Consider the following 57,671-nt stretch of genomic DNA (forward strand, 5'->3'; position numbering starts at 1 on the left):
TTGATAAAATCCCTTACAAAAAGTGAAATCTGCTTTGAAATTTAAAAGCTAGCTACTATAAATTTAGCAGCTAGCCTAAAATTTACTCTAAATTTAGCTCACTTATCTGCTTTGCAAGCTTCTCTTTGTACTCTTTTAGAGAAGTTTTTATGATGTTTGAAAAGTCATCATTTGTCACCAGAAAATAAAACTCAGAGCGTTTTAGCTCAGTCTTTATCTCTTTGTCTTTGACACTTAAGAGCGTGTCTATATCCATATTTAGCCCAACCTTGCTAAAACCAAGAGCTATATAAGACCAAAATTTATCTATCTTAGCGCTTGCGGTGAGCGTGTTTTCATCGATTAGGCTTTTGTCTTTTACGACTTGATAGCCGTTTTCCTTAAAGGCCTCCTCTATGCGCGACCTTAACACTGAGCTCACGTTTTGGTTGTTTTCTAAAATGACGTTCCACAGCCCTTTACCATAGCCGTTTCTCGTCCTACCGATGTATTTTTGCTTCTCTTTTGCGCTAACTTCATTTACATTGTGCTTGTATAAAGATGGGGTGCTGGCTTGTTTTGGGTCGTTTTCAAAGGTTCTTACATCCTTGACGCTTTCGATGTAAATTTTTGTCTTTTTGCTAACATTTGAAGGCGCTTGCTCGTCAGGTAAGGTGACAAATATCCCCTTTGGAGCGCAGCCACAAAGCATAAAAGCGGCAAATACCACTAGTAATAAATTTTTCATTTTCATCCTTTAAATAAAATTTAAATGTAAATCGTTTTTTTATAAATTTTATTAACTCTTTGTGGTAAATTTTAAATTTATATTTTGATATCCATAATCATAAAACCTTAAATTTAACAACTAAAATTTAAATTTAACTTTTCTTGACTGCTATCAACCAAAATGGCTAGCCACCTAGGATAAAATCCACTTAAATTTTTAAATTTAAAGGAGAGACGATGAAAGATATGAAGATGTTTTGCCATCAGTGCGAGATGAGCGCTGAGGATGGATGCGGTGCAAAGGGTCAGCCTATGGGCACCTGTGGCAAGAGTGACACGCTAGCACTTTTGCAAGATACGATGGTTTTTGGCTTAAAAGGCCTTAGCGCATACCGCCACCACGCACACGAGCTTGGCGCTGATACTAGCAACGTTGATCGCGTTATGGCTGATACGCTTTATTTCACGCTTACAAACTCAAATTTCAACTTCGATGAGCATATTAAACAGCTTCTTGAAGTAGGCGGTGCTGGCGTTGAGGTGATGAACCTGCTAAGCGAGGCTCACACGGCTAAATTTGGCATCCCAACACCAGTTAGAGTGAGCCAAAACAAGGTCGAGGGCAAGGCGATCTTAGTAAGCGGACACAACTTGCACGCTCTAAAAGCGCTACTTGAGGCGACAAAAGATAAAGGCATCAACATCTACACTCACTCAGAGATGCTCCCAGCTCACGGATACCCAGAACTACGCAAGTATAGCCACCTAAAAGGCAACGTCGGCAAGGCGTGGTTTGACCAAACTAAGTTATTTAACGAATTTAAAGGCGCGATTTTGATGACCACAAACTGCATCGTGCCACTACGCTCAAACTGCACATACGCTGATAGGCTATTTGGCTACTCGATCGCAGGTACAAACGGCGTAAAACACATCGAAAACGACGACTTCACTCCACTTATCGAGTGCGCACTAGCCTGTGGCGATGTTAGCGGCTTTGATAGCGACGAGAGCCTAGTAACTGGCGGCCACTACAAGACTATCCTAACTTTAGCCCCACAAATTTTAGATGCGATAAACACTGGCAAGATCCGCAGATTTTTCGTGATCGCTGGCTGTGACGCACCTGGCAAGGGACGTGAGTACTATAGAGAGCTAGCTGCTAGCCTTCCAAAAGACTGCGTGATACTTACTTCAAGCTGCGGTAAATTTAGATTTAACGACATCGACTTTGGCAACGTCCCAGGCACCGAGCTACCACGCTACATCGACCTTGGCCAGTGCAACGACAGCAACGGCGCAGTTAAGATCGCTCTAGCATTAAGCGAGGCAACAGGCATCGCAGTAAATGACCTACCAGTTTCTATCGTGCTAATGTGGATGGAGCAAAAAGCGGTCATCATCTTGCTAGCGCTATTTAGCCTTGGTATCAAAAATATCAACGTAGGACCAAGCTTGCCTAAATTTTTCAATGAAGAGATCATAAATTTCTTAGTGGATAAATTTAACGTTAGACCAATTAGCGGCGACGCTCAAGCTGATCTAAAATACTTCTTAGGTGAGTAAAAAACTGCCAGGGCTTAGGCTCTGGCTCTAAATTTAAAAGAGTCCGCCTTGCTCTTTGCTTTGACTTAAGCTATCAAGCAGATCCTCTTTTTTGCAAAGTACAAGGGCATAGACGAAATTTTGCAGCTCTTTTATCTCGTCTAAATTTTCATAAAAAATGGCGTTTTCAACCTTTAGCGTGCTATCTTTTGGCAGGCAAAATTTAAGCTCGCTTTCGCTGAAATTTCGCCTTAGAAATATGCTTTCAGTTAAAAATAGCTCTTCGTCTTCTTCGGCTATCACAGCTCTAAAACTGTTACCAAAACCAACTGGCTTAAAGTCTTTGTCGATAAAGACTGGGTCAAAGTGCGATAAAATTCTGCTCTCTGTCACTTTAAAGCCGATATTATTTTTCTTAAGATAGCCAAGAAGTCCGCAAAACATCCCAGCAAAAACCCTTGGAATGCTTAAATTTTGATAGTATTTGTCATCGTAAATGAGCGTTGTAAAAAAGATCGAGCTTGGATTTAGCACGCTTATGTTTGTGTCAGTCCATGCTGTCTCGTAAAGCAGCGAGAGCCTTTGAAGTATCCTCGTATCGTCACTAAAAAATGTGTCAAACAAATTTGCATGGAAAATTTTATAAAAAAGCTCGGTTAAATTTTCAGGTATGACGTGGGCGTTTTTTTCAAGGTGTGACTTCTCTAAAAGCGCTTTTATGAAGGGATTGACCGCGCAAAATTTGATATTTTTGTGGATCGCTTCAAAGCGCATGAGCTTGATGATAGCCGTTTGCAAGCTTGCCACCTTGATGAAGGCTATCTCATCGTCGCTTGGCGTGATATCCTCTTCGCTAATGATGGCGTAGGCACCTTGCTTTATCGCAGGTGCGATCTGATCGATTTGCGTGGCGATGAGAGCGTAGCCTCGTTTTATATTTTTAGCCTCAAACGCGAAGCTAGTCACGCTTGAGATGCTTGGGTTGTTTAAAATTTGCCCATTTATTATGTGGGTTAAATTTTCTATCGTCATTTAGCCAACGATCGCGCCGTTTTTGACCTTGCCCTGCGTGCCAAGAAGCGTTAGCGAGCCGTCTGATGCGCTTAGGATCATGCCTTGTGAGACGTATTTTTTCATCATCGTTCGCTCTTTTAAATTTGCTAAAACGCAAACTTGCTTGCCCACAAGCGAGCTAGGCTCGTAGTATTTGGCGATGCCAGATAAAATTTGACGTGGCTGCTCCTCGCCAAGATCTATCTTAAATTTAAGCAGTTTCTCACTGCCCTCAACCCTCTCACACTCGAGCACTTCGCCTACTTTTATCACTATCTTAGCAAAGTCATCAATGCTAATGATATCTTCTTCTTTTTTCTCCTCTTTTGGCTCAGCTTTTGTCTCTACTTTTGGCTCGCTTGCCTCGCCCATTAGCTCTTTTTCTATCCTTGGGAAGAGTGGCTCAGTAGCTTTTGCGGTAAAATTTGAAATTTCATTTTTTAAGACAAGGCTCTCATAAGATGCCGTATCTATGCTAAAGCCAAGCGTGTCAGCTATCTTAGCGCATGTTTTTGGCATAGCTGGGCTAAGCAGTATCGCCACTTTTGCAAGTAAATTTGCACAAAGTGCCACAAGTGCGTTTGCCTCGTCACTTTTGCCAGCTTTTACAAGTGACCATGGCTCATACTTCGCAACGGCTGCGTTTGCCAGCGTTACGACCTTCCAAAGATCCTCTAAGTAGCGGTTCGTCGCTAAATTTTCTAAATTTTTAATAGCCTCATCAAGATAGCCCTTCGCCTCATCAAGCTCGGCTTTGTGAAATTTCATCACGTCTTTTGAGTCGATCTTGTAGTCGCTATACTTTGCGCTCATGCCTACTATGCGGCTTAGCAAGTTGCCAAGTCCGTTACCAAGCTCTGAGTTTATGCGCTCGATCAAGGCCTTTTGGCTGTAGTCGCCATCTTGTCCAAACGGCACCTCTCTAAGCAAAAAGTATCTGAAATTTTCAAGCCCATAAGCGTTTGCGACCTCTCTTGGGTTTATGACGTTGCCTTTGCTTTTGCTCATCTTTTCGCCATCTATCGTCCACCAGCCGTGCGCTGCGACATGTTTTGGCAGTGGCAAGCCAAGGCTCATCAAAAATGCTGGCCAATAAACTGCGTGAAAACGCAAAATGTCCTTGCCAACGATGTGTGTGGTGTGTGGCCAAAAGTCCATTCTAGCGTTATCTCTTGAGTATCCTAGTGTTGTTAGGTAGTTTATGAGCGCGTCAAGCCAAACGTACATAACGTGCTTGTCGTCGTTTGCGCTCTTTGGTAGCTTTATACCCCAGTCAAAGCTCGTTCTTGTCACAGAGAGGTCTTTTAGCCCACCTTTTACAAAGCTTACGACCTCGTTTTTCTTGCCCTTTGGGATGACGCAAAGCTCGTCGTTTTCATACCATTTTAAAAGCGCGTCTTCGTATTTTGAAAGTTTGAAAAAGTAGCTCTCTTCTTTAACCAAAGATGTCATGCGGCCGCAGTCTGGACAGCGGTTGTCCTCAAGTAGGTCTCTTTGGTTAAAAAATGTCTCGCAGCTAACGCAGTAAAAGCCCTCGTACTCGCCCTTGTAGATATCGCCGTTTGTTTGCATCTTTTCAAAGACATTTTGCACGGTTTGCTTATGCTCTTCGTCGGTCGTCCTTATAAAATGGTCGTAGCTTATCTCAAATTCATCCCAAAGCGATCTAAATTTCGCACTGATCTCATCAGCATACTCTTTTGGCGTTTTGCCTCTAGCGCGAGCTGCTTGCTCGATCTTTTGACCATGCTCGTCTGTGCCAGTCATGAAGTAGGTCTCTTTGCCTTGCAAGCGGTTAAATCTAGCAAGTGTGTCAGCGATGATAGTCGTGTAGGCGTGACCGATGTGTGGCACGTCATTTACGTAATAAATCGGAGTAGTTATATAAGCTTTTTCTTTCATATTTTTCCTTTAAATTTAAAAATCAAATCCGCCGTCACTGCCGGTGTTGCCTTTTGACATCGAGTTGTAGCAGCTATTTACATACTCTATCCTCGTCTCGCAGTCAAAAAATGCCTCGCAGTTAAAACAGCTTTTGCGACCTTTTTGCTCTTGGCACTCTTGCATGATCTTTGCCTTTTGTTTTAGGGCTAGCTCAAATGCGTCAAGTGGCTCGTTTGCTTGTGCTTCTTGCATTATTTTTGCTCGTAAAATTTATGCAAAAGAGAAATTTCATCACGTGAGCCAAAGAAGCATGGCGTAGTTTGGTGAATTTTTTCTATTTTTATATCAAAAAGTGTTTGGTTTTTGCCATCTGTCGTTGCGCCCTTTGCGTTTTCATATATAAAGGCAAATGGCAACACCTCAAAGACAACCCTTAGCTTGCCATTTGGGTGATCGCTCGTTGCTGGGTAGCTAAAAAGACCGCCGCCTTTTAGTAAAATTTGATGCAAGTCGCTCACCATCGCACCTGAGTATCTTAGCCTGTAGCCCTCGTTAAATAGCTCGTTTATGAAGTTTCTATGGGTTTGACTCCAGCCTTTTTGCGTAGCTCCCGTGGCGTTTAGCTTGCCTTTTTCTTTTAGCTCAAGCTCTTTTACAAATTTAAACTCGCCATCTTTGCCAAGCCTATAAAATTTAGGTAAAGCGCCATTTTTCTCGGCAATTACTAGCTCAAGTCTTGGACCATAGATGCTGTAAGCTGCGGCTATTAAATTTTCTGGTTTTACCTCGTCTTCGTAGATGCCAAAGATCGAGCCAACGGCGAAATTTACATCAACTAGGCTTGAGCCATCGAGTGGATCGTAAGCGATGATAAATTTAGCGTTTTTATTTATCTCAAACTCGTCCTCTTTCTCTTCGCTAATTAGCGCTTTTACGCATGAAAGCTGCTTAAATTTAGCCGTGATGATCTCGTCGCTTTTGACGTCAAGCTTTAGCTGTGTGTCGCCAGTTGCGTTTTCGTGAGTTGTGTAGCCAAGATCGGCGTATTTTATGACCTCGCTTATCTCTTTTGCGATATCTTTAATGGTGTTAAAAATTTGATTTAGTTCTTGCATTATACAGCCTTTGCATTTTTGATTATCCACGCACAAATGGCGTCTATATCGTCTAAATTTAGATTTGTGATCTCGTAGGGAACTTGCTCTTTATAAGTAGCGATCGCATCTGAAAAGCTAAGATATGCTTCATCGATCTCGCCTCTAAAGACACTTAGTCTTGGCAGTGGTAGCGTCTTTAGCCCCTCGACCAAGAGCATGTCAAACTCGCCGATCATCCTTATGACCTCGCCTATCTCTTGTGAGCTTTGTGAAAAATAAGTCGTTCTAGTTGGACTCATCACGACTACGTCGGCTCCTGCCTGGGAAAATTTAAAGCTATCCTTGCCTTCAACGTCAAATTTGGCCTTGTCGCCTGGGTCGTGCTTGACCACAATGACCTTTAGCCCATCATCTATAAATTTTTTTGCGACTTTTAAGATAAGCGTCGTTTTTCCGCTATTTGAAGGGCCAGAAAAAGCAATGGCAAGTCTTTTCATAAGAGCCTTTTTTGTTAAAATTTCTTGCGATTATAGCTCATATTGGCTTTAAAATTTATGAGTGAAATTTAAAAAATAAAATGCTAAAATGCGAGAAAAATTAATGTTTTAAGAGTTTTTTATGAGAAAATTTACACTATTTTTTATATTTGTTTTGATGATATTTGGTTGTGCCGATCAAAAAGTGATCGTGCATGAGCCACTAAAAAATGAGCTTTTAGCCTACACAAGCAAGAGCGAGATCATCGATGGCACCGATAGAACGCTTATAATCGCAACCTATCTAAATCCTATATATAATTCAAATTTAGACGAGAGCAAAGAGCACTTTTTAGTAGCGATAAACCCAAAAGAGCATGCGCAAAATTTGAGCAATATAAAGGTAAATGGCGACTCAAATGCCACAAATGCAAGGCTGCTTGATGAAAGTGACGAGATGCTTAAATTTGCTGGATTTTCTATGCCTTGGGCGGTCTATTACGAAGTGACCGCACCAAGTAAGCAAAGCGACGATCTCGCGCTTAGTTTCGAAATTTATCAGTCAAAGCCGGTTTTGTTAAATTTTCGAAAAGTTGCGAAATCTTTATACTGGAACCATTAAGCGCCATATAGATCACGTAGTTTGCAAGCACCTTCTTGCCGTAGTTTCTAGTCTCAGCCACTGGGACTAGCTCGATCGATAAAAACGGCTCAAATTTCCCCTCTTTAAACATATCATCTCTTGTGATAATTTTTTTGGTAAAGCCGATACCGCCGTTATACGCGTAGGCCGTAAAGAGTGGATGATAGAGAAATTTATCAAGGTAGTTTAGGTGGTGATTTGCAAATTTAAATGCAACATCAGTTTTAAAAAGATCGTCTTGGTCGAAATTTGGAATTTTTAGCTCTTTTTTGCCGATCGCATTTGCAAGAAATGGCATAAACTGCATCATACCAAGGGCGTAAGAGGTAGAAACGACGCTTGGGATAAAGAGGCTCTCTTGCCTTGCTAGTGCGTAGATCATCGACTTTCGCTCAGTGCTGATGCCCTCAAGCTCTGGTGAGTTTGGCATCAAAAAGTACTGCTTCTCCCAGCCGTGCGCCTTTTGCATGAAGTATGCGTATGCGCCGATGCTCTCGTTTGTGTAAAATTTCATCGCAAATTCGCTTGCTTGCGTGGCGTTCATATCCTTTGCAAGGGACGTGGTTTTGTTCCATAAAAACGGATCGCTCACATCAAAATTTTCGATATTTTGCTTGCTAGGCCTTGGCACGATCACCTCAAGTGGCTCGCCACCGACCAAATCTCTTGCATAAAGTGAGTAGATATTTGCATCTTTGCTAGCACTTAGCTCTTTTAGAAAGTTCTCATCGCCGCTTAGCTCATACTGCCAAAATGTGGCATTGTCCCTTTGCCAAGCCCTATCAAAGGTGTTTTTAGCTCTTGTGAAAAAACTAAATGCAACGTCATTTTGACCAAGTAAGATGGCGTTTAGCCCAAGTGTAAATGCGTCGTTTTTTTCAGTGAGAGCTGGATCTATGTTAAGTAAATTTCTTCTAAAGCTTTCATATTTTTTATTAAACACGACGTCGTTTAATAAATTTGTAAAGCCCTTTTGCATGTAGAGCTTGTTCATAAAATTTGCTTCAAAGCTTGCACTAAAAATGGCATTTTTACTTTGTGGGTTTGAAGCGTTAAAAAGCTCTAAAAAGCTCTTTGTATCGTTTGCATTTGCAAAGCTAAGAGCCGGGTTTGCCTCGTTTAAAGTGCGTAAAATCCTAGCTTTTTCTGGATTTGTGCTTGCAAGATTTGCCGCTAAAATTTCACGAGTTTTGCTATCAAGCTTTAGAGAAAAGCTCATTGTTGTTAGTAAATTTTGGCAAGCCAAGCTGGCACTTGTGATGTTGCTTGCGTTTATGCCAGGACATTTGCTAGGGGCTGCTTTGGGAGGTAAAATTTTATTGATTGATTTTTGAACTAAGCCACTTTTTCTAAAAACGTCGCGTGAAAGCTCAGCTATCTGCTCTTTTGTGTAGCTGCCCTCGTTTATAAGGCGGTTTATGTAGTAGTCTTTTGCAAGGCTTTTTGGCTCTTTTTTTAGCTCCTCGTAGGTGTAAATTTTAGCTAAAAGAGCAACGCAGGCTAAAGAGAGGATACTAAAGTGACGCAGCAAAAACAAATAAAAGCCTTATTAAAAATTGATCTATGAGTTGAAGTGCTAAAAGCACGATGAGTGGAGCAAAGTCGATGCCGTTAAATTCTGTTTTGATGTAGCGTCTAATGAAGCTATAAACAGGATCAGTCAGCCTGTAAAGTAGCTGCACGACTGGCGAGCTAGGATCAGGCTTGACCCAGCTAATAAGAGCCGCTGCGATGATGATCCACGTATAGACCGTGATGATAAGGTGTAAAATGTTTGCGATCGCTGAAAATAGGGTGGAAAGTATCATTTTTGCTCCTAGATTAAAATTTTGCCTAGATCATCTTTGATGAGTGGATAGAGCTCGCTAAGCTCAGGGCCATGAAGGTCGTTTGTAAGCAGCGCACGTAGCGGCATGAAAAAGTTTTTGCCTTTTAAATTTGTAGCGCTCATAAGCTCTTTTTTAAACTCATCAAAGCTCTCGCACGGTTTTAAATTACGAGCTGCTTTTTTGATGATCTCAAATTCGTTTTTGTACTCATCTGGAGCTATTTTCGGTGAGTATATAGCCTCTACTTTTGCCTTTATCTCAGGCACTAGTGAGCTTTCTTGAGTGTAAAATTTAACTAGCTCAACCTTGCTATCATCCACGCCAAATATCTCTTTTATGCGCTCTTTTGAAGCAAGCTTGATGTGCTCTCTATTTATCTGCTCAAGTTTTTTCACGTCAAATCTAGCAGGTGAGCGTGAAATTTTGGTTATATCAAACCACTTTACCGCATCTTCGATGGTAAAAATTTCAGTTGGAGTTTTGTTGCCAAGAAGTATCAGATAGTTTGCGATCGCCTCAGGTAAAAATCCCTGCTCAAAAAGCCATTTTACGCTTGATTCGTTCTCGCGCTTGCTCATTTTTTTGCCCTCTATATTTAAAAGGATAGGCAAATGCGCGTAGTTCATCTTGCCAGTGTAGCCAAGGCCCTCGCGTATGAGGTCTTGCTTTGGTGTATTGCTCACGTGATCCTCGCCACGTATGACAAAGGTCACGCCCTCAAGCATATCATCAACCGCGCAGGCGAAGTTGTAAGTCGGTGTCTTGTCCGCTCTCATGATGACAAAGCTATCAACTGCGTCTGGCTCGAAACTTAGCTCACCTTTGATCGCATCTGTAAAGCTCATCGTACGTGTTGGTTTTTTCATGCGGATGACAAATGGCTTCTCGCAGTTTAAAACTTCAGCGTCGCTTAATCTCTCGCAGGTGCCGTCATATCTATATGCCACGCCTTGCTCTTTTGCTTTTTGCTTTTTTGCTTCGAGCTCTTCTTCGGTGCAAAAGCAGGCAAAGGCCTTTTTGTCGATGAGAAGCTTTGATGCAAGCTGTCTGTGGAATTTTAAATTTTCACTTTGGATGTAAATTTGCTCTGGTTTTATGCCAAATTTGCTTAAAATTTCTAAGATATCTTTCTCTTTTCCCTCGATATTTCGCTCTTTGTCGGTATCTTCTATGCGTAAAATAAAGCCACTTTTATCTTGCAAAGAACAAATATAGTTGAAAATAGCAGCACGTAAATTTCCTATGTGCATATCTCCTGTTGGAGAGGGTGCAAAACGATACATAAGCTCATTCCTTACGTTAAATTTGAAGTTTGGATTATAACACTAGCTTGATAAATTTAAAGTTATGTAATTTTAAATTTTTAGGCTAAGCAAAGCATAGTTTTTATAAAATCCGCACGAAAATTTAACTATTTATAGGAGAAAGCAATGAGTTTTATCAGTGAATTTAAAGAATTTGCGATGCGCGGAAATGTCATAGATATGGCAGTTGGTGTTGTTATCGGTGGAGCATTTGGAAAGATTGTCTCATCACTAGTTGGCGATATTATCATGCCAGTAGTTGGCGCTATAACAGGCGGTGTAAATTTCACTGATCTTAAGCTAACACTAAAAGAAGCAGCAGAAGGTGCGCCAGCTGTTACGATAAACTATGGCTCATTTATACAAACAATGGTTGATTTTTTAATCATTGCATTTTGTATTTTTTGCGTCATCAAAGCTTTAAATACACTTAAAAATAAACTACCAAAAGAAGAAGAGGTAGCTCCTGCAGAGCCTGAAACTCCAGCTGATATAGCACTTCTAACTGAGATCAGAGATCTTCTTAAAAAATAAATTCTTAAATCAAAGGGAGAAAGCTCCCTTTGAAATCCGTTAAATTTTGTCCTATTTTTTATGCTAAAATGCTTTTTCATCTTTAAAAGCGAGTGAAATATGATAGAACAAATCCCATTTTTCCAAGGTCTTAGCGCCGAGGACCTAGCCAAACTTGAAGCAATAAGCGTTGTTAAAAAATACAAAAAAGGCGAGTTTTTATTTATAGAGGGCGAGGAGCCAAAGTGGCTTACATTTTTGATAACTGGTTCGGTTAAACTTTATAAAACTACGGCAAATGGTAAAGAAATTTTTATTCATCAGCTTGCGCCTATGAATTTTGTAGCTGAAGTTGTAAATTTTGAAAATATCCCATATCCTGCAAGCGCCATTTTTACTATCTCTGGTGAAGTTTTAAAGATAAATTATGAAAAATTTGAAGCACAATTTTTAACAAAGCCAGAAATTTGCATGAAATTTCTAAAATCAATGGCTCAAAAGATAAGAATAACTACAAATTTACTCCACCAAGAGCTCATCTTAAGCTCTGAAGAGAAGGTAGCTAGGTTTATTTTAGATCACGAAGATCTATTTAATGAACTAAAGCATACAAAAATTTCATCGATACTCAATATGACTCCGGAAACTTTTTCGAGAATTTTAAATAAATTTAAAACAAATGGTTTGGTCAAACTTGATGAAAAGAACCAAATTCTAGAAAAAAATGTAGGTGGGCTACAAGAAATTTATTCTTATTGAAAGTTAATATCAAATAAATATTTTCATTTACTTAAAGAAAAAATTTATATATTTTTGGATAGTATTCGTCTAAAATTTTCGTAAAAATTTACGATATATTGATAAATTCAGGAGGAAATTTTGGCTGAAGTTAAGAAGAAATTTTTTGTTTGGTCATCTGTGATAATAGGCATCGTAATCGGCTTTATCGCTTCTATGGGTATAGCTGATGTACTTCATGCGACTGGTAGTGGATTTGTCTGTACCATGTGTCACACGATGGATCCTATGATGCTGCAATATCATGAAGATGTACATGGTGGCAATAACAAGCTTGGCATAAAAGCTGAATGTTCAGCCTGTCACCTGGACCACACAAGTGCCTATACCTATGTACTTACAAAACTTAAAGTATCGATAAATGATGGCTATAAGACATTTTTTACAGATACAGACAAGATCGACTGGCATAAAAAACGCGAGCATGCATCTCACTTTGTCTATGATAGTGGTTGTATGACTTGCCACTCAAATTTAAAAAATATTATTCAAGCTGGTAAATCATTCTTGCCACATAGAGATTATTTCGTTCTTGGAAATCCTAATAAGAAATCATGTGTTGACTGCCATGAGCATGTTGGCCACAAGAATTTAGGACTAGAAATGGATAAATTTGAAGCAATTAAAAAACAAGAAAACAATAAAACCAAGTAAGGAGGAGAGATGTTTAAAAAGTCGCTAATGTTATTAGCCTGTCTAATGTCTTTTGGCTTTGCCGCAAACATGGATGCAAATAAATCTGACGCTTTAAACCTTAATGTTGTAAAAAACATTAAAGTTGCTCACAAAATGTCAGACTTATCAAAAAGCTGTGTTGAGTGCCACGCTAAAGAGACACCCGGCATAGTTGCCGATTGGAAAAATAGTCGCCACGCTCACGTTGGCGTAAGTTGTATGGATTGCCACTCTGTAAATGCAGATAATCCTATGGCTTCAGTTAAGGTGCATCCAAAAGATTCTAACAACCACGTTTCAATGCTAGTTAGCCCAAAAACTTGTGCTAAGTGCCACGAGAATGAGGTTGAAGAATCTGTTAAGAGTGGTCACGCAAGAGGTGCTATGCAAATGTATGCTAACCCTGCGATGGTAAAACTAATGTATCACTATGAAGGTATGGATCATCCAGAATACAAAATGGCTCCAGACGCTACTGGTTGTACACAGTGCCACGGAACCGTCATCAAACTAGACGCTGATCACAAACCTACAAAAGAGACTTGGCCAAACTACGGTATAGGTAATGTTTATCCTGATGGTGGCGTAGGTAACTGTAAATCATGTCACAGCGCGCACACATTTAGCGTAGCTGAAGCTAGAAAACCAGCTGCTTGTGCATCTTGCCACCTTGGACCTGATCACCCAGATATTGAGATCTTTAACAACTCAATGCACGGACATATCTATAACAGTGAAGCTCACAAATGGAACTTTGATGCTGCTCCTGATACATGGGATGTACCAGACTTTAGAGCTCCAACTTGTGCAGCTTGCCACATGAGTGGTGTTGGTGAAACAACAACAACTCACAATGTTTCAAGAAGACTAAAATGGAACCTATGGGGCGTCAGCAGTAAGCTAAGAACAGCTGGTGATGAACAAGCTGCTGTTGTTTACGAAAAAACTGGCAAACTAACCATAGGAACGCCTCTAGCAGGTCACCCAAGTGGCGATCCTGAAAAAGCACGTGCTGAGATGAAACTAGTTTGTAAAGCTTGCCACTCTACAACTCACACAGATAACTTCTTCATTATGGGTGATAAACAAGTAGAGCTTTATAACGTTTATAGCGCTGAAGCAACTAAGATGCTTGAAGAGTTGAAAGCTAAAAACCTACTACTAGAAGATGCTTGGTCAGATGAATTCCAAGATGTCTATTATCATATGTGGCACCATGAAGGTCGTCGTATGAGACAAGGTGCTTTAATGGGCGGTCCTGACTATTCACACTGGCATGGTGTATTCGAAGTTAAAAACGATATAAGAAAACTTCGCAAAATCTATAAAGAAAGAATTGAATCTGGCAAAGTCCAGTAATCTTTTTTAAGGTGGGAGTTTTCCCACCTTTTTATTTTTAAATTCCAAATTTTATCTTTTAGTTATTATCCTAAGGCAAATATCTTTTAATAATTATTTTTGTAAATTTAAATTATAAAATCATACGGCTTAGCACTACAAATTGTTCTAAATAATTAATAAAATTTATAATGTAAATTTAAAAATATAAAATATAATCTTTGTTTTCAAGGAGATTTTTTGGGACTTTTTCGGATCATTATCGGGGCATTTATCTTTAGTGTTCTTACAAATTTATACTCATACAAACGTTTTATCAAAAAGGTATCTTTTTTTGCCCCACACCTTAAAAAAATTCGCATATTTTTCTATATTATTAGTGTGTTTGAGTTTGTATTTGTTCTTCAACTAAGATTTTCCTTTTTAAATATAGAGCTCTATCTGATAGCAGGAACGCTCATTGGTTTTTCTCTATTTTTATTTGGCATTAGTTTGTTTTATGATGTTGTTAGATCCATTTGCTCAAAAGCTCATTTTAATCCCACAAGACGAAAATTTATTAAATTTTGCTTTGATGTGACATTTGTTGTTTTTATAGTTGCTTGCTTTTTGAAAGGAATTTTTAATGCACTTACTCCGCCAAAGATCAGACAGGTTAGTATAAAAATAAAAAATTTACAAAGTGATCTAAAAATAGCCATGATAACCGACGTGCATATTGGCGAGTTTTTGCAAAAGGATTTTGTGGCTGAGCTTGTGAAAGAGATAAATTTAGCTAGACCAGACCTGGTGGTGATAGTTGGCGACTTGGTTGATATGAGAGCTGAGCTTATCGGCGATTTTTTAGATCCATTAAAAAACCTTAAAAGTACCTATGGCACCTTTTATGTCCCTGGCAATCACGAATACTACCACGGAGTTGATGGGATACTAGAAAAAATTCGCGCTCTAGGCATTAGGGTGCTTGGCAATAAAAATGAAAAAATAGCTGGCATAAATTTAGCAGGGGTCTATGATCTAGCTGGCATAAGGTTTAAAAATTTAGAGCCAAATTTAGACGAAGCGTTAGCAGGATGTGACCCAGATCTACCGACCATCCTACTCTCTCATCAGCCAAAATTTATAAAAACTATGCAAAAAGATGTCGATCTAGTGCTTTGTGGTCACACGCATGCTGGACAAATTTTCCCTTTTAGCCTCTTGGTTTTACTTGATCAAGGTTTTTTACATGGGCTTTATAAGATTAATGATAAAATGCAAGCTTATGTTAGTAGTGGCGCAGGATTTTGGGGGCCTCCAGTTAGGATCTTTGCGCCAAGCGAGATCGCTATATTAAATTTAAGCAAGGACTAAAATGAACAAGGACAATCTCTTTTCTCAAATTTTTGGCAAGGTTGCTAAATTAAACTTTTTCAAGCCGCTTCAAGAGCTTATCAACTCCTTTTATGTAAAGCTATTTAAGATCGATATGAGCGAGTTTAAGCCAGCAAGTGAGTATAAAAATTTAAACGAACTTTTCACCAGGGAGCTTATAAAGCCAAGAGAATTTGACGCAGCAGATGAGATATTTATAAGTCCTGTTGATGGTACCTGCCTTAGTTTTGGCACCACGAAAGAGCTAGAAGCTTTTAGCATAAAAGGCATGAACTACGGTGTGAAGGAGCTTTTGGGGCAGGGCGAGCTTGATGGCGAGTTTGACTTTGCCAACATATATCTTAGCCCAAAAGACTATCATCACTATCATACACCTTGCGATATTACGATAAAAAAAGCGGTCTATATCCCTGGTAAGCTTTACAGCGTGGCAGTAAAATGGCTTGGCAAGGTCGATAGCCTTTATACCAAAAACGAGCGTGTGGCGCTACTTTGCGAGATGAAAAATGGCAAAAAACTTTGGCTAGTCTTCGTGGGTGCGCTAAACGTTGGTAAGATGAAATTTTGCTTTGATGAGCGTATCCAGACAAATGCGATGGCAAATTTTACGCAAATTTATGAATATGAAAATTTACACATCAAAAAGGGTGAGCGTCTTGGAAATTTCGAGCTTGGCTCAACTATCGTCATACTTAGCGAAAAAGATGCGATCGAGTACAACCTCTTTGAAAACAAAGAGCTAAAATTTGCTGAAGCGATCGGTAGGATCAGAGAAATATAAATTTACAGCCAATTTTTGAGAATTTGGTTTGAACTTATTAAATAAGCAAAAAGTGTTTGGTTTTTTATAAAAACGCATCAATTTCAGAAAAACATTTTTTGATGCTTGCATAATTTTTTAAGCGATATTTATAAGATTATGCAAAATGTTTTTAGCTCATAAATTTTCTATGACCGTCTAGGCATCTGTAAATTTAATATTTTGTCTATATCTAACTGAAACTTTGTTGTGTAACTTTACTCTACATTTTTACTTTAAAATAAAAAAGGTATAAATTCAAGTGCTTATTCTTTGTGTTTAAATAGCTTATTGAAAGCATTTATTTAAAAGAGCTAATTTTATATTTTGATTTTAGGATTAAAGCTGGCGTAATATATCATCTATCGGCCAGCTTTATTTAAGAGGTTCTTACTCCCACTCGATAGTTGCAGGTGGCTTACTTGAGATGTCGTAAACTACGCGGTTTATGCCATTTACCTCGTTTATGATGCGGCGGCTTACGTTTTCAAGCAGATCATAAGGAAGCCTTGAAAAGCTTGCAGTCATGCCGTCGCTCGCATCGACCACGCGCACACAAACAGCGTTTTCGTAGGTACGATTATCGCCCATAACGCCAACAGAATTTACATTTAAAAGTACGCAAAATGCCTGCCAAGTTTTGTTATACCAGCCACTACTTTTTAGCTCATCGCGCAAGATCACATCAGCTTTGCGAAGTAGCTCTAGGCTTGGTTTATTTACCTCACCCATGATGCGGATAGCAAGGCCAGGTCCAGGGAAAGGATGGCGGAAGACTAGCTCGCGGCTTAGTCCAAGTTCAAGTCCTAGCTTTCTAACCTCGTCTTTAAAAATTTCTCTTAAAGGCTCTATCAGCTCAAATGTCATCCAATCAGGCAAACCTCCAACGTTGTGGTGGCTCTTTATCGTCTTGCTTGAGCCAACGACTGAGCTTTCGATGATGTCAGTATAAAGAGTGCCTTGAGCTAGAAATTTCACATCGCCATGCTTCTTAGCCTCTTTTTCAAAAATTTCTATAAATGTCTCACCTATGATCTTGCGTTTTTTCTCAGGATCAACGACGCCGGCCAAGCGACCTAAAAAGATCTCGCTCGCATCTATGCTAACTAGCTCAACGCCAAGCTTGGTCCTAAATGTAGCCTCAACTTGTTCTTTTTCGTTTGTTCTAAGAAGTCCGTTATCAACAAAAACAAGGATCAAATTTTCAGGTACAGCAGCTGCTAAAAGTGCTGCAGTCACAGAGCTATCCACACCGCCACTAACTGCGCAAAGCACCTTGTGAGTACCCACTGTTTTTCTGATCTCTTCTATCTTATTTTTAGCGAAGCTTCCCATGTTCCATGTGCTCTCGCAGCCACAGATATATTTAGCAAAATTCTTTAAAATTTGCGTGCCATACTCGCTATGTTGCACCTCTGCGTGAAACTGGATCGCATAAAATTTACGCTTATCATCACCAAAAGCACAATAAGGCGAATTTTCGCTAATCGCAATCGCCTCAAAGCCCTTTGGCAGGTCTTTTACATAGTCGCTATGGCTCATCCATACGATTTGTTTTGAAGGTGTATCTTTAAAAAGATCGTGCTCTTTTACGACGCTAAGTTCAGCCTTGCCGTACTCTTTGTGATCAGCTGCTAAAACCTCAGCTCCATGCGTGTGAGCAAGTAGCTGCATGCCGTAGCAAACGCCAAGTATAGGGATATTTAGCTCAAAGACGCCATTATCGCAAAAGTAGGCATCTTTGGCATAAACGCTAGCTGGGCCACCACTTAGAATGATACCTTTTGGATCTTTCGCCTTTATATCGCTTAGTTTTGCGTTAAATGGCAAAATTTCAGTATAAACTCCTTCTTCTCTTAGCCTTCTAGCTATTAGCTGAGTATACTGCGAACCAAAGTCCAAAACTATAATCGTATTGTTCATTTATAACCTTTTAAAAGTAGATGTGAAAAATTTCAAACTGCACATACCAAACAATGAGTGATACGATGTATCCTAAAACTACCATCCATGCATATTTCATATGCGCACCAAAGGTATAAATTCCTTTTAATTTACCCATTACTCCAACGCCAGCTGCTGAACCAAAGCTGATCATCGAACCGCCGATACCAGCTGTAAGTGTCACAAGTAGCCACTGACTCATAGCCTCGCCCGCATCAGCTCCCATAGCTGGATTTGCTTTTAGAACAGCTGACATAACAGGGACGTTATCAACGACTGCTGAGAGGAAGCCAACTCCGATATTTACAGGTGTTGAGCCAAATTTATCATAAAGTGACACAGCGTAATTTAAAAATCCAGCAAAGTGAAGAGCGCCAACTGCAGCTAAAATTCCAAAGAAGAAAAATAGTGTGTTGTTCTCGATCTTTGACATATAGTGAAAGACATTCATAGGCTCTTCATCTTTGTGAGCTTTTTTGAAATAATATGTATAAAGGCTAAGCAGTGAGAAGCCAAACATCATGCCCCACATAGCTGGTAAATGAAACAACTGGTGCATCATAACAGCACAAAAGATGGTAAATGCACCTATGAAGATAACCGCTTTACCACCCTTTTTCATAACCACTTTTGGCTCATTTGCGACGTCAAAATGAGGCGCAGTATTTGGCACGATTCGTGAAAGTAAAAACGCTGTCACAAACCAGCCGATAAATGAAGCTGGGAAAAGTGCGAAAAAGTCTAAAAATGGTGACTTGCCAGCTGCCCAAACCATAAGCGTAGTGATGTCGCCAAATGGACTCCACGCTCCGCCTGCGTTTGCTGCTACGACGATGTTTATCGCACCTGCGACTAGGAAATTTGTATTATTTCTATCTATCGTTAAAAGGACTGTTGATAGGATAAGCGCTGTTGTTAGGTTATCAGCCACTGGGCTAATGAAAAATGCCAAAATACCAGTTAGCCAAAATAGCTTTCTGTAAGTGTAGCCTTTTGAAACTAGGTTGTATTTAAGTGCGTTAAATACATCTCTTTCAACAAGTGCTTCGATAAATGTCATCGCTACCATTAAGAAAAAGACGATCTGAGCTATCTCTAAGATCAGGTGATTTACCTCGTGCTCTAGCGAATGCACATCCATGCCGTTTATAAGCATATAAACGCCGATTAGCAAAAACATAAAAGTGCCGATAAAGATGGCAGGTTTTGCCTTGTCGATGTGGAAATTCTCTTCTGCTGCTATGAAAAAGTATCCAACAACAAAAATGATAAGCGATAAAATTCCCGCCCATGTAGTAGTTAAGTCAATAGCCGCAGCTTCTCCGTCAGCACCAAAGGCTATAGCAAAAAACAAGCCTAGAAGTCCAAATAACCTCATATACTCTCCTTGTAAGATAAAAATTTGCGTATTTTACTTAAATGAGCCTAAAATTTAGGTTAGTTAAATTTATTAAGCTTGCATTACATTTTTATCTTACGCGAAATTTAAGATCAAATTTTATTGATCTTATCTGTTTTTTTCTCTTTTACAGGTGCATCGCCATAAAATGGATCGTCCTTGTAGCCGCAACCACTAAGTGCAAAAAGAGCGAAAATTAAAATAAAAGATGATAAGATTGCCTTATGAAAGACGCCAAATTTATGATAGATGCTATCCACGAAAATCCTTTGTATAAAGAAAAATTAAGCATGGCAGACGAGTGCCAAGAGCTTCTTCGCCTCATGGGTAAAGCAAAGCGATTTTACATAGCTTTTTGCTATGTTAGAGAAGGCATTTTAACCTTCGTTCTCACTCATCCCTCAGGGCTTTTGGAGCTTAGACGTGATAGTAGTATAAATGATATAAAAGGGTTATTAAAAACCTTTTGCAAATTTAATAAAAATAGCATTTTTGCAAGCGTCATCGAGCCAAAACCTCTTAGCGAGATCAACTATATAAAAAACAAAAAAGAAGAAAATATAAGATTTATCGTGAGCAAATATCTAAAATTTTTCACGCCACAACCTACGCAAAGGTCAAATTTCGTAATGCCAGCCAGCAAGGGCGAGTTTAAAAATTTAGCCACAAATGAGCAAATTTATAAGAAATTTGAAGAGCTAAGAGAAATTTTGCTAAAGAAAAATGAGCAGGCAAGATGCTAATAGACGAGATAAGAACGCTTCCAAACGAGCCTGGCGTATATCAATATTTTGACGCTCAAAACAGACTTTTATATGTCGGCAAGGCCAAAATTTTAAAAAACAGAGTCAAAAGCTACTTTAAATTTACCCCAAGCCTAGCACCAGCTGAAAAGCTAAGCCCAAGAATTTCAAAGATGATAAGCGAGGCTGTGCATCTTGAATACATCGTTACGCCAAGCGAGGCAGATGCGCTCATACTTGAAAATTCATTTATCAAGCAACTTAAGCCAAAATATAACATCTTGCTTCGTGACGACAAGACCTATCCTTATATCTTTATAAATTTAAACGATGAATTCCCTAGATTTGAGATCACTAGAAAGGTAGTAAAAGGCTCAAATATACGCTACTTTGGGCCATATTTTAGTGGAGCAGGAGAGCTTCTTGAAGCGCTTTATCTAAATTTCAACCTAGTTCAGAAAAAGTCCTGCATCAAAGGCAAAAAAGCCTGCCTTTTTTACCAGCTAAAACGCTGCTATGCCCCGTGCGAGGGCAAAATTTCAAAAGAAGACTACGCCAAAATAGTTGCTGATGCTACAGCCGCTTTGCAAAATCCAAATTTGTTAATCGCTCGCCTTGAAGAGCTCATGCTAAACTACGCCAAAGCCGAAGACTACGAGCAAGCAGCCGCGACTAGAGATAAGATGCAAACGCTTAAAAATATGCAAACAAAGGTTGAAGTTGATCTTGCCAAGCTTGAGGACTTTGAAGCCTACTCAGTCGCTTGCGTGCATGATATGATCTGTGCGGTGAGATTTAGCGTACAAAGTGGCAAGATAACAGGCGTAAAAACCGATATCACGCAGGCTAAAAACGCTCAAAAAGATGAGATAAACGAGGCTTATAAGCAGGCCATTTTAAAAAGCTTTATCGCTGGTCAGCCAATAATCAGCACCAAAATTTACGTCCATGAGGACTTTGAAGATAGCGAGCTGGTGGAGGAAATTTTAAACGAGAGATTTGGGCGTAAATTTAGCATCACTTGCCCAAAAATAGGCGATAAGCGTAAAATTTGCGAGATCGCTACAAAAAACGCTGAAGTTAGCATCGAAAAATACCTAAAAACGCACGATAACGAGCTACTAAACGAGATAAAAGAGTACTTTGGTCTTGCTCACACGCCTTACGTGGTCGAAGCCTACGACAACTCACACCTTTTTGGCGAGGCAAGTGTCGGAGCGATGGTGCGCTATGAGCATGGCGAGTGGGCGAAGCAAAACTACCGCCACATGCATCTAAATTCCAAAAACGACTACGATCAGATGAGAGAGAGCCTCACTGCTAGAGCGCTTAGGTTTGATAAGCTTAGCCCGCCTGATCTTTGGGTTATTGATGGTGGCGAAGTGCTTTTAAATTTAGCCTGCGAGATTTTAGCAAGCAGTGGGGCAAACGTCGATGTGATCGCTATCTCAAAAGAAAAGATCGATGCCAAAGCTCACCGCGCAAAGGGCGAGGCGAAAGATAAAATTTATACAAAAAATGGCAGCTTTAGCCTAAGCACGAGCGATAAAAAGCTGCAGTTTTTTCAAAAAATGCGCGATGAGAGCCATAGATTTGTCATCAGTTTTCACAGAAAAACAAGGCAGAAAAACGATATGCAGAGATCAGTGCTAAGACAAGCTGGCGTATCTGAGGGCAGTATCGCGAAATTAATCAGCTTTTACGGAAGTTTTGATAAAATCAGCGAAGCAAATTTAGACGAAGTGGCAAAAATAACAAACAAAAGCGTAGCAGCAAAGCTTTTAACGCTCAAAGAAGGAAATTTGAAGTGATAATATACGACAAAAGCGGTCAAATTTTAGCGATGGGAGATATCTCTCTTGGTCTGCTTGAATTTAAAGATATACGGGAGTTTTTAAGCGAGCATAAAGACATTGACGAGCTAGTTTTAGACTACAAAGAGTCTGGAGTTTTTATAGATTATCTAGCTAAAAGACCAAATTTAAGAGTAAATTTAAAGACCAAAAACGGCAAAATTTTAAACGCGACGCTTAAATTTTCAAAGATCAGCTCAGTGAAAAACGAAGAGTATTTCGAGCTTTTGATCCTCGATCAAACAGAAATTTACAGCCAAAACCAGCAAGCTGCGATAAAAGCAAAGACAAAGCTTCGCTTGCCAAATTTAAAGGTCGATGAAAAAGAGCTTTTGGATAAAGAAGAAGAGGTCTTAAACGAGAGCTGGTTTAGCGAAACGGCTAGCTTTTTAAATTTAAGCAAAAGCGAGTTTGCGACCTATCTTGGTATATTTTTAAGCAAAGCCAAAGATAAGATGATCTTTATCCAAAGTGCGGTGCAAGCGCGAGATACTAAATTTTTAGAAGAGAGCATAAAGATCTTAAAAGAGCCAGCGCTAAATTTAAAGATCACTCCGCTTGTGGCAAATTTCGATGCGCTACTTACTAGACCAAACAAGATCAAAAAAATCGCTCAGATAAATGAAAGACTAAGCGAAATAAGCACACTTTGCAATAAATTTTCAAAAAGGCTTGGCAATGAGGGTTAGTAAATTTTTGGTTCTTTTGCCAATATTTTTGGCTGCTATCACTTGCTTTTATAATGGCGCACTCTACTTTGATAAATTTAGGATCTCTTATGGCATAAATAGCGAGGTAAAAAGAGAAAGTTTGATAAGAAAAACCTTAGATGCGATCGTTTCAGAAAGAATTGCTTACGAAAGATATGAAAAAACTAGGTCGCCACAAGACGAGACGGCTTTAAGAGAGGCAAATGCTGCTAAGAATTTGTTTGTAAAAAGTTTATCAAATACTCTTTCTAACACACCAGATGATAAAAGGATAAGAGATAGGCTAAATGAAGTTTTAAAAAACGCAAATGCAAGCTGGGAGAGCTCTAATCTCTCGTTTCTTAGCTTTGTTGAGTTAGCAAATTCTGTCGTAGAAAGTGGGCAAATTTTATTTAGAGATGTTGCTTTAGATATTAATATGAAGCGTTATATACTCTCTTTAATCAGAGCCTATGAGCTACTTCAAAACGTAAATACCACAAAAGAGCATATCTTGGCTGTGCTTATGGGTAAAGAAAAAATTACTGAAAGTTCGTTAAAACAATCTCTAGATAGCCTTAAATACAACGATATAAATGCAAATTTACTCCCAAATGGCGATATAAAAGACAACATAATAAGAGATATAGATAGGCTTGAAAATATAGAGGTCTCTCAGGGCTATGACGAGATCCGCTTTAAGCTAAAGCTAAAAAATGAGCTAACACGTGATGAAATTTTGCAGATATATACCTTTGAAAGCAATAGAGCCAAGCTCTTTAGCAAGATAGCAAATGTCTTAAGTGACGAGCTAAAGAGACTAAATGATAACTTTAGAGTAAAGGTGCTTAGTCTAATATTTTTGATGTTTTTTCTATCGCTTTGGCTCTTTTACGCTGGCTATAAAACATACATCTGGCTAAAAGCTCTAGAAAATTTAAACAAAAAAATGAAGCTTGTAAGAGATGAGGTTTTAAAAAGAGGCGATAGAAATCCACAAAATTTAATAGAAAATTTCATCGCGCTATATAAAGAGCTACTTCAAAAGTATGAGCAAGAAAGAAGCTTTACAGCGATAAAAGATAGGCTACTAGTTAGGCTAAATAAGAAATTTTACCTCTCAAAAGAGCAAATTTTAAGCTCGGTCGCTACGCTAAAAAAAGATGAAAATGTGATAAAAAATGAGCTTGTTTTTGAAAATTTAGAAAAAAATAGCCAGATAATCGCGATAAATTATAGCAATATAAAAGGCTTGCTTGATAGCAGAAATGGCGAAGTTGGACTAAATTTAAAGCCATTTAACCCGCAAATTTTGTTTTCAAACATCCTTGAAGCGCAGATACCTTTCACACAAGAGAAAAAGCTAAATTTCTTAACCTATCTTGATGCAAACATCAGCGACGAGCTGGAGGGCGATAGCGAGAAGATAAGCGTCGTCTTTGGCTCTATCATGCAAGCTGTCGTGACAAAATGCGATAAATTTGCCAACTTGATAGTAGAGATAAAAAATGTCAGCGATGCCCTTAGCCAAAGTGGCCTTTTGCTCATCGAAACAAAGATAAGGACAAATCAAATTTTCATAAATGAAGAGCAGATAAAAGCTTTAAACGCAGAAGATGAAAGTGAGATAAATGACGAAGAGAGCGAGTTTTATCTAAGACTTGCTAGCTTTTATCTAAAGCTTTTTAACTCAAGTCTTGATATAAGCACGCTTGGCGGAGCTGGCAATGAGTTTAAATTTATCCTTAGTCTAAAAAAGGTGCAAAAACTGCAAAATTTCAGCCTAAATCACGAGCTAAGGATCGCATATCTGCCTGATATAAATGCAAAATACAATGAATTTTTCGCAGCCACTTTAGAAGATATGGGGCTTAGATTTCAAAATATCATCTCAAACAACCAAGCACTAGCGAAAAACTACGACATCGTCTTTGCAAGGCAGAGTGCTAGTAAAAATATAAATATAAAAAATGCTGTCTTGCTAAAAGACCCACTCACGCCACTTAGCGTTGCGCGGCTTGTCTATATGGAGAAGAACAAGGGCGAGAGCTTGGCTGAAGAGAAAGTGCTCTTTTTGCTATGCGATAAAAACCCACTTAGCCTTGAGATGTTTTCGCGCGCTTTTAGCTTCTTAGACTGCGAAGTCATAGGCGTTAGCAGCCACAAAGAGCTTAAACAAGCACTTCTTTTAAATAGATTTAACGCAGTCTTTATCGATGCTTCATTTTTTGAAAATGGCGTGGCAAATTTCGTAAAAGAGATAAGATCGCTTCAAGAAGAGAAGATAAATTTAGTCGCTGTGGTCTCAAACACCTCAAATATCCCTGAAAGAGAGCTGCTGCCGGCGTTTGATGAGAAGATTAGAAAGCCTTTTAGCAAAGATGAGCTAAATCAAATTTTGCCTAAATTTATAAAAAACTATAAGCCAAGCAAAGAGAATAGATACTTTAGCAAAAATGAAAATATAGTGATTTACAAGAGCACAAAGCTTGAAAATAAGATATTTGCTGGCGCTCTTGGTGAGTTTCAAAACACGCTTGAGGTCGCAAATAGCTTTAGCGAGCTTTTGATAAAGATAAAGACGAAACCTTGCTCGCTAGCGCTTGTGGATGAAGCGGCGGAGGGCTTTGATATAAAAGTGCTTTTAGCTACGATATCTGAGCTTAGAGCTGGGCTAAAGCTGGATGCTAGAGTGCTTCTTTTTAGCAATAACTTAGAGCTTAAAAACCAAAAAGAGTATATAAAAATCCTATCTCCAAGCGTGAGCAAGATAGAGCTTACAAACTTCGTAAAATCAGAGCTTAGCGAGATAAATTCGACCCAAAATGAACTAAAGAACAACTTTAAGTTTATAAAATTTAAGAGTTGAGTTTTTGAAGTAAAATTTCAAAGAATTTAGACTCAAAAAGAGTCTAAATTTTATTTTTAAAATGTGCTTTGTGGATCGGCTACGCCTTCGCTCCAGCCAAGTTTTGCGCCAGCAAGTAGGTGAAAGTGTAGGTGCATAACCTCTTGACCGCCGTTTTCGCCGCAGTTTGTTATGAGTCGGTATCCGCTCTTATCAACGCCCATTAAGTTCGCCACTTCTTGGATAAATTTAGTCATCTCACCCATCAAAACTGGATCCATCTCTTGGAAGTTTTTGTAGTGTTTTTTAGGGATGATGAGGATGTGGATCGGCGCTTTTGGGTTGATGTCGTTAAAAGCTAGAAATTTCTCGCTTTCAAGCACTTTGTTACAAGGAATTTCACCAGCAACGATCTTTTCAAATATGGTCATTTTAGCTCCTTTGAAAGTTTGAGAAATTATATCAAAGTGTGCTTAAATTTCGCGCTTTTTATCTTGATTTTAACTCTTTTTCTATAAAATCGATGCAAAAATTCATAAAGGTAAAAAATTGCAAGATTTCATTAATAAAATCAAAAATGAAATTTCAACTCTTGATGATTTAGAGAAGGTCAGGGTAGAAATTTTTGGCAAAAAAGGCATCTTGGCGCAAGGCTTTGCAAAGCTAAAAGAGCTTGGCGAGGATGAGAAAAAGGAATTTGCAGCAAATTTAAACAAGCAAAGAGATGAGCTTAGCGCGCTTATAGAAGCTAAAAAAGCCGAGCTTAGCGAGCAAGAGATAGATAACAAGATGAAAAAAGAGGCCGCTGATATCACGCTTTTTAACGAGCCTATTGCTAGTGGGGCGCTGCACCCTGTGATGGCCACGATGGATAAGATAATTGAGTATTTTTTAGCTCTAAATTTCTCGCTCGAGACTGGGCCGCTTATAGAAGATGATTTTCACAACTTTGAAGCGCTAAATTTACCAAAATATCACCCAGCAAGGGATATGCAAGATACATTTTACCTAGATGATTTTAGACTTTTAAGGACGCATACGAGCCCAGTTCAGGTCAGAACTATGCTAAATCAAAAGCCACCTATCCGCATGATAGCGCCAGGCACCGTCTTTAGACGCGATATGGACCTAACGCATACACCGATGTTTCATCAAGTCGAGGGCCTTGTGGTGGAGGATGCAGACAAAGTTAGTTTTGCAAATTTAAAATCAATGCTCGAGGGCTTTTTAAAGCACATGTTTGGCGACGTTGAAGTGCGTTTTCGCCCTAGCTTCTTTCCATTTACGGAGCCTAGCGCTGAGGTTGATATTAGTTGTATATTCTGCCACGGCAAGGGCTGCAGGGTGTGCAAGCAGACTACTTGGCTTGAGGTGCTTGGATGCGGCGTCGTCGATCCAAATGTATTTAAGGCGGTTGGCTATAAAAATGTAAGTGGATATGCCTTTGGCCTTGGGGTTGAGAGATTTGCGATGTTGCTTCATAGAGTGCCTGATCTAAGGTCACTTTTTGAGGGAGATTTAAGATTGTTGGAGCAGTTTAAATGATAATTTCAAAGCATTGGTTAAACGAGTGGATCGACCTTAGCGAGGTTAGCGGCGAGACACTTTCAAAGACATTAAACTCTATCGGCTTAGAAGTTGATAGCTATAAAGAGATAAATTTACCAAAAAGCGTCGTTGTTGGCTACGTAAAAAGTAGAGAAAAGCACCCAGACGCCGATAAACTAAGCGTTTGTCAGGTTGATGTTGGTAGCGAAACGCTTCAGATCGTTTGTGGTGCCAAAAACGTCGAGGCTGGTCAGTTTGTGCCAGTAGCGCTCATTGGCACGACGATGCCAAATGGTCTTGAGATCAAAAAGGCAAAGCTAAGAGGCATCGAGTCATGTGGTATGATCTGCTCTTCAGCTGAGCTAGGACTGCCTAAGACAAATGACGGTATCTTGCCACTTGATGAGAGTATCGGCAAGCTAAAACTTGGCACAAGTCTTGGTGAATTTGAAGCGTTTAAAGATGTGGTCATCGAGGTCGATGTCACAGCAAACAGGGGTGACTGCCAAAATTTACACGGCATCGCAAGAGAAATTTGCACTGCGCTTGATCTAAATATGAAAGATAGCCACGAAAATGAAGATAGTGAAAATTTACTAGGCATCGGCAGGATCGCATCTGTGCGAACTGAAGATAAGGTAAATGGCTCATTTTTGTATAAAGCATTTGAGCTAAAAAATGCATTAAGTGAAAATTTATTAACTCGCTTGAGGCTAGCTCTAATTGAGTGCCAAAAGACAAATTTAGTAGAAAGACTGCTTGAATACGCGACATTTTGCACGGGCGTTTTATTTAGAGCTTATGATCACACTAAGCTTGTAGGCGAGGGCGAAAAAGCTGTTTTTGACATCAAAAATGGCGAAAATGGCGAGTGCGTGGTTTTTTGTGAGGATAAAAATTTAGGCGTTGCTGGAATTTACCAAAGCGATGAGGCTAGGGTCGATGAGGGCTCAAAGGTGATCTTGGTAGAGGCTAGCTACGTAAAACCAGATGTTGTCTCAAAAGCCATTTTTGAAAATAAAAATTTACCAAAAGGCGATCAGGTTTATCGCTCAAGCCGTGGTAGCGAGCCAAATTTAGCTTACGGGGCGGACTATCTTTTTAAAAGGCTGGCAGGCTTTAAAGATAGCTTAAGTCTTTTTGCAGGCTCGCAGCAGTCGCTACTTGGCACCGAGCCTATCACGCTTAGCATCTCGCTTGGCGAGCTTAAAAATATGATCGGCCAAGAGGTTGCTAGAAATGATGTTGTTAAAATTTTAAAGAAACTTGGCTTTGAGATCAGCGTAAATGTCGAGCAAGAGAGCTTTAATGTAAAAGTGCCGTTATTTCGCCACGATATCGTTAATTCGCATGATATTTGTGAGGAGATCGTAAGGATAATAGGCATCGACAATATCGCCTCAACGCCGTTAAATTTCTCTGAGAAAAATAGGCTAAATAAGACATATTTTGACTATAAAAATGCTTTAAATTTAAGGCGCCGTGCAGCCGATAATGGCTTTTTTGAAAGCGTGCACTACGTATTTGACAGCCTTGATGAGCTAAGTGAGCTAAATTTCAAACCTTGCAAGATCAAGATATTAAATCCTATAAACAACGAACTAAACACGCTTAGGCCAGCACTTGTTAATCACCTTCTAAGCTCAAGCGAGAAAAACATCAAAAACTCAAAGCGCTCAGTTAGACTTTTTGAGCTTGGCGAAATCTTTGACGAAAATGCAAATCAAGGTATAAATTTAGGCTTTGTCGTATCAGGCCTTTTAAAAGAGCCAACATTGATAAACGGCGCAAAAGGCGAGGAGGCAAATTTCTACGCATTTGCAGCGATGGTGCAAAATGTCATAGGCAAATTTGAGCTAAAACCTTGCCAAGAGATCACATATCTTAGCCCATACGAGCAGGCACACATCTATCAAAATAGCGAAAAGATCGGCTATATCGGCAGAGTTGATGCGAGGGTAGAGGCAAAAAGAGATCTGCCAAAAACTTATGTCTGCGAGATTGATTTTGCAAGGCTTAAATTTGAGCCGATCTTAGCAGTGCCATACTCAAAATTCCAAAGCACTACAAGAGATCTTAGCCTCATCGTGCCTGAAAATTTCGAGGCTGGACGAATTTATGAGTGCATAAGAGGGCTAAATTTAAAAGAGCTAAAAGAGTTCTTGCCGGTTGATATCTATAAAGATGCAAAACTAAACGGTGCGATTAGCCTTAGCCTTAAATTTACATTTCAAGATATGGAAAAAACGCTTGAAGATGACGATATAAACGCGCTTATGGATAAAATTTTAAGCGAGCTAAAAGAGAAACTAAATATCGGAATAAGATGAGAATTTATCCATTAGAAAAAAGTCTAAATTTAACTATTGATGACATCGCGGCCGACAAGTCTATCTCGCATAGATGCGCGATGTTTTCACTTTTAAGCGACAAGCCATCTCGCGTTAGAAACTACCTAAGAGCAGGCGATACGCTAAATACCTTAAAAATAGTCGAGCTCCTTGGCGCAAAGATCGAAGATAACGGCGCTGAGATAATAATCACTCCGCCACAAAAGATAAAAGAGCCAAATGAAATTTTGGAGTGTGGCAACTCAGGCACGGCGATGAGGCTTTTTATGGGACTGCTTGCCGCACAAGACGGCTTTTTCGTGCTAAGTGGTGATAAATACTTAAATTCTCGCCCGATGGCAAGGATAGCAAAGCCTCTAAATGAGATGGGTGCAAAGATAGATGGCGCAAACAACGCAAACAACGCTCCTCTTTGTATAAGAGGGACTAAATTTGAAAGGTTTAGTTTTGAGAGCAAGATCGCTTCAGCTCAGGTAAAAAGCGCACTTTTGCTAGCAGCTCTTTACTCAAATGGCTGCAAATTTAGCGAGCCAGAGCTAAGCAGAGACCACACTGAGCGCATGCTTGCAGGCATGGGAGCTGATATAAAGCGTGACGGCCTAGAGATCACGCTAGAGCCGATGAAAGGCCCACTTGCGCCACTTGACATAGATGTGCCAAATGACCCAAGCTCGGCATTTTTCTTTGCGGTCGCGGCTCTAATCATCCCAAATTCGCATATCATCTTAAAAAATATCTTGCTAAATAAAACTCGCATCGAAGCTTACAGAGTTTTAGAAAAAATGGGCGCTGAGATAAAATTTCACAAAACCTCAAGCAAATACGAAGATATAGGCGATATTGAGGTTAGATACTCGCCAAATTTAAAAGGTGTAGAGGTTAGCGAAAATATCTCGTGGCTTATAGACGAAGCCCCAGCTTTAGCCATCGCATTTGCCTGCGCTAAGGGTCAAAGTAAGCTAACAAACGCAAAAGAGCTTCGCGTAAAAGAGAGCGACAGGATAGCTGTCACGATAAATGCGCTAAAGCGGTGCGGTGTCGATGCTAGCGAGCTTGAAGATGGTTTTATCATAAATGGCTCTGAGGCTAAATTTGCCACGATAGATAGCCACGGAGATCACAGGATCGCTATGAGCTTTGCCATACTTGGACTAAAATGTGGCATGCAGATAGAAAAGAGCGAATTTATCGCTACTTCGTTTCCAAATTTTGCTGAAATTTTAAAGAAAATGGGAGCTAGAGTTGAAGATTGAACTTGCTAGTAGTTATGGATTTTGCTTCGGCGTAAAAAGAGCGATAAAGATAGCTGAAAACGCTGGAGATGCCGCAACTATCGGCCCGCTCATCCATAATAACGAAGAGATAAACAGGCTTGAGAAAAACTACAATGTAAAGACACTTGAGGGCATAGATGAGCTAAAAGATGAGAAAAAGGCGATCATCCGCACTCATGGCATCACTAAAAACGACCTTGCAGAGCTAAAAAAGACCGATATAAAAGTGATCGATGCAACTTGTCCGTTTGTGACAAAGCCACAACAAATTTGTGAAAAAATGAGCGAAGAGGGCTATGATGTGGTGATCTTTGGCGATATGCATCACCCAGAGGTAAAAGGCGTGAAGTCGTATGCCAAGGGCAATGTCTATGTCGTGCTTGAAGAGAGCGAGCTAGAGGGCATTAAATTTAAGCAAAAGGTCGCGCTCGTTAGCCAAACTACTAGAAAAGTTGAGAAATTTATGCAGATCGCAAACTATCTCATGCTTCATGTAAAAGAGCTGCGCGTTTTTAACACGATCTGCAATGCGACATTTGAAAACCAAGAGGCTGCTAAAAATTTAGCAAAAAGGGCTGACGTGATGATAATCATCGGCGGAAAAAACAGCTCAAACACAAAACAACTCTACCTAATATCTAAAAATTTCTGCGAAGATAGCTATCTTATTGAAAGCGAAGAAGAGCTTGAAAGATCATGGTTTGACGGCAAAAATTTGTGCGGCATAAGTGCGGGCGCTAGCACACCTGACTGGATCATACAAAAAGTCGTTGACAGAATCAAAAAAGTATAAAATTTATCCTAGCTAAAGCCACAATTAACTATAATAAGCCAATTTGCCTCTACTGGCATAATAAAATTTAAAGGATCAAGATGGCTGTGAACAAAAGTGTTCAATTAGGAAAAGCAAAAGACGAAGATATCGAAGATATCGATTTTGCTGCGATGTTAGAGGAGTCTTTTAAAAAGACTGAAGAAGATAGTGACGCAAAGATCGTCAGTATCAATGGCGATGAGGTTTTAATCGACGTTGGCAAGAAGTCAGAAGGCATTTTAAATGTTTCTGAGATCACTGACGCAAACGGCAACCTGACGCATAAAGTTGGCGATACGATCAAAGTTGTAATAACTGGATCAAGAAATGGAAGACCTATAGTGTCGCACAAAAAAGCACTTAGAAAAGAGAAAGTTAAAGCTTTCATCGAAGCTTACGATCCTGAAAATTCTGGCGAAATCGACGTAAAAGTAGTTGGAAAAAATAAAGGTGGTTTTATCACTCAAGACGCAAATGGCGTAGAATTTTTCTTACCAAGAACGCACAGTGGATTTAAAAACGCTGAGGGCGTAGTTGGAAAATCATACAAAGTAAGAGTTATAAAAGTTGATAAAGAAGAGAACAGCATCGTTGTCTCAAGAAAGAAAATTTTAGATGACGACCGCAAAAAGCGCAAAGAAGCTCTATCAAACATAGTAGAAAACGATAGCGTTATAGAGGGCACAGTTAAGAAGATCACAACTTATGGTATGTTTGTTGATGTGGGCGGTGTAGACGGACTTGTGCATTACAGCGAGATAAGCTACAAAGGCCCAGTAAATCCTAGCTCTTTATACAAAGAAGGCGATAAAGTTTTAGTTAAAGTTATCAGCTATGACAACGAAAAACGCCACCTATCTCTATCTATCAAGGCTGCTACTCCAGATCCTTGGGAAGAGATCATAAATGATGGTCTAGAAGTTGGCGATACTATCAAAGTAACAGTTAGCAATATCGAGCCTTATGGCGCATTTGTTGATCTTGGAAATGATATTGAAGGATTTTTACATATATCTGAAATTTCATGGGATAAAAATATCAAAAATCCAAAAGATCACATCAGCGAAGGTCAAGAGATCGATGTTGAGGTTATTGAAATAGACGCAAAAGGACACCGCTTAAGAGTGAGCCTTAAAAATTTACTTCCAAAGCCATTTGACGAATTTAAAGCTAAATTCAAAGAGGGCGACGTAGTAAAAGGCGTTGTGACAACTATCACAAATTTTGGTGCATTTGTTAGAGTAGGTTGCGTTGAGGGCTTACTACACAACGAAGATGCATCTTGGGATAGAAATGACAAGTGCAAAGATATGTTTAAGGCTGGCGATGAGCTAGAAGTAAAGATCATCAAAATCGACAGCGCTGAGCAAAAAATTTCTCTAAGCCTAAAAGATCTAAAACAAAGCCCAGTTCAAGCATTTGCTAATAAATTTAGTGTAGGCGACATTGTAAAAGGAACGATCCGTGACATTAAAGACTTTGGCGTATTTGTTGAGCTTGGTGATAATGTAGACGCGCTAATCCGCAAAGAAGATCTAGGTAGCGTAGATGCTAGCACGTTAAAGATCGGCGATGAGATCGAAGCTGCTATTGCATTTATCGATGAGAAGAAAAATAGAATTCGCCTAAGCATACGCCGTTTAGCAAAACAAAAAGAGCGTGAAGTGTTAAATGAGATCAACGATAACGACGACAAAGTAACACTTGGCGACATTATAAAAGAACAATTACGCTAGTATAAATGGGCAGACGCACACTTTTATTAGTAGTTGTTCTGCTCTTTGTGATATTAGGTTTGGTTGGAATTTATCTTGTTAAATTTGCAAGTGTAAATTTCAGCCAGATCCCAGAAAACAATATAACAAACGAGCAAAATATAACCAAAAGCACAGCCGGCAGTGAAAACTGGATCAACGAGCTGGCAACTATTAAGAAAAAAGATTACGTATTGCCCGTAAATGAAATTTTTATAGAATACAACCGACCTAAGATAGAAAAGCCAAAGATCACAGCATACGAACTTTTGATAGATAAAAACGACATCTACTCTATGTTTTGCTTGATGCAGACTTTGCGAAGTAGCGAGGTTGATTTCACTGTTGTAAAGGACGGCGCCAAAAGCCAGATCTTTTTAAATACTCAAGACTCAAGGCTTTTGCAAAATATCATTTTGCAGCTAAGAGTTTACGATATCCACTCAAGTGTGAGAGAGGTAAAATTATGAAAACTATCATTGTTTGCGATGCGATACACCCAGTAGGTTTTGAACTTTTAAAAAAAGAACAAGATATAAATGTAATAGACGCAGTTAATACCCCAAAAGGCGAGCTTTTAAAAATTTTAGGCGAGGCTGATGTAGCGATCACTAGAAGCTCGACTGAGGTAAATGAGGCGTTTTTAGAAGCTGGTAAGAAGCTAAAAGCTATCGTTAGAGCCGGTGTTGGCGTGGATAACGTTGATATAGATGGCTGTTCAAGAAGAGGCATCATCGCCATGAACGTCCCGACTGCAAATACTATCGCAGCAGTTGAGCTAACTATGGCGCACATGCTAGCGGCTGCAAGATCACTTGAATACGCTCACAACGATCTAAAACTAGATAGAATTTGGAAACGCGAGAAGTGGTATGGAGTTGAGCTTTTTAAGAAAAAGCTAGGTGTGATCGGTTTTGGTAACATCGGCTCAAGAGTAGCAGCTCGCGCAAAAGCTTTTGGCATGGACATCATCGCATACGATCCATATATCGATCCATCTAAAGTTATCGATATGGGCGGCACATATACTAAAAATTTTGATGACATCTTGGCATGCGACTTCATCACGATCCACACTCCAAAGACCAAAGAGACAACCGATATGATCGGCACTAAAGAGATAGCAAAGATGAAAGATGGCGTAAGGCTTATAAACTGCGCTAGAGGCGGTCTTTATAACGAAGAGGCACTTTATGAAGGGCTAAAAAGCGGCAAGATAGCATTTGCTGGTATCGACGTTTTTACAAAAGAGCCAGCGACAAGCCATCCGCTTCTTGATCTAAATAATGTAAGCGTCACACCGCATCTTGGAGCAAACACTCTTGAGTCGCAGCGAAATATCGCAGTAGAGGCAGTCGAGCAGGCTATCTTGGCAGCACGCGGCATAAGCTATCCAAACGCTTTAAATTTACCTATAAAAACAGAAGATCTACCGCCGTTTGTTGAGCCTTATATCGATCTTACAAGCAAGATGGCATTTCTTGCAGCTCAGATAAACAAAAGCGCGATCAAAGCTATTCGCATAGAGACTCACGGGCAAATTGGCGAATATGCAAATTCAATGCTAACTTTTGCGATCGTAGGCGCTTTAAAAGAGAGTCTTGGCGATGCGATAAACTACGTAAATGCTAAATTTTTATGCGACGAAAAAGGCATAACTACCGAAACTAGCACAGGTGGAGATAGCATCTTTAAAAACAAGATCACAGTTCGTCTTACGACTGAAAATGGCATCGTAAGCGTTGGCGGCACGGTCTTTGGTGAAAATCAACAACGCATCGTAACCGTCAATGGCTTTAAGACTGACTTCAAGCCAAAAGGCAAGATGATCATCTTCAAAAACCACGACGTACCGGGCGTTATCGCTCAGATCAGTAAAATTTTGGCTGATGAGAAGATAAACATAGCAGACTTCCGACTTGGCAGAGATGAGCACGGCATGGCGCTTGCGGTCATCTTGGTCGATGAACATATAAAAACAGAAACGCTAGAGAGATTAAACGCACTTGAAGCTTGTGTTTGGGCTCAATACGCAGTTATATAAACAAATTTGAAAGGATAAAAAATGGCTTCATATTCAATGGGCGATCTAAAAAAGGGACTAAAGATCGAGATCGATGGCGTTCCTTATAAAATCGTAGAATATCAACACGTTAAACCGGGCAAGGGTGCAGCTTTTGTTCGTGCAAAGATCAAATCTTTTGTCGATGGAAAGGTTCTTGAAAAGACTTTTCACGCAGGTGATAAGTGCGAGCAGCCGCATCTTGAAGAGAAAGAGATGCAGTATCTCTATGACGACGGCGAGTTTTGCCAGTTTATGGACACGACTACTTACGAGCAAGTCGCGATCAGCGATGAGGACGTGGGCGATGTTAAAAAGTGGATGATCGATGGCATGATGGTTGAAATTTTATTTCACAACGGCAATGCGATCGGCGTTGAAGTGCCACAAGTAGTCGAGCTAAAGATAGTTGAAACTCCACCAAATTTTAAGGGCGACACACAAGGCGGCAAAAAGCCAGCTACTCTTGAGAGTGGCGCGGTAGTTCAGATACCATTTCACGTACTAGAAGGCGAGGTCATCCGCGTTGATACAGTTCGTGGCGAGTATATCGAGCGCGCAAATAAATAATCATACATCTGGCACGTTAAATTTATGAAAGAGAAATTTGACGAGCTCATTGCTCTGCTAAAGCCGCTATTTAAGGATAATGGCTTTAGTAAGAGCGCTTTAAATTTCTACAAAAATACTCCAAATTTTATCTGCGTTGTAAATTTTCAAAAAAGTAGTGGCAATAGCTCAGAGCGCACGAGATTTTATATAAATTGCGGCATTTACGCCCCTTTTATAGAGGCTACTCTTGGCAAAGAAGCACTTAACAAGCCAAAAGAGTATGAGTGTCATTTTAGAGCCAGAGTACATGAAATTTCCAGCACTGCTTCTGCGCACTACGAGCTAGAGCCAGATAGTGACGTGGCTAAAATTTATGAAAATGTAGCAAACGACCTTGGTTTTGTTTTTGAATTTTTTGAGCAAAATAGCTCGGAGGAAAATTTAATAGAGCTAATGCTCGAACAAAACGGCCTTGCAGCGATAAATCAACTCTACGAATATCTTTTGATAAAAGATAAAAGTGAAATTTTGATCTCTCATGCCAAAAAGCTTTACGCAAAGCACGGCAGCGAAGCAAGATGGGGTAAATTTCAAAACCAGATAAATGAGCTGCTTAGAAAATATAAAAAAGATGAGATAAAATTTAAATGATAAATCGCATTTGGTTGTAAAAACAGCAAACACGATCAGATAAATATGTAAACTTTAGGTCTATTTTAAATTTTTATTTAAACTACTTACTAAAATTTAGGACTTATAAATTTAAAGCTATATTTTAAAATAGAAATTTGTTGTGGTTTGCGATGCGCCAGCATTAAAGCATGCACTTCTAACGCGCGCAGGTTTTTACTAAGGCTTCGTTTCGTAACTGCAAGCAGACGTGAGGTCTAAAGAGGGATAAAGGGACGGAGTTTCGTGTCTATCCTAGTTGCGAGCCTGAGAAGCAAAATTTAAGCCCCCTTGTCTCCTTCTTGGATAAATCAAATTTAATCAAGCTATTTTTACAAATTTTAAAATTCCATTCACCCACAAGGATTGACTACTAAAATTTGGCTTCGCTTAGCGCTTAGCTCAAATTTTAGAGCCGAAAATACTCGTTTAAAATTTACTTGACGCTTATCTGATGATAAACCGCATGCAGTGCGCTAGCACCATTGCATGCACCTTGAACGTGCGAGAGGTTTTTACTCGGGCTTTGCCTCGTAACTGCAAGCAGAGGAGGGTTTTAAAGGGGGGATAAGGGGACGGCTTCGTAATTCAAGTCCCCTTGTCTCCCTTTTGAATAAAAGAGTTTTCAAATTTAAAGTCTGTATTTTTAAAATAGAAATTTGTTTTTTGCAAATTTTAAAATCTTACTCAGTCGCCTTAGTAGACTACTAAATTTAGGCTGCACTTCGTTTAGCATTAAATTTAGAGCCGTGATATGCCAGCTCTAATTTTAAATTTGCTTGAACATTTTTGTAAAAATTAAATATTTTTTAGTTCGTAGTTATAAATTTTAAACTTTCACTCACTCGCAAGAGTTGATTACTAAAATTGCTCGTTCATGAAATTTTAGAATTTGCTTATCTTGGATTGTTAAATTAGTCTCTTGTAGAGCTGGCTGTTCAATTTATCCAAAAATGTCAGCCCTAATTTGAAATTTTACTCGGAGTGTAAATTTGGGCTTACTGCCCAACTATCTTTTTAACAGCTAGTGAGGCTAAATTTAGCCCAAAGCAGGCAGTCACGCCCATGAAGCTTCCAAGTGGCTTGCAAAGTGGTTCTTCTGTTGAAAAGACTACGTCAAATTTACCGCTAAAGCCTGATTTTTTGAGCTCATATCTATATTTTCTAGCTAGCGGATCGACCGAGGTTTTCCAAACGGATGCCACCTTTATTTTTGTAGGATCAACCCTTTTTGCCCCACCCATCGAAGCTATAAATTTGCTAGGATCTACCGCATTTGCAAGGGCGATCTTGGCAGCTATATCATCGATCGCATCGATCACCACGTCAAATTTACTAAAGTCAAATCCAGCGACAAACTCAGGCGTGATCAGCGTCTGCATAGGCGTGATGCAAGGATAAATTTTGGCAAACTCCTCCACCTTTACGCCGCCTACGTTTTCGCTGTAAATTTGGCGGTTTTGATTTGTCACGTCAAAGATGTCTTTATCGATCAGCGTGATACTTCCGACCCCGCTTCTAGCAAGCGCATCCACGCACATCCCTCCAACGCCTCCAGCTCCGCAAACTAGCACTTTTGCGCTTTGAAGCTTGCTAAAACCATCCTCGCCAAAGAGCCATCTTATCCTTGTAAATCTATCATTTTGCATCAAATTTCCCTTTTAAGCCCTCCAAGCTCTCGTATGAAGTCATATTTAGTTTTATGGGCGTTATCGTGGCAAAGCCCTCATTTACCTTGCTGATATCGCTTGGCTCGCCTTTTTCGTATTCAAGTGCGGCGTTTCCAAGCCAGTAGTACTCGATGCCTCTTGGGTTGCGATTAAGCGTGGCATGCGTGGCGTAGGTGCGTCTGCCAGCTGGCACGACGGCATAACCTTTGAAATTTTTGCTTGTTACGGCTGGGATATTTACATTTAGAAATTCTCTTTGATTTAGCGAAATTTCATCATTTAGCACCTTTGGTACGATAAATTTAACGATCTCTTTTGCTAGTTCAAAGCCAAGTTCATTTAGTGAGTTGTTTTCATAAAACTGCGAAAAAGCGATGCTTCTAATGCCCTGTAAAACGCCCTCCATCGCTGCTCCACACGTGCCAGAGTAGGTGATGTCCTCGCCTAAATTTGCCCCGTGATTTATGCCGCTTATCACTAGATCTGGCTTTTTATTATAAAGTGCGTGAAGCGCGAGATAGACGCAGTCGCTAGGCGTTGCGTCGTCAAGTTTAAAAAAGTTATCATCGAGTTTTATAAATCTAAGAGGCCTTGTGAGTGTCAAAGAGTGAGCGCAGGCTGATTTTTCAGAGCTTGGAGCCACGATCGTGACATTTATGCCATCTAGCTCGTTTAAAGCTTCTTTTAAGGCAAGCAGGCCAGTCGCCTCAAATCCATCGTCATTTGTTATCAAAATTTCTTTCAAATTTTATCCTTTAAAGGCTTGGATTTTATCACAGCTTTCTTAAAATTTTAAAGAATTTTTGCGTATAATGCCCCCAAAAAAAGACCTGATGAAAGTGTGTAAATGAAAATTTTAGTCTCCGCTCTTGAGCCATCGGCAAATTTGCATTTAAAAGAAATTTTGAAAAATTTTGAGGGCGAATTTGAGCTAATGGGAATTTTTAGCGAAGAGCTTGGCATGCCATATATGAAAAGCAGCGAGTTTTCAGCGATGGGCTTTGTCGAGGTTTTGCCACTTATTTTTAAGGCAAAAAAGGCGATGAAAGTGATGAGCCAGATGGCAAAAGAGGCTGATGCAGTGCTGCTAATAGACAGTCCAGCCTTTAACCTACCGCTTGCAAAGGCGATAAAAGAGGCCGGCGCAAAAGCAGCCGTGACATACTATATCTTGCCGCAAGTTTGGGCGTGGAAGCCAAAAAGAGTGAGCGTTGTGGAGAGATACTGTGACAACCTTGCTTCGATCCTGCCATTTGATGCGAAATTTTATAGTCGCTCGACCTACGTGGGCCATCCTTTGATGGATGAGATAAAGCTTAAAAAAACTAGCCTAAGTAGCAGTGGTAAAGTGGCGTTTTTACCGGGATCAAGAAGGTCAGAGATTTCAAGGCTGATGCCAGTTTATAGAGAGCTTGCTAAAAAGATAGAGGCTAAAAGGCTGCTTGTCGTGCCGCCATTTTTGCTTGATAAAGTGGGCGAAATTTATGGCGATGTGAGCGATTTTGAGGTCGTTTCAAACACGCCTGAAGCCTTGTATGAGAGTGACTTTGCCTTTGTTTGCTCTGGCACTGCTACGCTTGAGGCAGCGCTCATTGGCACGCCATTTGTGCTAGCATACAAGGCAAAAGCGATAGATGTTTTCATCGCTAGAAAATTTGTAAAGATCGAGCACGCAGGACTTGCAAATATAATGTTTGACTTCATGGGCAAAGAGCCGCTTCATGAGGAGTTTATCCAAGAATTTGCAACGGCTGAAAATTTGTTTAGAGCTTATGAGAGCTGTGATAGGCAAAAATTCTTAAAAGGCTGCGATGAGCTAAGGGCTTACTTAGGACATGGCAGCAGTAAAAATGTAGTAAAAATTTTAAAAAATATGGAGTAAAAAATGAGTGAACCAATGACAATATACGGATATGAAAAAATAGAAGCTGAGCTAAAGGATCTAAGGCTAGTGCAGCGCCCACAAATCGTAACAGAGATCGACATCGCAAGAAGCCATGGCGATCTAAAAGAAAACGCTGAGTATCACGCTGCAAAAGAGAAGCAAGCCTTTATAGACGCTAGGATCGCTGAGCTTAGCGCACTTTTGGCAAACGCAGAGGTGATCGATCCAAGTAGCTACGAGCATGACAGAGTGAGGTTTGGCTCTAGTGTGACGATAATGGATGAAGAGACCGAGGTAGAGCATACTTACACGATAGTTGGTGTGAGCGAAAGTGACCTAGACAAGGGCTATATCTCGATAAACTCGCCTCTTGCAAAGCAGCTTTTAGGCAAGGCTGAGGGCGATGAGGTCGCGCTAAATTTACCAAAGGGCAGAAGCGACGTTGAGATCGTGAAAATTTGCTATAAGCCTATAAAATTTGACTAAAAAGATGAGGCGAAGAGCTAAAAGCTGCTTTTTGGCTCTGCTAATTTTTAATTAAGGCAAAATTTGAGCGAATACCTATATGCCCCCGTTATAAAAAAAGGCGCAATCTTTTTGGCTGATGCGCATGAAAACACAAACCGCGATGGCTTTTTGAGATTTTTGCGCGCCGTTGATAGCGGAGAGATCAAAGAGCCGCCACAGATTTTCTTGCTTGGCGATATATTTGATTTTTTAACGGGCGAGGGCGAATATACGCAAAAATTTTACGCTGAGCACTTAAGGCTTATAAATAAAATTTCACAAAAGGTGGAAATTTTTTACTTCGAGGGTAACCACGATTTTAGGCTTTCAAATTTATTTGATAAAACTAGAGATTTTTGGGACAAAGGTGAGAGGCTAAGCTTCGAGGGAGTAAAAGTTTATGACATTTGCGCTCAGCCAGTGAAATTTAGAACTATAAGTGGCGAGCACGTCCAGATCGCGCACGGCGATATATTTTTACCTTTTATAGATAAGTATGCACTTAGGTTTTTAAGGCTTAGATGGTTTTTGAAATTTATGAACGCGCTTGATAAAATTTCGGATTTTAAAATTTCAAAAGCGATACTAGCCAAACTTACTAAGAAAAATCTGCACTATAAAATTTCAAACTTCAAGGAGCTAATGAGCAAGCATTTGCAGGGCTTTGACGCAAGTATAGTGATAGAGGGACACTATCATCAAGGTGAGCTATTTGATATTTACGATAGATTTTATATAAATTTACCTTGTTTTGCATGCGAGCAAAGTTATTTTGTTGTAGAATACGCCCAGCAAAAGTTGAATTTGCTCAAAATGAGTTTGAAAGGACATTGATGTTTGGAGACAACGTACTAAAAACGGGCTCAAACGAGATGGAACTTGTTGATTTTCGTATCTTTAAAAAGGCCGAAAACAAAGTATATGAAGGAATATACGGAGTCAATGTCGCAAAGGTGCGGGAGATCATTAAGATGCCAAATCTTACCGAGCTTCCTGGCGTTCCTGAGTATATCGAGGGAATTTTTGATTTAAGAGGTGTGGTTATCCCTGTTATAAATTTGGCAAGATGGATGAATATCGTCGAGCCAACTGAGGGTGTAGTTATAAAGCCACGTGTTATTATCGCTGAATTTAGCGGTATATTGATCGGTTTTATCGTCCATGAGGCCAAGAGGATCAGACGTATAAACTGGAAAGACATAGAGCCTGCAAATTTTGCTGCTGGAGCTGGCACTCTGGATAAAGGCAAGATCACAGGCGTAACAAGAATAGAAAATGACGAAGTGCTTCTCATTCTTGATCTTGAAAGCATCGTTGAAGAGCTAGGAATTTACTCACCAAAGATCGAATTTGACGTAACAGACGATCAAAAGATCAAAGGCGCTGCTTTAGTTCTAGATGATAGCTCAACTGCTAGAAAGCTAGTAAAAGACGCACTTGAGAAGATGGGCCTTAGCGTAGTTGAAGCTAAAAACGGCGTTGAGGGATTAGAGAGAATGGAAGAGCTTTATCAAAGATATGGAGATAACTTAACAAAAGAGCTTAGAGTTATCTTAAGCGATATTGAAATGCCACAAATGGATGGATACCGCTTTGCTTCAACTATTAAAAATGATGATAGATTTAAAGATGTTCCGATTGTGTTTAACTCTTCATTAAGCAACGAATTTAGTGAGGTTAAGAGTAAAGAAGCCGGTGGTGCTGCGTATCTTACAAAATTTGATGCTGGTGTATTTTATCAAGAGGTGCTAAAAGTGATTGAAGCACATTCTAAATCTGCGAAGTGAGGTGAAGTATGGATGATATGAAAGAAATAATGGAAGACTTTTTAATAGAGGCTTTCGAACTTATTGAGCAGATAGATCATGACCTTGTTGAACTAGAGGCAAACCCTGAAGATTTGGAGCTTTTAAATAGAATTTTCCGTGTTGCTCACACAGTAAAAGGTAGCTCAAGCTTTTTAAATTTTGACGTTTTAACAGAGCTTACTCACCACATGGAGGATGTTTTAAACAAAGCTAGAAAAGGCGAGCTAAAGATCACTCCAGATATCATGGACGTTGTTCTTGAGTCAGTTGATATGATGAAGGGACTACTTGAGAGCATTAGAGATAACGGTAGTGACGTAGCCGCTGGCATTGATATCAAAAATATTTGTGTAAGACTTACTCAAATTTCTGAAGGTGAAGCACCAAGTGCAGCCGCAGAAGCTCCAGCCGCACCAGCACCTGAGCCAGTAAAAGAGCCAGAACCTGTCGCACCAGCCGAAGAAGCAGCTCCTGAAGTAAGCGATGCCGAGCTTTCAAAATTAAGCGACTCTGAGGTTGAGGCTGAGATAGAGAGACTTTTAAAAGTTAGAAAAGCAGAAGATCAAGCAAGACGTGCTTCAAAAGGCATAGCTCCAAAATCTCCTGAAGAGATAGCTCCAGCCACAAGCGCTGCGCCAGCACCTAAGCCAGCTCCTAGTAGAGAAAGAGATGCGGATAAAAAAGTGCCAGCAGCTAGTAGTAACAGTGCGGTAGCACAAGAGCAAACGATACGTGTTGAAGTAAAAAGACTTGATCACTTGATGAATTTAATCGGTGAGCTTGTTCTTGGTAAAAACCGCCTACTAAAAATTTATGATGACGTAGAAGAGAGATATGAGGGCGAGAAATTCCTAGAAGAGCTAAATCAAGTAGTATCAAGCCTAAGTTTAGTTACGACTGATATCCAGCTAGCTGTTATGAAGACAAGGATGCTTCCAATAGCAAAAGTCTTTAATAAATTCCCACGTATGATACGTGATCTTAGCCGTGACCTTGGTAAGCAGATCGACCTTGAAATTTCAGGTGAAGAGACAGAGCTTGATAAATCAATCGTTGAAGAGATCGGCGATCCGCTAGTTCATATCATCAGAAACTCATGCGATCATGGCATCGAAGATCCTGAGACAAGAAAGGCAATGGGAAAACCTGAAAAAGGCCTTGTTCAGCTAAAAGCTTACAATGAGGGCAACCATATCGTTGTTGAGATAGTTGATGATGGTAAGGGCTTAGATGCTGATATGCTTAAAGCCAAGTCTATAGAAAAAGGCATCATCACTGAGCGAGAAGCTGATGCGATGAGCGAAAAAGAGGCTTTTGGTCTTATATTTAAGCCAGGATTTTCAACTGCAGCCAAGGTTACAAACGTATCTGGTCGTGGCGTTGGTATGGACGTTGTTAAGACAAATATTGAAAAACTAAATGGTATCATTGATATTGAGAGTGAAGTTGGAAAAGGCACAGTTATGAAGCTTAAAATTCCACTTACACTTGCGATCATTCAATCACTTCTTGTCGGAACACAAGAGGAATTTTATGCGATACCACTTGCGAGCGTTCTTGAGACTGTTCGCGTGCCTATCGATGATATCTATACGATCGATGGCAAAAACGTTCTAAGACTAAGAGATGAGGTCTTATCTCTTGTTAGACTTTCAGATGTATTTGGTGTCAATAAAGTCTTTGATGGCGGAGATCAAACTTATGTCGTAATTATTGGCGTTGCCGAGGCAAAACTGGGCATCATCGTTGATACTTTGGTCGGTCAAGAAGAGATCGTTATTAAGTCAATGGGTGATTATTTACAAAATATCCCAGGCATCGCTGGAGCTACTATAAGAGGCGATGGCCGCGTAACTCTTATCATAGACGTTGGTGCTATGATGGAGATGGCAAAGGATATTAAGGTAAATATTAGAGCCGAAATGGAAGATAGTGCTAAAGCAAAAGAGAAACCAAGCGATTATAAGGTCCTAATCGTTGATGACTCTAAGATGGATAGAACTATCATGCAAAAATCGCTTGAGCCAATCGGCGTCACAATAATAGAAGCAACTAATGGAGTAGAAGCACTCAATATAATTAAATCAGGCGAGCATGCCTTTGATGCGGTGCTCATTGATATTGAGATGCCAAGGATGGACGGATATACTCTAGCTGGTGAAATTCGCAAATACTCTAAGTATCGCACTTTACCGCTAATAGCAGTAACATCAAGAACGTCTAAAACTGATAGATTGCGCGGAGTAGAGGTTGGTATGACTGAATATATCACAAAACCATATTCGTCAGAATACCTTGAAAACGTTGTTAGAAAAAATATTAAATTAGGTTAGGGGTTAGGCGATGAATGATAAACTAAACCAAGTTTTAAGCAAACAAAAACAGCAAATTGACGAGCCTGAGATAAAAAACAACGAAGATATAGTCCAATTAGTAGGCTTCGTTGTTGGCGAAGAAGAGTATGCGATACCTATTTTAAATATCCAAGAGATAATCAAACCTATCGAATACACCCGTGTTCCTAGTGTGCCTGACTATGTCCTTGGTGTATTTAACTTACGTGGAAACGTTATTCCTCTTATTGATTTGCGAAAACGTTTTTCATTAAATGTTACAAAGCAAAGCTCAAATACAAGATATATCGTCATGAAAGATGAGGATAACATCGCAGGCTTCGTGATAGACCGCTTGACGGAGGCTATCAGAATAGACCGTAACAGGATTGATCCGCCGCCAGAGACTTTGGTAAAAGACAAAGGCATGATCTATGGTATCGGCAAACGCGATCAAAATATCCTTACGATTTTAAAGGTTGAGAGCCTTTTAAAGCGTGATTTTTAGGGCATAGCTTGATAAAACTTTGCGTTTTTGACTTTGACTCTACGATAATGGACGGCGAGACGATTGATATCCTCGCCGCTGCCAATAACGCCAGCAATGAGGTGGCTAGCATAACGAAGCGTTCTATGAACGGCGAACTTGATTTTTTTGAAAGTCTTACAGCAAGAGTAAAATTTTTAAAAGGAATGCCACTTTCAAAGGCAGATGAAATTTGTAAAAATTTACCTATCATGCCAGGAGCTAGCGAGCTTATAGCGGCTCTAAAGCAAAAAGGTATAAAGGTCGTGGTTTTTAGTGGTGGTTTTCACATCGCAACTGATAAGATGCAAGAAAAACTTAAATTTGATGCAAATTTTGCAAATATTTTGCACCATAAAGATGGAATTTTAACAGGTGAAGTTGGCGGAGAGATGATGTTTGGTAGCTCAAAAGGTGAGATAATAGATCGCTTAAAGGGGCTATTAAATTTAGATAAAAGTGAGATCATGTGCGTTGGCGACGGAGCCAATGACGTGTCAATGTTTAGAAAATGTGATCTAAAAATTGCCTTTTGTGCGAAAGAAATTTTAAAAAAAGAGGCGACGCATTGCGTGGATGTCAAGGATCTGCGTGAAATTTTAAAATATATAAGGTGAAAAAATGTATGACAATGAAGCTAAATTTTCTCTTTGGTGTGACTTTATAGAGAGAGATTTTTTACAAAACGAATTCAACTCTTTACTAGAAAAAGGCGTTATAAACGGAGCTACAAGCAATCCAGCTATTTTTAAAACAGCTTTTGCATCACCTGCTTACAAACAGATCATACAAAATAGCAACAAGCGTCATCCAAAAGATCTTTATGAAATTTTAGCAACCCAAGATATCAAAATCGCCGCATGTAAAATGCTAAAAAACTACGCAAATGGCGATGATGGCTTTGTTAGCATCGAGGTTGATCCAAATTTAAGTGGCGAAACAGCTGCGACGATAGAAGAGGGCATCAGGCTTCACAACCTTATCTCAATGCCAAATGTCATGATAAAAATCCCAGCCACAAAAGAGGGCTATGAGGCGATGAGTGCGCTTATGGCAAGAGGTATCAGCGTAAATGCGACGCTCATTTTCTCGCCAGATCAGGCTAAAAACTGCCTAGAGGCTTTTAAAGAGGGCAGCAAGGCTTATGCAAGTCGCTTTGTGGATACGATGATGCCAAAGGGTGTGATCAGTGTTTTTGTTAGTAGATTTGATAGAAAGCTTGATGAGACAATGGCTGCAAAGAGCTTGCCAACTGGGCAGATCGGCATAATGAACGCTGCAAATATCTATCATATCATTGAGGATTTTGGCTTAGAAAACGTAAGGACACTTTTTGCAAGCACTGGCGTAAAAGGTGGTGGCTTAAGAGGGGATTATTACGTTAGAGAACTAATGTATAAAAACTCTATAAACACAGCTCCGATAGATACGATAAAAGAATTTGTAAAAGAAAAAGCTGAGGCAAAAAATACCCCTAGCAAAGAGAATATCTCAAGCTTTTTTCATATCATAAAAAATAATGAGATCGATATAAATGCTACTTATAAAGAGCTTTTAAATGACGGCTTGAAGCAGTTTGTTGCAGCATTTGATGAGATTATGAAATCACTTTAATGACCAAAAAAGACCTAGACTCATATCTGTGCTCTTTAGTCGATAAAGGTGGTAGCGACCTTCACCTAAAGTCTGCAAGCCTAGTTTATGGTAGATTTAATGGCGAGATCATGCCACTTAGTGAAGAAAATTTAGACCCAAGTGATGCCGTAGCCATCGCAAAAGAGCTTTTGGGGGCTAAATTTGATGAGTTTATGGATAAAAAAGATATAGATTTTTCTTATAAACTAAATGATGAGTACTGCTTTCGTGTAAATATGTTTTTGCAGATAAATGGAATTTCTGCTGTCTTTCGTGTTACTCCAACGAAAATTCCAACCATAAAAGATCTAAATTTACCAAGCGTGATAGAAAAAATTTGCACCGAGACCACTCGTGGCATCATCCTAGTGACTGGCCCAACTGGAAGTGGCAAGACAACGACACTTGCTAGCATGATAAATTTCATAAACCAAACAAAAAGATCGCACATCGTGACTATTGAAGATCCGATTGAGTATGTATTTAACGATGATAAAAGTATAATCAACCAGCGCTCTATCGGGGCAGATGCGCTAAATTTCTCAGATGCGTTAAGAGCTTCATTAAGAGAAGATCCTGATATCATCTTGGTGGGTGAGATGAGAGATCTTGAGACGATTGAGACTGCCATTAGAGCTGCAGAGACTGGCCACTTGGTGCTTTCGACACTTCATACGCTTGATGCAAAAGAGAGCGTAAATAGAATAGTAAATAGCTTCCCACAAGGCGAGCGAGATAAAGTCAGCCTTATGTTCTCTTCAGTGCTTGCTTGCGTCATCTCACAAAGGCTAGTTAAGACGCTTTTTGGCACAAGACGCCCAGCAGTCGAGATCATGAGAAAAAATACCCGCATAAAAGAGCTCATATCTGAAGAGAAATTTGACGAGATCGATCTTGCCATAGCTGAGTCAAAAAATACTTACGGCATGCAAACTTTTGATCAACATCTGCTTGAACTTTATGAAAATAAGATAATTAGTGCCGAAGTTGCGCTTGACAATGCTAGCAATAGGGGCGATTTGCAGCTTAAGATAAAAAGCTCAAATGTAGCAGGTTTTAGCTTTGAAAATGGTGTAAATTTTGGCAAACCTCAAAGCAAACAAGATCAACCTGAAGTGATCGCGCTTAAAGAAATTTAGTAAGCTTTATGTGAAATTTATAAAGCATTAGATAAAATCAGCACCTATTTTTTATGAAAGGAAAACGATGTTAGAAGGAATCGTTAGAGAGAGTATCGGTAAGAAGTCTGCGAAGGCTTTGAGAAGAGATGGTTATCTAATCGCCAACATTTATGGCAAGGGATTAGAGAATGTTGCAGCTGCTTTTAAAGTCAATGACTTTATTAAAGAGGCACGCAAAAAAGAGAGCCTTGCTTTTGATGTAAAAGTAGGCGGAAAAGTTTATAATGTCGTTATTGTTGATTACCAAAGAGATGTTGTTACAAGCGATCTTAAACACGTAGATCTAAAAGTAGCACTTCCTGGCGTTTTATCAAAATATATGATCTCGGTTAAGCCAGTTGGAATACCTATTGGTCTTAAAAATAAGGGCGTTTTGATCCAGTCAAAAAGACGTCTTTGCGTAAAATGCACGGCTGAAAATTTACCAAATTCATTTGACGTTGATGTAAGCAAACTTGACATTGATGATACGATTTTGGTTCGCGATATCACAGCTCCTAAAGGCGTTACTATCATTGACGCCGACCGTGTTGCGGTACTTGGAGTTATTAAAGCTAAATAAAAAGGGCTTTTGTGACACTAATAGCGGGGCTAGGCAATCCTGGCCCCAAATACGAAAACACTAGACACAACATAGGCTTTATGCTTATAGACCTCCTAAAAGACTCAAATTTCAAAGATGTTAGCTCAGCTAAATTTCAAGGCGAAGTTTTTAAATTTAACGACATTATCTTGCTAAAACCAACGACATTTATGAACCTCTCAGGTCAAAGTGTTAAGGCGGTAAAAGACTTTTACAAGCCAGATAGGATCATTGTTATCCACGACGATCTTGATCTTAGTTTTGGCGCGGTTAAATTTAAAAAAGGCGGCAGTAGCGGCGGACATAACGGCATAAAATCGATCGATAATCTAATAGGTAACGACTACGAAAGAGTGCGCGTTGGCATAGGGCATGAGGACGATGCCAAAAATTTCGTCCTTGGCGAGTTTAGCGATGAAGAAAAAAAGGCTTTAGATGAAATTTTAGCCTATACAAAAAATGCGGTTTGTGAGCTTCTAAAGAGCGACATCAACGAAATTTCACAAAAATTTACGGTAAAAAAAGGTCTTATCAAATGAAACTATACGCCAGATACGTTGGCTGGGTCTATATAAAATCTTTTCTTATCGTATTTTTAGCGCTTGAGTTATTTTATGTTGGCATTGATCTGCTTACAAATTTAAAAGATCTGCCACCATCTGCGAACCTTCAGCTGCTCTACGTTGGCCTTACTGCGCTAAGTGCCATTAGCTACGTTTTGCCACTTTCGCTCATCTTTGCGCTAATAATTTTACATGTAAATATGGTTCGCTCAAACGAGCTAATCAGCTTTTATGCTCTTGGTATCAGCAAAAACAAACTCATTTTGCCGCCATTTCTCATCGCTTTTTTTGTGACGATTTTTTATGTCGGGCTAAATTTTACGCCATTTGCTTATGCGCATGACTATCAAAAAAGTATCGCTAAAAACACCGCTTTTTCAAAAAGCACAAACGACTCATTTTTGAAATTTGAAGGTAAATTTATCTATATAAAAGAGCTAAACTCAGCCAAACAAAGGGCAAATGACGTAAGAATTTTTGACATTAATGGCACTGACTTGCTCTCAACAACCTTTGCTAACCACGCTAAATTTAAAGACAATGAGTGGGTTTTAGAGGATGTAAATCAGACCTTTTTGCCTCAAAGCTTAGAGCTTGGCGAAAATGGCTTTAGTAAGGTAAAAAGCGAAAATTTAGATGCATTAAGAGGCTTTAAGCCAAAGAGCATTGAGAGTGCTGCAAGCGTTGAAAACTCGAAATTTAACATACCTGATGCGATAAATTTTATAAAGACATTTAAAAACGAAGGCATAGGGCTAGACAGCGCAAGAACAGCATTTTATAACCTTGCTATCACGCCATTTTTTGCGCCATTTTTATTGCTTATTTTCTACTATCATTTGCCAGTAACTGGTAGGTTTTTTAACCTAGCACTCTCAACATTTATCTTTGTTGTCATAACACTCGTAGTTTGGGGACTTCTCTTTATCTTAACCAAATTTGCTCAAACCTCAGTCATCTTGCCAGAGATCGGCATGGTGCTCCCAGTTATTTTGCTTTTTGCATACGCCATTTATCTCATAAAATCGCATCGTTAAGCCAAATTTTGGCAACTTTTTTGTAAAATCAAGCCATTTTAAAAAAGGCTATTTTATGGATTTTAAAGAGCTTGCAAGCAAATACAAAACCCCACTTTACGTTTATGATTTTAACTACATTAAAGAGCGCTATGAAGCGCTAAAAAACGCATTTTACGCTAGAAAATCTCTGGTTTGCTACGCTGTAAAGGCAAACTCAAATTTAAGTGTTTTAAAATTTTTAGCTGATCTTGGAGCAGGATTTGACTGCGTGAGCATCGGCGAGGTCAAAAGAGCGCTGTTAGCAGGAGCTAAGAGATATCAGATCATCTTTAGCGGCGTTGGCAAGAGCGATGCGGAGCTAAAAGAGGCTTTAGAAAATGAAATTTTGCTGATAAATGTCGAGAGTTTTGCAGAGCTTTTAAGGCTTGAAAACATTGCAAAGGGGCTAAATTTAAAAGCTAGGATCAGCATCAGGGTAAATCCAGGCGTTGATGCAAAAACGCACCCATATATCTCGACAGGGCTAAATGAAAACAAATTTGGCGTTGATGCGGTGACTGCTAAAAAGATGTATATCCACGCTAAAGCATCAGAGTTTCTTGAGCCAACTGGCATACACTTTCACATCGGCTCGCAGCTAACTTCACTAAGCCCTATAATAGACGCTGCAAAGATCGTTAGCGAGCTTTTAAGAGAGCTAAAAGCGCTTGAAATAGATATCAAATTCTTTGACGTTGGTGGCGGACTTGGCATCATCTATAACGACGAAAAAGAGATAAATTTATATGACTACGCACAAGGAATTTTAGGCGCACTAAAGGGTCAAGATGTGACCATCGTTTGCGAGCCAGGGCGCTTCATCGTGGGCAATGCTGGCTACTTTGTCGCAAGCGTTTTATATGAGAAATTTAACGGCAAAAAGAGATTTGTCATCACTGATGGCGCGATGAATGATCTTATAAGACCAAGCCTTTATGGCGCGCATCACAAAATTTTTGCTTACGGCAAGGATGAAAATTTAGGCACTTGCGACGTGGTTGGTCCAGTTTGTGAAAGCGGTGACTTTTTAGCAAAAGATATAGAGTTGCCAGAGTGTAAGAGTGGCGATGTCATCGTGGTTAAGGGAGCTGGGGCTTATGGATTTAGCATGAGCTCAAACTACAATACAAGAAACAGAGCCGCTGAAGTTTGCGTGCTTGATGGCAAAGATAGGCTCATAAGAAGACGCGAGAGTTTCGAGGACGTCGTGGCTTTAGAGAGAGAATTTTTGGAGAGCGCTGATGCAAGAGCTAAATGAGCTTAGAAAAGAGATCGATAGTATCGACGATCTCATCTTAAATAAACTAAACGAAAGAATGAAGCTTGTTGAGCAGATCGGCAAGCTAAAGCAAACGAGCGGGACGCCTATATATCGCCCTGAGCGTGAGCGAGCCATCATAAACCGCTTAACTAGCCTTAGCAAAGATAAAGCTTTAAATAAGGCTGCGATCGAGGCTATTTATCTTGAAATTTTTGCTGTTAGTAGAAATTTAGAGATGCCTCAAAAGATCGTCTATCTTGGCCCTGAGGGCACTTACACGCATCAAGCGGCGCAAAGTAGATTTGGTGCGATGAGTGCATATTTACCACTTGCTACGATCGAGGCAGTTTTTACGAAGCTAGCTCAAAAAGAGGCAAAATACGGTGTCGTGCCTATCGAAAACAACACTGAAGGCGCTGTTGGAGCTACGCTTGATTGTTTGAGTAAATTTGATGATATAAAGATAGTGGCAGAGCTCTACGTAGATATCCACCACAGCTTTGTTAGCATAAATGAAAATTTAAAAGAGATAAAGCGAATTTACTCACATCCGCAAGGCTACAACCAGTGCCGTAAATTTTTAGAAGATCATATGCTAAATGAGGTCGAATTTGTCCCAGCCAAATCAACCGCAGCAGCCGCATATATGGCATCTATGGATAGAGAATCAGCCGCCATTTGCTCAAAAATCGCAGCTAAAATTTACAACGTGCCAATCGTCTATGAGACTATTGAAGATAATATGGCAAATAGAACGAGATTTTTGATCTTAAGCGATTTTAAAAACGCCAAGGTCGAAAACTCGAAAACTTCGATCCTAGCAAAGACTGATCACAGTCCAGGACGCCTTGCTGATCTGCTTTCTATCTTTAAAAATGAAAATATCAATATCACAAAACTTGAGTCACGTCCTATAAAGCAGCGAGAATTTAAGTCAATTTTTTACCTTGACTTTGAAGGCCATATCGACGATGAGAAGGTGCAAAACGCCTTTGAACTCGCAAAAGAGAGCGGCGCTGAGATAACGTGGCTTGGAAGCTATTTAAACGGAGATGAGTAATGAAATTTAATGACTTTTTAGATGATCTAGTAAATTACGAGGCTGGAAAGCCGATCGAGCTTGTAGTTAGAGAGTTTGGCATCGATGCGAAAGATGTGATAAAGCTAGCGAGCAATGAAAACTCTTTTGGCACGAGCAAACGCGTAGAAGAGGCGCTAAAAGAGGTCGCTAAAAACGCACATCTCTATCCAGATGATAGTTACTTTGAGCTAAAAGAGGGGCTGGCTAAGAAATTTGGCGTAACTAGCAAAAATCTAATCATCGGCTCTGGAAGCGACCAGATCATAGAGTTTGCACTTCACGCAAAGGCAAATAAGCAAAGTGGTGTTTTGATGGCTGGCGTGACATTTGCGATGTATGAAATTTATGCAAAACAAACAGGGGCTAAAATTTACCGCACAAAGAGCGTGGAGCATAATTTGAGCGAGTTTTTAGAAATTTATAACGCACACAAAGATGAAATTTCTGTCATCTTTCTTTGCTTACCAAACAACCCTTTGGGTGAGTGCATCGATGCCGATGAAGTCTATAAATTTATAAAAAACATTGATGAAAACACGCTTGTGGTGCTTGATTGTGCTTACAACGAATTTGCTAAATTTAAAGATAGCAAAAAAGAGATAAAACCAAGTGAGGTGGTGAAATTTAAAAATGCCATCTATCTTGGGACGTTCTCAAAGGCCTACGCACTTGGCGGCATGCGCGTGGGATACGGCGTGGCAAATGAAGAGATCATAGGCGCTCTTTCAAAGCTAAGAGCTCCATTTAACATCACAACTCCAAGCCTAAGAGCAGCGATAGTAGCGCTTGGGGATGATGAATTTGTGCAAAAAACTATGCAAAACAACTTCGAGCAGATGAAGAGATATGAGGAGTTTGCAAGGCAAAATGGCATAGAGTTTATCCCAAGCTATACAAATTTCATCACTTTTAAATTTAACGAGCCAAAATCAAGCCAGATATGCGAAAAGATGCTAAAAAAAGGTATAATTTTACGAGATTTAAAAAGCTACGCCTTAAATGCGGTGAGAATCACCATCGGTCAGGCATGGCAAAACGATAGAGTTTTTGAAGAGTTAGAGCAAATTTTAAAGTAGGGATATGGATTTTAAGGCATTACTTCATCAAATAAGTCAAATTTATCAAAAGCTTTCACTAAAACAAAAGATCGTCGCAGGCAGCTCGATCGTTTTGGTTGTAGCTTTTTTGGTATTTTTAACGCTTTACAAAAGCAAAAGTGATAGCTTTGCAGGATATAGCGTCCTTTTTGAAAACATCAGCCCAAGCGACTCAGCCTTAATAGTCGATCAGCTAAACAAAGATGGCATCAAGTATAAACTAGCAAATGAAGGCACGATCCTTGTGCCAACTAGCGATGTATATAAAGAGCGTATCGCTGTTGCAACGCTTGGCATACCAAAAGAGAGCAAGATCGGTTTTGAAATTTTTGACAAGCAAGAATTTGGTGCAACGGATGCCGAGCAGAGAGTTAAATTTCAAAGAGCGCTTGAGGGTGAGCTAGCTAGAACGATCGAGAGCCTCTCATCTATCCAAAAAGCAACCGTAAGAATAGCCATACCAAAAGAGAGTGTCTTTACCGAAAGGCAAGCGCTCCCAACAGCCTCGATCGTGGTTGAGCTAAAGCCAGGCGTTAGTCTAAATGCGAAGCAAATTTTTGGCATTAAAAACCTAGTTGCCGCCTCTGTTACAAATTTAAGCACCGAAAATGTCAAGATAGTAAATCAAGATGGCGTCGCACTTGGCGATGAGGACGGTGAGTTTGATAGTGATGCCATAGCTCAGCAGATCCGCTATAAGCGCGAGTTTGAAAATAATTATGAGCAAAAGATCGTAAATGTCCTAGCTCCTATCGTGGGCGGGGCAGATAAGGTCGTAGCAAAGGTAAATATCGACTTTGACTTTGATAAAAAAGATACAAAAAGCGAGGTTTATGACCCAAATAACGTCGTAAGAAGCGAGAGCAACATCGAAGAAAAGCGCCAAGGCTCAGCTCCAAATGAAGTAGGCGGCGTACCAGGTGCAGTTAGCAACATAGGTCCTGTTCAAGGGCTAGATGACAGCACTTTAAAAGAGCAGTACAATAAAAGCTCACAGCAGACAAACTACGAGATTTCAAAGAAAGTGACAAATGTCAAAGGGCAGTTTGCTAGCATAAACAGAGTGAGCGCAGCTGTCGTTATAGACGGACTTTATCAAAGCAAAAAGGATAAAGACGGCAAACCAACTGGCGAGCTTGAATTTGCCCCGCTTACCAAAGAGCAAAGAGAATCAATCACAAATTTAATCAAGCAATCAATCGGCTACAATCAAAATAGAGGCGATGAGGTAAGCTTAGATAACTTCGAGTTTAAAACTGGCAAAGATGTCAGCACTGGCGAGAAGATGGATGGCTTTATGAACAACTACGTGATGCCTTTCTTGCCGCTACTTAAATACATCTTTGCAGCACTGCTACTTTACATCTTCTACAAAAAAGTCATCGTGCCATTTATGCAAAAGATGCTTGAAGAGACGAAAGAAGAAGAGGAGCAAGCCCAGGACGATCTTGAAGATATCGAGGTGGATGCTGAAGATACGCTTGAGAAATTTAAAGCCGCTCGTAAGAAGGTCGAGGAACAGCTTGGTCTTAGCGGTGAATTTAATGAAGATGAGCTAAAATACGACGTCCTTCTTGAAAAGATGAAGATAGTAGTCACTGAACGAAGCGAGGAAATTTCAAATTTACTCCAAGATATGGTTAAAAATGATAGTGACTTTAACATGCGTAAGGAAATTTGATGTCTATAAAACTAACCGATAAGCAAAAGATGATATATGACGATCTTTCGATGCCAGAAAAGATCGCTATTTTACTAATACAGCTTGGCGAAGAGGCGACGGCTCTTATATTTTCTCACATGGATGTTGATGTCATCACTGAAATTTCAGGCTACATAGCAACTGCAAAAAATATAGACAAACAAGTTGCAGGCGCTATTTTAGAAGAATTTTACGCTCTAATGCAGTCAAACCAATATATGAGAAGTGGCGGCTTAGAATATGCAAAAGAAATTTTATACCGCACATTTGGTCCAGAGGCTGCTCAGAAAATTTTAGACAAGCTTGCTAAAAGCATGGAAAACTCAAAGAGCTTTGGCTATCTTGATAAGATAAAGCCACAGCAACTTGCAGACTTCATCGTAAAAGAGCACCCTCAAACTATCGCGCTGATCCTTGCTCACATGGACTCAACAAGTGCTGCCGAGACGCTAAGCTTCTTCTCAGATGAGCTAAGAAGCGAGGTCGTGATCAGGATGGCAAACCTTGGCGAGATCAGCCCATCAGTCATCAAGCGTGTCTCAACAGTGCTTGAGGGCAAACTTGAGAGCCTCACATCCTACAAGGTCGAGGTTGGTGGTCCAAGAGCTGTGGCAGAAGTGCTTAACAGGCTTGGTCAAAAAGCTAGCAAAAGCACCATTGAACGCATCGAACAAAGCGACGATAAGCTTGCTACAACGATCAAAGAGCTTATGTTTACATTTGAAGATATTATCAACCTTAACGCAACTGCGATTAGAGAAATTCTTAAAAATGTCGATAAAAAGGACCTTATGGTTGCATTTAAGGGCTCAAGTGATGGCATTAAGGATAAATTTTTATCAAATATGTCTCAGCGTGCAGCTGAAGCCTTCAAAGAGGAGATGCAATACCTTGGCGCTGTGCGTGTAAAAGACGTTGAAGAGGCGCAAAGACGCATCGTTGAGGTCGTTCAAGGTCTAGCTGATCAAGGCGTCTTCCAAGTTGGCGAAGCAGATGAGATGATAGAATGAAAAGTAGCGTAATAACAAGTGAGACCTCGCCGGCTCACTTTATAGAAAATTATAGATTTAAGGTGCTTGGAAGTAACGAAAGAGCCCAAGATAGCACACCTGTTTTGATAGAAGAAAATAATCTTAGTGAAGAGCTAAATGAACAAAATTTAGAGCAAGGTGGTGAAAATTTCGCACCTCAGATGTCGCACCCAGTGCAACCAAATATGCAAAATCACTTTGCACCTCAGCCTCAAAACAGCCAAGCTCACCAGCCTGGATTTGACTCTAGCTTTGTCGAGGAGCTCCTTAAAAAGACAGATGAGCTAAGCAGCAACATCATCAAACTTCAAATGCAAATAGAAAATCAAGAGAGCGAATTTGCAAAGCGTCTTGAAGCCGAGATCGCCCGTGCAAAAGAGGATGGCAAAAACGAAGGCATCGCTCAAACAAACGCTGCAAACGAGGCAAAGATAAAAGAGCTTGAGGCTAAATTTAACGCTTCAGCTGCAAAGTTAGATGAGCAGTACGCTAAATTTGATGAGTTTTTGAAAAAGAGCGAGGAAGAGCTTGGCCAAACTGCGATAAAGATCGCAAAAGAGGTGATAGAAAAAGAGGTCTCAACGGCTTCTAGCCAGATCGCTCATCACCTAGCAAATTCACTTATAAAAGAGCTAAGCGATGTAAAAAATATAGAAATTCGCGTTAATCCTGAAGATAGCGAGTATCTAAAAGAGCAGTTTAGTAAAAACGAACGCGTAAAAGTAAGCGCTGATGATGCCATAAGTAAAGGTGGCGTAGTGATAATAAGCGAGGGCGGAAACATCGATGCGACGATGCAAACAAGGCTTGAGAAGCTAAAAATGCTGGTAAATAATGAATAAAGACGTTAAAAGCCTAAATGTCGATGAGCTAAATGCGCTTTGCCACGACATCAGAGATAAAATTTTAGCTACCGTTAGTAAAAATGGCGGTCATCTTAGCTCAAATATCGGCGCAGTCGAGATCATTGTCGCGATGCATAAAATTTTTGACGTTACAAAAGATCCGTTTATTTTTGATGTGAGCCACCAAAGCTACGCGCATAAGCTACTAACTGGGCGCTGGGACAAATTTGATACGCTTAGAAAATTTAACGGTATCAGCGGCTACACAAAGCCAAGCGAGAGCAAATTTGACTACTTTGTAGCAGGCCATAGCTCAACGTCCATTTCACTAGCAGTTGGCGCTGCAAAGGCGATCAAACTAAAAAATGA

56 protein-coding genes (2 of these 56 cut by a window edge) are annotated in these 57,671 nt (G+C 39.8%); 41 read left to right on the top strand and 15 right to left on the bottom strand.

Annotated features, from left to right (window positions below; translation table 11 throughout):
* A protein-coding gene (gene queC, locus CVT14_RS03310; protein ID WP_107849688.1) for a 7-cyano-7-deazaguanine synthase QueC crosses the window boundary here: on the top strand, nt 1–26 show its 3' portion. 673 nt of this gene lie to the left of the window's left edge; only the last 26 of its 699 coding nucleotides appear in the window; its start codon lies beyond the left edge, outside the window; it ends in the stop codon at nt 24–26.
* Nucleotides 27–82: 56 nt separating this feature from the next.
* On the opposite strand, the gene CVT14_RS03315 is transcribed toward queC, so the two are convergent.
* Nucleotides 83–727: a flagellar biosynthesis protein gene (locus tag CVT14_RS03315; protein WP_107849689.1), complete on the bottom strand. Its 645-nt coding sequence runs from the start codon at nt 725–727 to the stop codon at nt 83–85.
* Between the two features lie 218 nt (nt 728–945).
* Between CVT14_RS03315 and hcp the strand changes: the two genes are divergently transcribed.
* Nucleotides 946–2,274 (top strand): hydroxylamine reductase, encoded by a 1,329-nt coding sequence (gene hcp / locus CVT14_RS03320; RefSeq protein WP_021087657.1) that lies wholly within the window; start codon nt 946–948, stop codon nt 2,272–2,274.
* Between the two features lie 33 nt (nt 2,275–2,307).
* On the opposite strand, the gene CVT14_RS03325 is transcribed toward hcp, so the two are convergent.
* The 5 genes from CVT14_RS03325 to mobB are packed head-to-tail and all read right to left on the bottom strand — an operon-like array spanning nt 2,308 to nt 6,784.
* A complete protein-coding gene (locus CVT14_RS03325) occupies nt 2,308–3,285 on the bottom strand; it encodes a ferrochelatase (protein WP_107849690.1) in 978 nt (325 codons plus the stop codon).
* The gene (gene metG / locus CVT14_RS03330) at nt 3,286–5,208 is read right to left on the bottom strand and encodes a methionine--tRNA ligase (protein WP_107849691.1); all 1,923 of its coding nucleotides are present in this window, start codon (nt 5,206–5,208) and stop codon (nt 3,286–3,288) included.
* A 15-nt stretch (nt 5,209–5,223) separates the two neighbouring features.
* On the bottom strand, nt 5,224–5,442 hold the full coding sequence (locus CVT14_RS03335) for a hypothetical protein (RefSeq protein WP_002940116.1): 219 nt from the start codon (nt 5,440–5,442) through the stop codon (nt 5,224–5,226).
* Nucleotides 5,442–6,305 carry a class 1 fructose-bisphosphatase gene (locus CVT14_RS03340; protein WP_234403109.1) on the bottom strand — a complete coding sequence of 288 codons (864 nt, stop codon included), beginning with the start codon at nt 6,303–6,305 and terminating at the stop codon, nt 5,442–5,444. The genes CVT14_RS03335 and CVT14_RS03340 overlap by 1 nt, the downstream gene beginning before the upstream one ends.
* The gene (mobB, locus tag CVT14_RS03345; RefSeq protein WP_107849693.1) at nt 6,305–6,784 is read right to left on the bottom strand and encodes a molybdopterin-guanine dinucleotide biosynthesis protein B; all 480 of its coding nucleotides are present in this window, start codon (nt 6,782–6,784) and stop codon (nt 6,305–6,307) included. The genes CVT14_RS03340 and mobB overlap by 1 nt, the downstream gene beginning before the upstream one ends.
* Before the next feature lie 121 nt (nt 6,785–6,905).
* Here mobB and CVT14_RS03350 point away from each other — a divergent pair, with 121 nt between their 5' ends.
* Complete coding sequence (locus CVT14_RS03350) at nt 6,906–7,385, top strand: hypothetical protein (protein WP_035142413.1); 480 nt, start codon at nt 6,906–6,908, stop codon at nt 7,383–7,385.
* Here the strand turns inward: CVT14_RS03350 and CVT14_RS03355 are convergent.
* From CVT14_RS03355 to gltX, 3 genes are read right to left on the bottom strand one after another with little or no spacing between them, the layout of a single operon-like run.
* Complete coding sequence (locus CVT14_RS03355; protein ID WP_107849694.1) at nt 7,306–8,943, bottom strand: lytic transglycosylase domain-containing protein; 1,638 nt, start codon at nt 8,941–8,943, stop codon at nt 7,306–7,308. The genes CVT14_RS03350 and CVT14_RS03355 overlap by 80 nt on opposite strands.
* On the bottom strand, nt 8,921–9,214 hold the full coding sequence (locus CVT14_RS03360) for a YggT family protein (RefSeq protein ID WP_087581083.1): 294 nt from the start codon (nt 9,212–9,214) through the stop codon (nt 8,921–8,923). Before CVT14_RS03360 ends, CVT14_RS03355 begins: the two co-directional genes overlap by 23 nt.
* A gap of 8 nt (nt 9,215–9,222) precedes the next feature.
* Nucleotides 9,223–10,518, bottom strand: coding sequence for a glutamate--tRNA ligase (gene gltX, locus CVT14_RS03365; protein WP_103643269.1), 1,296 nt, complete (start codon nt 10,516–10,518; stop codon nt 9,223–9,225).
* Nucleotides 10,519–10,665: 147 nt separating this feature from the next.
* Between gltX and mscL the strand changes: the two genes are divergently transcribed.
* The 6 genes from mscL (at nt 10,666) to CVT14_RS03395 (ending at nt 16,018) form a co-directional block, all read left to right on the top strand.
* The gene (mscL, locus tag CVT14_RS03370) at nt 10,666–11,073 is read left to right on the top strand and encodes a large-conductance mechanosensitive channel protein MscL (protein WP_107849695.1); all 408 of its coding nucleotides are present in this window, start codon (nt 10,666–10,668) and stop codon (nt 11,071–11,073) included.
* 99 nt (nt 11,074–11,172) lie between these two features.
* Nucleotides 11,173–11,811 carry a Crp/Fnr family transcriptional regulator gene (locus CVT14_RS03375; RefSeq protein WP_021089651.1) on the top strand — a complete coding sequence of 213 codons (639 nt, stop codon included), beginning with the start codon at nt 11,173–11,175 and terminating at the stop codon, nt 11,809–11,811.
* 120 nt (nt 11,812–11,931) lie between these two features.
* On the top strand, nt 11,932–12,504 hold the full coding sequence (locus CVT14_RS03380) for a cytochrome c3 family protein (protein ID WP_021086437.1): 573 nt from the start codon (nt 11,932–11,934) through the stop codon (nt 12,502–12,504).
* Between the two features lie 9 nt (nt 12,505–12,513).
* On the top strand, nt 12,514–13,884 hold the full coding sequence (locus tag CVT14_RS03385; protein ID WP_107849696.1) for a multiheme c-type cytochrome: 1,371 nt from the start codon (nt 12,514–12,516) through the stop codon (nt 13,882–13,884).
* Nucleotides 13,885–14,103: 219 nt separating this feature from the next.
* Nucleotides 14,104–15,216, top strand: coding sequence for a metallophosphoesterase (locus CVT14_RS03390; protein WP_107849697.1), 1,113 nt, complete (start codon nt 14,104–14,106; stop codon nt 15,214–15,216).
* A gap of 1 nt (nt 15,217) precedes the next feature.
* The gene (locus tag CVT14_RS03395) at nt 15,218–16,018 is read left to right on the top strand and encodes a phosphatidylserine decarboxylase (RefSeq protein WP_107849698.1); all 801 of its coding nucleotides are present in this window, start codon (nt 15,218–15,220) and stop codon (nt 16,016–16,018) included.
* 408 nt (nt 16,019–16,426) lie between these two features.
* Here the strand turns inward: CVT14_RS03395 and guaA are convergent, their stop codons facing one another.
* From guaA to CVT14_RS10705, 3 genes are all read right to left on the bottom strand, one after another.
* Nucleotides 16,427–17,959 (bottom strand): glutamine-hydrolyzing GMP synthase, encoded by a 1,533-nt coding sequence (guaA, locus tag CVT14_RS03400; RefSeq protein ID WP_009294571.1) that lies wholly within the window; start codon nt 17,957–17,959, stop codon nt 16,427–16,429.
* A gap of 10 nt (nt 17,960–17,969) precedes the next feature.
* Complete coding sequence (gene nhaD, locus CVT14_RS03405; RefSeq protein ID WP_009294572.1) at nt 17,970–19,358, bottom strand: sodium:proton antiporter NhaD; 1,389 nt, start codon at nt 19,356–19,358, stop codon at nt 17,970–17,972.
* Between the two features lie 113 nt (nt 19,359–19,471).
* Nucleotides 19,472–19,639: a lipoprotein gene (locus tag CVT14_RS10705; RefSeq protein ID WP_012001408.1), complete on the bottom strand. Its 168-nt coding sequence runs from the start codon at nt 19,637–19,639 to the stop codon at nt 19,472–19,474.
* Between CVT14_RS10705 and CVT14_RS03410 the strand changes: the two genes are divergently transcribed.
* The 4 genes from CVT14_RS03410 to CVT14_RS03425 are packed head-to-tail and all read left to right on the top strand — an operon-like array spanning nt 19,622 to nt 25,533.
* Nucleotides 19,622–20,122, top strand: a complete 501-nt coding sequence (locus tag CVT14_RS03410) for a hypothetical protein (RefSeq protein ID WP_199907319.1) — start codon at nt 19,622–19,624, stop codon at nt 20,120–20,122. The genes CVT14_RS10705 and CVT14_RS03410 overlap by 18 nt on opposite strands.
* Nucleotides 20,116–21,933, top strand: coding sequence for an excinuclease ABC subunit UvrC (gene uvrC / locus CVT14_RS03415; protein WP_107849699.1), 1,818 nt, complete (start codon nt 20,116–20,118; stop codon nt 21,931–21,933). Before CVT14_RS03410 ends, uvrC begins: the two co-directional genes overlap by 7 nt.
* Nucleotides 21,930–22,664, top strand: a complete 735-nt coding sequence (locus tag CVT14_RS03420; RefSeq protein WP_103617000.1) for a hypothetical protein — start codon at nt 21,930–21,932, stop codon at nt 22,662–22,664. The genes uvrC and CVT14_RS03420 overlap by 4 nt, the downstream gene beginning before the upstream one ends.
* Nucleotides 22,654–25,533, top strand: coding sequence for a histidine kinase (locus CVT14_RS03425; protein ID WP_107849700.1), 2,880 nt, complete (start codon nt 22,654–22,656; stop codon nt 25,531–25,533). Before CVT14_RS03420 ends, CVT14_RS03425 begins: the two co-directional genes overlap by 11 nt.
* A gap of 56 nt (nt 25,534–25,589) precedes the next feature.
* Here CVT14_RS03425 and CVT14_RS03430 read toward each other — a convergent pair whose 3' ends face one another.
* The gene (locus CVT14_RS03430) at nt 25,590–25,943 is read right to left on the bottom strand and encodes a histidine triad nucleotide-binding protein (RefSeq protein ID WP_107849701.1); all 354 of its coding nucleotides are present in this window, start codon (nt 25,941–25,943) and stop codon (nt 25,590–25,592) included.
* Between the two features lie 118 nt (nt 25,944–26,061).
* On the opposite strand from CVT14_RS03430, the gene pheS reads away from it, so the two are divergent.
* The 9 genes from pheS (at nt 26,062) to CVT14_RS03475 (ending at nt 36,518) form a co-directional block, all read left to right on the top strand.
* On the top strand, nt 26,062–27,057 hold the full coding sequence (pheS, locus tag CVT14_RS03435; RefSeq protein ID WP_103615056.1) for a phenylalanine--tRNA ligase subunit alpha: 996 nt from the start codon (nt 26,062–26,064) through the stop codon (nt 27,055–27,057).
* Nucleotides 27,054–29,390 carry a phenylalanine--tRNA ligase subunit beta gene (gene pheT, locus CVT14_RS03440; RefSeq protein ID WP_107849702.1) on the top strand — a complete coding sequence of 779 codons (2,337 nt, stop codon included), beginning with the start codon at nt 27,054–27,056 and terminating at the stop codon, nt 29,388–29,390. Before pheS ends, pheT begins: the two co-directional genes overlap by 4 nt.
* A complete protein-coding gene (gene aroA, locus CVT14_RS03445) occupies nt 29,387–30,664 on the top strand; it encodes a 3-phosphoshikimate 1-carboxyvinyltransferase (RefSeq protein ID WP_107849703.1) in 1,278 nt (425 codons plus the stop codon). The genes pheT and aroA overlap by 4 nt, the downstream gene beginning before the upstream one ends.
* Nucleotides 30,654–31,478: a 4-hydroxy-3-methylbut-2-enyl diphosphate reductase gene (locus tag CVT14_RS03450; protein WP_021093116.1), complete on the top strand. Its 825-nt coding sequence runs from the start codon at nt 30,654–30,656 to the stop codon at nt 31,476–31,478. The genes aroA and CVT14_RS03450 overlap by 11 nt, the downstream gene beginning before the upstream one ends.
* 80 nt (nt 31,479–31,558) lie before the next feature.
* On the top strand, nt 31,559–33,235 hold the full coding sequence (locus CVT14_RS03455; RefSeq protein ID WP_004317168.1) for a 30S ribosomal protein S1: 1,677 nt from the start codon (nt 31,559–31,561) through the stop codon (nt 33,233–33,235).
* Nucleotides 33,236–33,240: 5 nt separating this feature from the next.
* Complete coding sequence (locus tag CVT14_RS03460; protein WP_021089622.1) at nt 33,241–33,723, top strand: hypothetical protein; 483 nt, start codon at nt 33,241–33,243, stop codon at nt 33,721–33,723.
* The gene (serA, locus tag CVT14_RS03465) at nt 33,717–35,297 is read left to right on the top strand and encodes a phosphoglycerate dehydrogenase (RefSeq protein WP_232527123.1); all 1,581 of its coding nucleotides are present in this window, start codon (nt 33,717–33,719) and stop codon (nt 35,295–35,297) included. The genes CVT14_RS03460 and serA overlap by 7 nt, the downstream gene beginning before the upstream one ends.
* 21 nt (nt 35,298–35,318) lie before the next feature.
* Nucleotides 35,319–35,885 carry an elongation factor P gene (gene efp, locus CVT14_RS03470; RefSeq protein ID WP_004317246.1) on the top strand — a complete coding sequence of 189 codons (567 nt, stop codon included), beginning with the start codon at nt 35,319–35,321 and terminating at the stop codon, nt 35,883–35,885.
* Between the two features lie 24 nt (nt 35,886–35,909).
* A complete protein-coding gene (locus CVT14_RS03475; RefSeq protein WP_021089623.1) occupies nt 35,910–36,518 on the top strand; it encodes a DUF4304 domain-containing protein in 609 nt (202 codons plus the stop codon).
* Between the two features lie 1,016 nt (nt 36,519–37,534).
* Here the strand turns inward: CVT14_RS03475 and CVT14_RS03480 are convergent.
* Both CVT14_RS03480 and surE read right to left on the bottom strand, forming a co-directional pair.
* Complete coding sequence (locus CVT14_RS03480; RefSeq protein WP_107849704.1) at nt 37,535–38,185, bottom strand: ThiF family adenylyltransferase; 651 nt, start codon at nt 38,183–38,185, stop codon at nt 37,535–37,537.
* Entirely contained in the window at nt 38,175–38,951 is a 777-nt protein-coding gene (gene surE, locus CVT14_RS03485) for a 5'/3'-nucleotidase SurE (protein WP_107849705.1), read from the bottom strand. The genes CVT14_RS03480 and surE overlap by 11 nt, the downstream gene beginning before the upstream one ends.
* Nucleotides 38,952–39,053: 102 nt before the next feature.
* Here surE and lpxB point away from each other — a divergent pair, with 102 nt between their 5' ends.
* From lpxB to dxs, 19 genes are all read left to right on the top strand, one after another.
* Complete coding sequence (lpxB, locus tag CVT14_RS03490) at nt 39,054–40,088, top strand: lipid-A-disaccharide synthase (protein ID WP_107849706.1); 1,035 nt, start codon at nt 39,054–39,056, stop codon at nt 40,086–40,088.
* A gap of 3 nt (nt 40,089–40,091) precedes the next feature.
* Entirely contained in the window at nt 40,092–40,577 is a 486-nt protein-coding gene (gene greA / locus CVT14_RS03495) for a transcription elongation factor GreA (protein ID WP_107849707.1), read from the top strand.
* A gap of 63 nt (nt 40,578–40,640) precedes the next feature.
* Entirely contained in the window at nt 40,641–41,432 is a 792-nt protein-coding gene (locus CVT14_RS03500; RefSeq protein WP_103598343.1) for a UDP-2,3-diacylglucosamine diphosphatase, read from the top strand.
* On the top strand, nt 41,432–42,385 hold the full coding sequence (locus CVT14_RS03505) for a chemotaxis protein (RefSeq protein WP_012001425.1): 954 nt from the start codon (nt 41,432–41,434) through the stop codon (nt 42,383–42,385). The genes CVT14_RS03500 and CVT14_RS03505 overlap by 1 nt, the downstream gene beginning before the upstream one ends.
* Before the next feature lie 8 nt (nt 42,386–42,393).
* Nucleotides 42,394–44,739, top strand: coding sequence for a chemotaxis protein CheW (locus CVT14_RS03510; protein WP_107849708.1), 2,346 nt, complete (start codon nt 42,394–42,396; stop codon nt 44,737–44,739).
* Between the two features lie 10 nt (nt 44,740–44,749).
* Nucleotides 44,750–45,247 carry a chemotaxis protein CheW gene (locus tag CVT14_RS03515; protein WP_021087872.1) on the top strand — a complete coding sequence of 166 codons (498 nt, stop codon included), beginning with the start codon at nt 44,750–44,752 and terminating at the stop codon, nt 45,245–45,247.
* An 8-nt stretch (nt 45,248–45,255) separates the two neighbouring features.
* On the top strand, nt 45,256–45,882 hold the full coding sequence (gene serB, locus CVT14_RS03520; protein ID WP_107849709.1) for a phosphoserine phosphatase SerB: 627 nt from the start codon (nt 45,256–45,258) through the stop codon (nt 45,880–45,882).
* 4 nt (nt 45,883–45,886) lie between these two features.
* Nucleotides 45,887–46,879 carry a transaldolase gene (locus tag CVT14_RS03525; RefSeq protein WP_021089648.1) on the top strand — a complete coding sequence of 331 codons (993 nt, stop codon included), beginning with the start codon at nt 45,887–45,889 and terminating at the stop codon, nt 46,877–46,879.
* Nucleotides 46,879–48,039, top strand: a complete 1,161-nt coding sequence (locus tag CVT14_RS03530; protein WP_021089656.1) for a type IV pilus twitching motility protein PilT — start codon at nt 46,879–46,881, stop codon at nt 48,037–48,039. The genes CVT14_RS03525 and CVT14_RS03530 overlap by 1 nt, the downstream gene beginning before the upstream one ends.
* A 67-nt stretch (nt 48,040–48,106) precedes the next feature.
* Nucleotides 48,107–48,643, top strand: a complete 537-nt coding sequence (locus CVT14_RS03535; protein WP_107849710.1) for a 50S ribosomal protein L25/general stress protein Ctc — start codon at nt 48,107–48,109, stop codon at nt 48,641–48,643.
* Nucleotides 48,644–48,654: 11 nt separating this feature from the next.
* Complete coding sequence (gene pth / locus CVT14_RS03540) at nt 48,655–49,203, top strand: aminoacyl-tRNA hydrolase (protein WP_107849711.1); 549 nt, start codon at nt 48,655–48,657, stop codon at nt 49,201–49,203.
* On the top strand, nt 49,200–50,264 hold the full coding sequence (locus tag CVT14_RS03545) for an LptF/LptG family permease (protein ID WP_107849712.1): 1,065 nt from the start codon (nt 49,200–49,202) through the stop codon (nt 50,262–50,264). Before pth ends, CVT14_RS03545 begins: the two co-directional genes overlap by 4 nt.
* A 55-nt stretch (nt 50,265–50,319) precedes the next feature.
* Nucleotides 50,320–51,543 (top strand): diaminopimelate decarboxylase, encoded by a 1,224-nt coding sequence (gene lysA / locus CVT14_RS03550; protein ID WP_107849713.1) that lies wholly within the window; start codon nt 50,320–50,322, stop codon nt 51,541–51,543.
* On the top strand, nt 51,527–52,606 hold the full coding sequence (gene pheA / locus CVT14_RS03555; protein WP_107849714.1) for a prephenate dehydratase: 1,080 nt from the start codon (nt 51,527–51,529) through the stop codon (nt 52,604–52,606). The genes lysA and pheA overlap by 17 nt, the downstream gene beginning before the upstream one ends.
* Nucleotides 52,606–53,703, top strand: coding sequence for a histidinol-phosphate transaminase (gene hisC, locus CVT14_RS03560; RefSeq protein WP_107849715.1), 1,098 nt, complete (start codon nt 52,606–52,608; stop codon nt 53,701–53,703). Before pheA ends, hisC begins: the two co-directional genes overlap by 1 nt.
* A 4-nt stretch (nt 53,704–53,707) precedes the next feature.
* Entirely contained in the window at nt 53,708–55,405 is a 1,698-nt protein-coding gene (gene fliF, locus CVT14_RS03565) for a flagellar basal-body MS-ring/collar protein FliF (protein ID WP_103597392.1), read from the top strand.
* A complete protein-coding gene (gene fliG, locus CVT14_RS03570; RefSeq protein WP_012001435.1) occupies nt 55,405–56,436 on the top strand; it encodes a flagellar motor switch protein FliG in 1,032 nt (343 codons plus the stop codon). The genes fliF and fliG overlap by 1 nt, the downstream gene beginning before the upstream one ends.
* Complete coding sequence (gene fliH, locus CVT14_RS03575; protein WP_107849716.1) at nt 56,433–57,299, top strand: flagellar assembly protein FliH; 867 nt, start codon at nt 56,433–56,435, stop codon at nt 57,297–57,299. The genes fliG and fliH overlap by 4 nt, the downstream gene beginning before the upstream one ends.
* Nucleotides 57,292–57,671 carry the 5' portion of a 1-deoxy-D-xylulose-5-phosphate synthase gene (gene dxs / locus CVT14_RS03580; RefSeq protein WP_107849717.1) on the top strand. 1,447 nt of this gene lie beyond the right edge of the window, so the window shows 380 of its 1,827 coding nt (coding positions 1–380); its start codon is at nt 57,292–57,294; its stop codon lies off the right edge, out of view. Before fliH ends, dxs begins: the two co-directional genes overlap by 8 nt.

The sequence above is a fragment of the Campylobacter concisus genome, from assembly GCF_003048445.1.
Lineage (GTDB): Bacteria > Campylobacterota > Campylobacteria > Campylobacterales > Campylobacteraceae > Campylobacter_A > Campylobacter_A concisus_BF.

Coding starts and splice junctions, on each gene's coding strand:
- CVT14_RS03315 (WP_107849689.1), bottom strand. CDS start 727: ATGAAAAATTTATTACTAGTGGTATTTGCCGCTTTTATGCTTTGTGGC.
- hcp (WP_021087657.1), top strand. CDS start 946: ATGAAAGATATGAAGATGTTTTGCCATCAGTGCGAGATGAGCGCTGAG.
- CVT14_RS03325 (WP_107849690.1), bottom strand. CDS start 3,285: ATGACGATAGAAAATTTAACCCACATAATAAATGGGCAAATTTTAAAC.
- metG (WP_107849691.1), bottom strand. CDS start 5,208: ATGAAAGAAAAAGCTTATATAACTACTCCGATTTATTACGTAAATGAC.
- CVT14_RS03335 (WP_002940116.1), bottom strand. CDS start 5,442: ATGCAAGAAGCACAAGCAAACGAGCCACTTGACGCATTTGAGCTAGCC.
- CVT14_RS03340 (WP_234403109.1), bottom strand. CDS start 6,305: ATGCAAGAACTAAATCAAATTTTTAACACCATTAAAGATATCGCAAAA.
- mobB (WP_107849693.1), bottom strand. CDS start 6,784: ATGAAAAGACTTGCCATTGCTTTTTCTGGCCCTTCAAATAGCGGAAAA.
- CVT14_RS03350 (WP_035142413.1), top strand. CDS start 6,906: ATGAGAAAATTTACACTATTTTTTATATTTGTTTTGATGATATTTGGT.
- CVT14_RS03360 (WP_087581083.1), bottom strand. CDS start 9,214: ATGATACTTTCCACCCTATTTTCAGCGATCGCAAACATTTTACACCTT.
- gltX (WP_103643269.1), bottom strand. CDS start 10,518: ATGTATCGTTTTGCACCCTCTCCAACAGGAGATATGCACATAGGAAAT.
- mscL (WP_107849695.1), top strand. CDS start 10,666: ATGAGTTTTATCAGTGAATTTAAAGAATTTGCGATGCGCGGAAATGTC.
- CVT14_RS03375 (WP_021089651.1), top strand. CDS start 11,173: ATGATAGAACAAATCCCATTTTTCCAAGGTCTTAGCGCCGAGGACCTA.
- CVT14_RS03385 (WP_107849696.1), top strand. CDS start 12,514: ATGTTTAAAAAGTCGCTAATGTTATTAGCCTGTCTAATGTCTTTTGGC.
- CVT14_RS03395 (WP_107849698.1), top strand. CDS start 15,218: ATGAACAAGGACAATCTCTTTTCTCAAATTTTTGGCAAGGTTGCTAAA.
- guaA (WP_009294571.1), bottom strand. CDS start 17,959: ATGAACAATACGATTATAGTTTTGGACTTTGGTTCGCAGTATACTCAG.
- nhaD (WP_009294572.1), bottom strand. CDS start 19,358: ATGAGGTTATTTGGACTTCTAGGCTTGTTTTTTGCTATAGCCTTTGGT.
- CVT14_RS03410 (WP_199907319.1), top strand. CDS start 19,622: ATGATAGATGCTATCCACGAAAATCCTTTGTATAAAGAAAAATTAAGC.
- uvrC (WP_107849699.1), top strand. CDS start 20,116: ATGCTAATAGACGAGATAAGAACGCTTCCAAACGAGCCTGGCGTATAT.
- CVT14_RS03425 (WP_107849700.1), top strand. CDS start 22,654: ATGAGGGTTAGTAAATTTTTGGTTCTTTTGCCAATATTTTTGGCTGCT.
- CVT14_RS03430 (WP_107849701.1), bottom strand. CDS start 25,943: ATGACCATATTTGAAAAGATCGTTGCTGGTGAAATTCCTTGTAACAAA.
- pheT (WP_107849702.1), top strand. CDS start 27,054: ATGATAATTTCAAAGCATTGGTTAAACGAGTGGATCGACCTTAGCGAG.
- aroA (WP_107849703.1), top strand. CDS start 29,387: ATGAGAATTTATCCATTAGAAAAAAGTCTAAATTTAACTATTGATGAC.
- CVT14_RS03455 (WP_004317168.1), top strand. CDS start 31,559: ATGGCTGTGAACAAAAGTGTTCAATTAGGAAAAGCAAAAGACGAAGAT.
- CVT14_RS03460 (WP_021089622.1), top strand. CDS start 33,241: ATGGGCAGACGCACACTTTTATTAGTAGTTGTTCTGCTCTTTGTGATA.
- efp (WP_004317246.1), top strand. CDS start 35,319: ATGGCTTCATATTCAATGGGCGATCTAAAAAAGGGACTAAAGATCGAG.
- CVT14_RS03475 (WP_021089623.1), top strand. CDS start 35,910: ATGAAAGAGAAATTTGACGAGCTCATTGCTCTGCTAAAGCCGCTATTT.
- CVT14_RS03480 (WP_107849704.1), bottom strand. CDS start 38,185: ATGCAAAATGATAGATTTACAAGGATAAGATGGCTCTTTGGCGAGGAT.
- lpxB (WP_107849706.1), top strand. CDS start 39,054: ATGAAAATTTTAGTCTCCGCTCTTGAGCCATCGGCAAATTTGCATTTA.
- greA (WP_107849707.1), top strand. CDS start 40,092: ATGAGTGAACCAATGACAATATACGGATATGAAAAAATAGAAGCTGAG.
- CVT14_RS03505 (WP_012001425.1), top strand. CDS start 41,432: ATGTTTGGAGACAACGTACTAAAAACGGGCTCAAACGAGATGGAACTT.
- CVT14_RS03510 (WP_107849708.1), top strand. CDS start 42,394: ATGGATGATATGAAAGAAATAATGGAAGACTTTTTAATAGAGGCTTTC.
- CVT14_RS03515 (WP_021087872.1), top strand. CDS start 44,750: ATGAATGATAAACTAAACCAAGTTTTAAGCAAACAAAAACAGCAAATT.
- CVT14_RS03525 (WP_021089648.1), top strand. CDS start 45,887: ATGTATGACAATGAAGCTAAATTTTCTCTTTGGTGTGACTTTATAGAG.
- CVT14_RS03530 (WP_021089656.1), top strand. CDS start 46,879: ATGACCAAAAAAGACCTAGACTCATATCTGTGCTCTTTAGTCGATAAA.
- CVT14_RS03535 (WP_107849710.1), top strand. CDS start 48,107: ATGTTAGAAGGAATCGTTAGAGAGAGTATCGGTAAGAAGTCTGCGAAG.
- CVT14_RS03545 (WP_107849712.1), top strand. CDS start 49,200: ATGAAACTATACGCCAGATACGTTGGCTGGGTCTATATAAAATCTTTT.
- lysA (WP_107849713.1), top strand. CDS start 50,320: ATGGATTTTAAAGAGCTTGCAAGCAAATACAAAACCCCACTTTACGTT.
- pheA (WP_107849714.1), top strand. CDS start 51,527: ATGCAAGAGCTAAATGAGCTTAGAAAAGAGATCGATAGTATCGACGAT.
- hisC (WP_107849715.1), top strand. CDS start 52,606: ATGAAATTTAATGACTTTTTAGATGATCTAGTAAATTACGAGGCTGGA.
- fliF (WP_103597392.1), top strand. CDS start 53,708: ATGGATTTTAAGGCATTACTTCATCAAATAAGTCAAATTTATCAAAAG.
- fliG (WP_012001435.1), top strand. CDS start 55,405: ATGTCTATAAAACTAACCGATAAGCAAAAGATGATATATGACGATCTT.
- fliH (WP_107849716.1), top strand. CDS start 56,433: ATGAAAAGTAGCGTAATAACAAGTGAGACCTCGCCGGCTCACTTTATA.